The 57671-nt window shown below is 65.0% G+C and carries 45 protein-coding genes and 3 pseudogenes (1 of these 48 running past the window's edge); 31 read left to right on the top strand and 17 right to left on the bottom strand.

All coding sequences use genetic code 11. From position 1 onward, the window contains the following. Positions 1-177: 177 nt before the first annotated feature. The 3 genes and pseudogenes from EWE75_RS06790 to EWE75_RS06800 all read left to right on the top strand — a co-directional run bounded on the left by EWE75_RS06790 (position 178) and on the right by EWE75_RS06800 (position 3894). Positions 178-2124, top strand: coding sequence for a TonB-dependent receptor domain-containing protein (locus EWE75_RS06790; RefSeq protein WP_130155918.1), 1947 nt, complete (start codon positions 178-180; stop codon positions 2122-2124). A gap of 157 nt (positions 2125-2281) precedes the next feature. Beyond that, positions 2282-2452, top strand: a pseudogene (locus tag EWE75_RS25485) (IS256 family transposase); the annotation flags it as partial. Positions 2453-2754: 302 nt separating this feature from the next. Further along, a complete protein-coding gene (locus EWE75_RS06800) occupies positions 2755-3894 on the top strand; it encodes a M23 family metallopeptidase (protein ID WP_165388280.1) in 1140 nt (379 codons plus the stop codon). A gap of 127 nt (positions 3895-4021) precedes the next feature. On the opposite strand, the gene bla is transcribed toward EWE75_RS06800, so the two are convergent. Next, complete coding sequence (bla, locus tag EWE75_RS06805; protein ID WP_130155920.1) at positions 4022-4927, bottom strand: subclass B3 metallo-beta-lactamase; 906 nt, start codon at positions 4925-4927, stop codon at positions 4022-4024. 101 nt (positions 4928-5028) lie between these two features. Between bla and EWE75_RS06810 the strand changes: the two genes are divergently transcribed. Beyond that, the gene (locus EWE75_RS06810; RefSeq protein WP_130155921.1) at positions 5029-5895 is read left to right on the top strand and encodes a LysR family transcriptional regulator; all 867 of its coding nucleotides are present in this window, start codon (positions 5029-5031) and stop codon (positions 5893-5895) included. 317 nt (positions 5896-6212) lie between these two features. Here EWE75_RS06810 and EWE75_RS06815 read toward each other — a convergent pair whose 3' ends face one another. Together EWE75_RS06815 and EWE75_RS06820 are read right to left on the bottom strand one after the other, a co-directional pair. Beyond that, positions 6213-6641 (bottom strand): nuclear transport factor 2 family protein, encoded by a 429-nt coding sequence (locus EWE75_RS06815; RefSeq protein WP_130155922.1) that lies wholly within the window; start codon positions 6639-6641, stop codon positions 6213-6215. A gap of 86 nt (positions 6642-6727) precedes the next feature. Next, positions 6728-7480, bottom strand: coding sequence for an SDR family NAD(P)-dependent oxidoreductase (locus EWE75_RS06820; RefSeq protein WP_130155923.1), 753 nt, complete (start codon positions 7478-7480; stop codon positions 6728-6730). A 27-nt stretch (positions 7481-7507) separates the two neighbouring features. On the opposite strand from EWE75_RS06820, the gene EWE75_RS06825 reads away from it, so the two are divergent. Next, a complete protein-coding gene (locus EWE75_RS06825) occupies positions 7508-8512 on the top strand; it encodes a LysR family transcriptional regulator (protein ID WP_231708251.1) in 1005 nt (334 codons plus the stop codon). Between the two features lie 207 nt (positions 8513-8719). Here the strand turns inward: EWE75_RS06825 and EWE75_RS06830 are convergent, their stop codons facing one another. Together EWE75_RS06830 and EWE75_RS06835 are read right to left on the bottom strand one after the other, a co-directional pair. Further along, positions 8720-9310, bottom strand: a complete 591-nt coding sequence (locus EWE75_RS06830; RefSeq protein WP_165388281.1) for a class D sortase — start codon at positions 9308-9310, stop codon at positions 8720-8722. Positions 9311-9348: 38 nt separating this feature from the next. Further along, positions 9349-11487: a marine proteobacterial sortase target protein gene (locus EWE75_RS06835; protein ID WP_231708252.1), complete on the bottom strand. Its 2139-nt coding sequence runs from the start codon at positions 11485-11487 to the stop codon at positions 9349-9351. A 180-nt stretch (positions 11488-11667) separates the two neighbouring features. Between EWE75_RS06835 and EWE75_RS06840 the strand changes: the two genes are divergently transcribed. Further along, positions 11668-12420, top strand: coding sequence for a helix-turn-helix domain-containing protein (locus tag EWE75_RS06840; RefSeq protein WP_206364705.1), 753 nt, complete (start codon positions 11668-11670; stop codon positions 12418-12420). Positions 12421-12957: 537 nt separating this feature from the next. Here the strand turns inward: EWE75_RS06840 and EWE75_RS25490 are convergent. Beyond that, a pseudogene (locus EWE75_RS25490) lies at positions 12958-13134 on the bottom strand (helix-turn-helix domain-containing protein); the annotation flags it as partial. Positions 13135-13184: 50 nt separating this feature from the next. On the opposite strand from EWE75_RS25490, the gene EWE75_RS06850 reads away from it, so the two are divergent. After that, a complete protein-coding gene (locus EWE75_RS06850; RefSeq protein WP_231708253.1) occupies positions 13185-14951 on the top strand; it encodes an AMP-binding protein in 1767 nt (588 codons plus the stop codon). Between the two features lie 162 nt (positions 14952-15113). Here the strand turns inward: EWE75_RS06850 and EWE75_RS06855 are convergent, their stop codons facing one another. Beyond that, complete coding sequence (locus tag EWE75_RS06855; protein ID WP_130155926.1) at positions 15114-15743, bottom strand: DUF1287 domain-containing protein; 630 nt, start codon at positions 15741-15743, stop codon at positions 15114-15116. Positions 15744-15865: 122 nt separating this feature from the next. On the opposite strand from EWE75_RS06855, the gene EWE75_RS06860 reads away from it, so the two are divergent. From EWE75_RS06860 to EWE75_RS06875, 4 genes are all read left to right on the top strand, one after another. Further along, on the top strand, positions 15866-16213 hold the full coding sequence (locus EWE75_RS06860; RefSeq protein WP_130155927.1) for an STY0301 family protein: 348 nt from the start codon (positions 15866-15868) through the stop codon (positions 16211-16213). 148 nt (positions 16214-16361) lie between these two features. Then, positions 16362-17384, top strand: a complete 1023-nt coding sequence (locus EWE75_RS06865; protein ID WP_130155928.1) for a hypothetical protein — start codon at positions 16362-16364, stop codon at positions 17382-17384. Next, positions 17381-17800, top strand: a complete 420-nt coding sequence (locus EWE75_RS06870; protein WP_130155929.1) for a DUF3592 domain-containing protein — start codon at positions 17381-17383, stop codon at positions 17798-17800. Before EWE75_RS06865 ends, EWE75_RS06870 begins: the two co-directional genes overlap by 4 nt. A gap of 163 nt (positions 17801-17963) precedes the next feature. Beyond that, complete coding sequence (locus EWE75_RS06875; RefSeq protein ID WP_130155930.1) at positions 17964-18788, top strand: hypothetical protein; 825 nt, start codon at positions 17964-17966, stop codon at positions 18786-18788. Between the two features lie 308 nt (positions 18789-19096). Here EWE75_RS06875 and EWE75_RS06880 read toward each other — a convergent pair whose 3' ends face one another. Next, positions 19097-20017, bottom strand: coding sequence for a hypothetical protein (locus EWE75_RS06880; RefSeq protein WP_130155931.1), 921 nt, complete (start codon positions 20015-20017; stop codon positions 19097-19099). A 175-nt stretch (positions 20018-20192) separates the two neighbouring features. Next, positions 20193-20597 (bottom strand): DUF5991 domain-containing protein, encoded by a 405-nt coding sequence (locus tag EWE75_RS06885; RefSeq protein WP_130155932.1) that lies wholly within the window; start codon positions 20595-20597, stop codon positions 20193-20195. A gap of 296 nt (positions 20598-20893) precedes the next feature. Between EWE75_RS06885 and EWE75_RS06890 the strand changes: the two genes are divergently transcribed. The 6 genes from EWE75_RS06890 (at position 20894) to EWE75_RS06915 (ending at position 26818) form a co-directional block, all read left to right on the top strand. Further along, positions 20894-21271, top strand: a complete 378-nt coding sequence (locus EWE75_RS06890) for a VOC family protein (protein ID WP_130155933.1) — start codon at positions 20894-20896, stop codon at positions 21269-21271. Positions 21272-21633: 362 nt separating this feature from the next. Beyond that, positions 21634-22566 carry an STM4015 family protein gene (locus EWE75_RS06895; RefSeq protein WP_130155934.1) on the top strand — a complete coding sequence of 311 codons (933 nt, stop codon included), beginning with the start codon at positions 21634-21636 and terminating at the stop codon, positions 22564-22566. A gap of 16 nt (positions 22567-22582) precedes the next feature. Beyond that, on the top strand, positions 22583-23737 hold the full coding sequence (locus tag EWE75_RS06900; RefSeq protein ID WP_130155935.1) for an STM4014 family protein: 1155 nt from the start codon (positions 22583-22585) through the stop codon (positions 23735-23737). Continuing rightward, on the top strand, positions 23734-24567 hold the full coding sequence (locus tag EWE75_RS06905; protein ID WP_130155936.1) for an STM4013/SEN3800 family hydrolase: 834 nt from the start codon (positions 23734-23736) through the stop codon (positions 24565-24567). The genes EWE75_RS06900 and EWE75_RS06905 overlap by 4 nt, the downstream gene beginning before the upstream one ends. Next, the gene (locus tag EWE75_RS06910; RefSeq protein ID WP_206364706.1) at positions 24564-25901 is read left to right on the top strand and encodes an STM4012 family radical SAM protein; all 1338 of its coding nucleotides are present in this window, start codon (positions 24564-24566) and stop codon (positions 25899-25901) included. The genes EWE75_RS06905 and EWE75_RS06910 overlap by 4 nt, the downstream gene beginning before the upstream one ends. Continuing rightward, positions 25898-26818 carry an STM4011 family radical SAM protein gene (locus tag EWE75_RS06915; protein ID WP_130155937.1) on the top strand — a complete coding sequence of 307 codons (921 nt, stop codon included), beginning with the start codon at positions 25898-25900 and terminating at the stop codon, positions 26816-26818. Before EWE75_RS06910 ends, EWE75_RS06915 begins: the two co-directional genes overlap by 4 nt. 171 nt (positions 26819-26989) lie before the next feature. On the opposite strand, the gene EWE75_RS06920 is transcribed toward EWE75_RS06915, so the two are convergent. After that, the gene (locus tag EWE75_RS06920) at positions 26990-27682 is read right to left on the bottom strand and encodes a helix-turn-helix domain-containing protein (protein WP_130155938.1); all 693 of its coding nucleotides are present in this window, start codon (positions 27680-27682) and stop codon (positions 26990-26992) included. Between the two features lie 213 nt (positions 27683-27895). Here EWE75_RS06920 and EWE75_RS06925 point away from each other — a divergent pair, with 213 nt between their 5' ends. Continuing rightward, positions 27896-30373, top strand: a complete 2478-nt coding sequence (locus EWE75_RS06925; RefSeq protein WP_130155939.1) for a TonB-dependent receptor — start codon at positions 27896-27898, stop codon at positions 30371-30373. 103 nt (positions 30374-30476) lie between these two features. Next, positions 30477-32792: an arylsulfatase gene (locus EWE75_RS06930; RefSeq protein WP_130155940.1), complete on the top strand. Its 2316-nt coding sequence runs from the start codon at positions 30477-30479 to the stop codon at positions 32790-32792. A 432-nt stretch (positions 32793-33224) separates the two neighbouring features. Here EWE75_RS06930 and EWE75_RS25495 read toward each other — a convergent pair whose 3' ends face one another. Beyond that, a complete protein-coding gene (locus EWE75_RS25495; RefSeq protein ID WP_130155941.1) occupies positions 33225-33752 on the bottom strand; it encodes a hypothetical protein in 528 nt (175 codons plus the stop codon). Positions 33753-33804: 52 nt separating this feature from the next. Between EWE75_RS25495 and EWE75_RS26230 the strand changes: the two are divergent. Then, positions 33805-34020, top strand: a pseudogene (locus EWE75_RS26230) (hypothetical protein); the annotation flags it as partial. Between the two features lie 108 nt (positions 34021-34128). Here the strand turns inward: EWE75_RS26230 and EWE75_RS06945 are convergent. Then, positions 34129-35637: a S10 family serine carboxypeptidase-like protein gene (locus EWE75_RS06945; protein WP_231708254.1), complete on the bottom strand. Its 1509-nt coding sequence runs from the start codon at positions 35635-35637 to the stop codon at positions 34129-34131. Positions 35638-35665: 28 nt separating this feature from the next. Next, positions 35666-36889 (bottom strand): aminotransferase class V-fold PLP-dependent enzyme, encoded by a 1224-nt coding sequence (locus tag EWE75_RS06950; RefSeq protein ID WP_130155942.1) that lies wholly within the window; start codon positions 36887-36889, stop codon positions 35666-35668. Between the two features lie 192 nt (positions 36890-37081). On the opposite strand from EWE75_RS06950, the gene EWE75_RS06955 reads away from it, so the two are divergent. From EWE75_RS06955 to EWE75_RS06975, 5 genes are all read left to right on the top strand, one after another. Continuing rightward, positions 37082-38515, top strand: a complete 1434-nt coding sequence (locus EWE75_RS06955; RefSeq protein WP_130155943.1) for a S10 family serine carboxypeptidase-like protein — start codon at positions 37082-37084, stop codon at positions 38513-38515. 253 nt (positions 38516-38768) lie between these two features. Next, positions 38769-41819 carry a TonB-dependent receptor domain-containing protein gene (locus EWE75_RS06960; RefSeq protein WP_130155944.1) on the top strand — a complete coding sequence of 1017 codons (3051 nt, stop codon included), beginning with the start codon at positions 38769-38771 and terminating at the stop codon, positions 41817-41819. A gap of 110 nt (positions 41820-41929) precedes the next feature. After that, positions 41930-43111: a pyridoxal phosphate-dependent aminotransferase gene (locus tag EWE75_RS06965; protein ID WP_130155945.1), complete on the top strand. Its 1182-nt coding sequence runs from the start codon at positions 41930-41932 to the stop codon at positions 43109-43111. A 48-nt stretch (positions 43112-43159) separates the two neighbouring features. Continuing rightward, entirely contained in the window at positions 43160-44617 is a 1458-nt protein-coding gene (locus tag EWE75_RS06970) for a S10 family serine carboxypeptidase-like protein (protein WP_165388282.1), read from the top strand. After that, entirely contained in the window at positions 44614-45903 is a 1290-nt protein-coding gene (locus tag EWE75_RS06975; protein ID WP_130155947.1) for an APC family permease, read from the top strand. Before EWE75_RS06970 ends, EWE75_RS06975 begins: the two co-directional genes overlap by 4 nt. A gap of 8 nt (positions 45904-45911) precedes the next feature. On the opposite strand, the gene EWE75_RS06980 is transcribed toward EWE75_RS06975, so the two are convergent. Together EWE75_RS06980 and EWE75_RS06985 are read right to left on the bottom strand one after the other, a co-directional pair. After that, a complete protein-coding gene (locus EWE75_RS06980; protein ID WP_130155948.1) occupies positions 45912-47984 on the bottom strand; it encodes an amidohydrolase family protein in 2073 nt (690 codons plus the stop codon). Next, a complete protein-coding gene (locus EWE75_RS06985) occupies positions 47981-48943 on the bottom strand; it encodes an ornithine cyclodeaminase family protein (RefSeq protein WP_231708255.1) in 963 nt (320 codons plus the stop codon). Before EWE75_RS06985 ends, EWE75_RS06980 begins: the two co-directional genes overlap by 4 nt. Before the next feature lie 115 nt (positions 48944-49058). On the opposite strand from EWE75_RS06985, the gene EWE75_RS06990 reads away from it, so the two are divergent. The 6 genes from EWE75_RS06990 (at position 49059) to EWE75_RS07015 (ending at position 56024) form a co-directional block, all read left to right on the top strand. Continuing rightward, positions 49059-49532 carry an Lrp/AsnC family transcriptional regulator gene (locus EWE75_RS06990; protein WP_130155949.1) on the top strand — a complete coding sequence of 158 codons (474 nt, stop codon included), beginning with the start codon at positions 49059-49061 and terminating at the stop codon, positions 49530-49532. A 101-nt stretch (positions 49533-49633) separates the two neighbouring features. Next, complete coding sequence (locus EWE75_RS06995; RefSeq protein ID WP_231708256.1) at positions 49634-51337, top strand: M61 family metallopeptidase; 1704 nt, start codon at positions 49634-49636, stop codon at positions 51335-51337. 206 nt (positions 51338-51543) lie between these two features. After that, a complete protein-coding gene (locus tag EWE75_RS07000; protein WP_130155950.1) occupies positions 51544-52812 on the top strand; it encodes a DUF763 domain-containing protein in 1269 nt (422 codons plus the stop codon). Next, positions 52809-53384, top strand: coding sequence for an alpha-ketoglutarate-dependent dioxygenase AlkB (locus tag EWE75_RS07005; protein ID WP_130155951.1), 576 nt, complete (start codon positions 52809-52811; stop codon positions 53382-53384). The genes EWE75_RS07000 and EWE75_RS07005 overlap by 4 nt, the downstream gene beginning before the upstream one ends. Before the next feature lie 209 nt (positions 53385-53593). After that, entirely contained in the window at positions 53594-54379 is a 786-nt protein-coding gene (locus EWE75_RS07010; RefSeq protein WP_130155952.1) for a DUF3667 domain-containing protein, read from the top strand. A 79-nt stretch (positions 54380-54458) separates the two neighbouring features. After that, the gene (locus EWE75_RS07015; RefSeq protein ID WP_165388283.1) at positions 54459-56024 is read left to right on the top strand and encodes a TPM domain-containing protein; all 1566 of its coding nucleotides are present in this window, start codon (positions 54459-54461) and stop codon (positions 56022-56024) included. A 105-nt stretch (positions 56025-56129) separates the two neighbouring features. On the opposite strand, the gene EWE75_RS07020 is transcribed toward EWE75_RS07015, so the two are convergent. Beyond that, positions 56130-57464 carry an alpha/beta hydrolase family protein gene (locus EWE75_RS07020; protein ID WP_130155954.1) on the bottom strand — a complete coding sequence of 445 codons (1335 nt, stop codon included), beginning with the start codon at positions 57462-57464 and terminating at the stop codon, positions 56130-56132. A gap of 23 nt (positions 57465-57487) precedes the next feature. After that, positions 57488-57671, bottom strand: the end of a protein-coding gene (locus tag EWE75_RS07025) for an alpha/beta hydrolase (RefSeq protein ID WP_231708257.1). It continues 854 nt past the right edge of the window; 184 of the gene's 1038 nt are visible here — the last part of the coding sequence; the start codon falls outside the window, past its right edge; the stop codon is at positions 57488-57490.

The raw sequence follows: 57671 nt of genomic DNA on the forward strand, positions 1-57671 counted from the left end.
GACATGCTGAGCGAAGCGCGTCTCACGACCAAAACTTGGCGCGAATTCCTTGACGCTTTCATCGATGACCCTGAGCTCGCCGTACGCCTCAAGGACCGAACACCGCGGTAGCAATCGGACGGTTACGTTATTCTCAGCGGTCAGCACATTGATGACATCACGGCCTTCTATCAAAATGTGCCTTATGCGGTTGCAAGCAGTGCAACGCCTGGCACGGCGGCGGCGCCGTTCCGTGTTACCTCTGGTGTCATTCAGAACCTTGGCCTTGATTTCGGTACGGGCACCCCTGTGTCGAACCAAACAAGCTTCTACCAGTTGTTCGACGGTAATCGCCAGAAATTCAACCTAAACGTTAAAGATGGTATACATCCACGGTTTGATATCTTCACAGCTAAAATCGACAAGGATTTTGGCGATGGTTGGAATTTTGGCGCTAACCTGCGCTCTACCAGCGGCTCAAGCAGTTTCAGTACTCTCTTTCAAGACCCGCCTGTTGATACCCAGTATCTGATCAGCGGGAACCCCCGTAACAGCGGAGATACCGGCTTCAACGGCCTCATCCGTAGCGCGCCTTACGCAGCGTATTATGGCAATGCTGTAGGGGTACGGGCATATTATACTGACACGGTCACCGGCCCGAATCTTACGACTGCCCAAGCAGCGCCAGCCAAGCTTGCCAATGACGTCCCCGTCTTCGCCAAAGTCGACGCGACTACGTTGGTGGCGGACCTCCGGCTTGGGAAGACGTTCGATTTTGGATGGTCCAAGCACGCCTTAACCTTGGGGCTCTATAATAGCAGCTTCACCTATGACGCTCAGTCGGTCTTCGCTCGCGGTTACTCGAGCATCGAAAAGCATAGTCGTAAGGTTGACTTCTACGCGGTCGACGCTGCCGGGCAGCAAGTGGGGCCATCCATTACGAAGGATAGCCTTGTCAATCCGGCATTGTTCGGCCTTGGGGTGACCTCTACAGAACTAAGTAGAGCTATCTACATCCTCGACCATATCACGCTGCTGGATGATCGATTGAATATCGACGCGGGCTTTCGGTACCAACAGCTTAAGATTAATCGGGTTGTCACCAACTCATCCAATCCCGGCAACACGTGTGAAGATCTAACGCCTGGCAACGTCGTGGCAGGTTCGACGGCAGATTCGTTAGCCTACAAGTGTGTCAGCATACCTGACGGGTCACCGCTGGCTGACTCGTCTAAATATCATGGCGAGGGATTCTCGCTCGGTGCAAATTACCGTCTGTTCGGCGGCCAAGGCACCGGAGGCGAGACCGCGATATATGGTACTGTCGCGAAGTCGTTTCGTCTGCCGGGGTTCGAGGATTATATCTTTGGGGGATCGGCGACAAATGCATCGACGGGTGAGGTTGCACGCGGAGACCTTGTCGAACACATCATGCAATATGAGGCTGGCATTCGCCACACCGCCCGTACGTGGAATGTGTCCCTCTCAGGCTTCTTGATAAACTTCAAAGCGAAAGAACAGTTGGGGCCAACTCTGGTTGACCTTTCATCCAGTGTTGGTGGTGTTTCCTGCGCTGCCGTACCAACGCCCAACAACTGCCCCTTTGTCCGCGATCGTTATCGCTCCAAGCTCAACAATAAGGGCCTTGAGCTTGAGCTGGGTTATCGTCCCGACTTCGTCCCGGGACTTAACCTACAAGGCAGCGTCGTTTTGCAGAATCCCAAAATCAGCAGCGATGCGGCATTCCGCGACCAGATAATTAACGGTCAATATAATGTCGTCAATCCACAGACCTATACGCCTCAACGTCAGCCGAAGATTGTTGCAAACTTCCGTCCGGTCTATACGATACCGAAAACGCCGATAACGTTGTTTGGACAAGCCTATTACTATGGCAAACGCTTCGCCGGAAACGATGACACGGCTATTTACCCGGCCTATACGCAGATTAATGCGGGGGCACTTTATACCGTTAACCGTAACTTCGATATTCAGTTTAATGCAGAAAACTTGAATAACGCAAAGTCCTTTACAGAAGGCGGTTCAATCAATGCCTCCACCGTCTTGAGTGACGGGCGCTATGTAAGTGTCGCACGACCACTACTCGGACGCACTTGGAAGTTCACCTTGTCATATCGCTATTAACGGATTGACGTGACAATTTTACAAAGATGAGATGGATAGATCTCTAGTTGGCTGGCTGGATTGCCGGGTCGCGTCCCGGGTCGTTGTGTAGCTGAGGAGTGGCCATCGGAGATCTTCGGATAGGTGTGGGTTGCGAACTCAACCAACGGAGACTCCGATGACCGGCAATACGATGAGCTTTCAGGCGCTGCCGGGGAAGAGTGCGGACGCCGATTTCCTGCGCGAGATGATCGGCTTTGCAGCGCAGCGGCGGATGGACCTGAAGGTCGGCAGCCTGACCGGCGCCGGCTATGGGGAGAAGGGTAGCGCCCGGCTTGCCCAGCGCAACGTAACCGACCTATTGAGGCCGCCTGCCCGGAGGTGGTGTGAGCGCGTAAGAGACGTCCATAAGGACGTCGTTATGGACGTCCTGAGCCAGAGCGAGGACGGCGGTGAAGATATTGGGCCGGGAGCGGCGTCGCCGGTGGAGCAACGCGGAGAGGCTTGAGATCATTGCCGCTGTGGGGGGTGACGCGCACCTGCTCTTGATAGGAAGCCCTGAAGTTTCTCAACCCGCAATTCCGCTTGCTTGTGACATAGTCTAATAATACACCCACTTTGTCACAGTTAGAGTCTAGCGCAATGTGCCGCATGTTCATCACACGGGCGCTCGTTGTCGCGTCGCTGACGGCCATGGACGCTTCTACGGTCGCGCAGATCACTCCGGCCGACGCGGCCAGCATGGCTGCCTCGGCCTGGCCAATACAGGTTCGTGCGGAAATACCGTGCCCGCCCACCGCCTTTCCATCCGAGGGAAGCCAGCATCTGTTCTACGAGCTATATCTAACCAATTTCTCGGACTCGCCGGTTGCGTTACACAATGTCGATGTGATCGATGGCGATCGGCCCGATGCACGCCCGCTTGCCACCTTTGCCGGGAGCGGTCTCAGCCGCATCGCTCGGGTGATTGGAAGCCATGTCGATGGTGCGTCTGACGGCTCGATCCCACCGGGCGGAACGCTGGTGTTGTTCCTGGAAGTCTTGGTCCCCGAGCGTGGGCCGATCCCGGCGCGGCTCGCACATCGGCTGTCGCTTGGTGATGGCGTCGTTATGATGGCGGCCATACCCATTCGCCATAGCGTGCTGAAAGTGCTGGGCCGGCCCGTCACCGGTGCGAACTGGATCGCGGCAGATGGTCCTGGTAGCGATCCTGACAACCATCATCGTCGGGGCCTGTTCGTGCGTGACGGGGCGCTGACGGATTCGCGGCGTTTCGCGATCGACTGGAAGATCGTCAAGGACGGCAAATCGTATCGTGGCGACGACCACGCTGCGGCATCCTATTTCGCCTATGGCAGGCCGCTGCTGGCAATCGGCGATGCCTTGGTCCTGCGCGCCGAAGACGGGCACCCCGACAATCCGGCAGGGCACGGCGCCGACTTTCACCCTGCCCAGCCCGTCACGATCGACAATGTCGGCGGCAACCACGTCGTCCTCGATCTGGGGGACGGCCAATACGCCCACTATTTTCATATGAGGGCGGGCAGCGTGCGGGTCAGGCCCGGCGAACGTGTTCGCAAGGGAGAGGTTATCGGCATGATTGGTTCGTCGGGGGACGCGCGCGAACCGCATGTGCATCTGGAAATCACCGACACAGTCGGCACTCTGACCGGCGAAGGTCTTCCCTATGTCATCGATCGCTATACGGTGACGCGGAGCAACAGCGGTGCAGTCGGCGCTCGCACGCACGAGTTGCCCCTTGATGGCATGCTCATCGACTTCGGCAAATAACTGTACTTTCTTTGAGTTCGTCGAAGCCGGTCGCTCTGGCGACATACATGAGCGGACTGAGTTGGAGGGGCAAAAGGGATCGCGAACGTCGCATGGCGGGTCATCTGCCTGCCACGCGACGCGCGGGCTATTTCACACGGCCACCCTTCTCGTCCGCCAGCCGTGTCTCGAACAGCGCCGCGTACGTGTCGGCATAGGTACGGCAGGCGGTATTGTCGATAAACGGGTTGGGCCTACGCGACACCGCGAGCTTGCGCGCCTTCACGTCGCCATCGGATTGGCCGGGGTGCGGCGTGATGAGGATGTCGCACGGCAGCGCGCGGACGGTCGCGAAGCTGTGGCGGAAAGCGTCGGCTTCTTCGGGGTGCGCTGTGTAGCGATAGCCCGGCCCGGCGATCGGGTTGAGGCTGGCGGCGAAGACCGTGTTCAGACACCGACCGCCCTCGCAGGATCGCCATGTCCAGCTCATGCTGCCGGGTGTGTGCCCGGCGGTGATGCGGGCGGTGACGATGGTGTCGCCGAGGCGGATCGGCGTGCCGTCGGTGACAGCGCGTACGCGGGCGGCGGCGGGATAGGCGACGCCCCAGGCGATCTGCGGATCGTCGGCGGCTGGCTGGCCCGAGCGCAGCACGGCGGCGGCGGCGGCGCTGGCAATCACGGTCGCGCCACTGTCGCGGGCAAGCGCGGCGATACCGCTGGCATGATCGAAATGCGGCTCGGTGTTGAGGATCAGCTTTACGTCGGCGATGCGAAAGCCCAGCCGGCGGATGTTCGCCTCGATCGCCCGAACCCCTTGCGGCACCGCGCCGTCGATCAGGATCAGGCCCGCAGACGTGCGGATCAAGGCGACGTTAAGCCCGCCGAACCCGACGAGATAGGTGTTCCCGTAAATATGCAGAGGCGCCTGCGGCGTGATCCACTTCGCCGAATCCGCAGGCAGGATCGGGCGCAGCAGCGGATCGTCGGCATGAGCATTTCCGGGCGTGCCCACCATCCCCGCCAGACCGAGTATCGCCGCGAACACGCTTTTCATGATCAATCTCCCTTATCGCTCCATGACGATGCGACAAGGACCGGTCGGCGTGCAAAGCATCATATCTCGACAGAGCCATGAGGTAGGTTCATGCCTGAGGGATGGACCGCGCCCATCTCCCGCTCAATGCGCTGCGCGCCTTCGAGGCGGCGGCGCGGCATCTCAACTTCACGCGCGCCGCGATCGAGCTGCGGGTTAGTCAAGGTGCGATCAGCCACCAGGTCGCGGCGCTCGAACAACGGCTCGGCACGCCGCTGTTCCGCCGTCTGCCGCGCGGTCTGGCGCTGACCGACGAAGGCCACGCGCTCGTGCCGGTCGTCGCGAGCGCTTTCGATGCGATCGGCGCGACGCTCGACCGCTATGCTGGCGGGCGTTTGAGCGAGGTATTGAGCGTTGGGGTCGTCGGCACCTTCGCGGGCGGTTGGCTGCTGCCGAGGCTGGCGGAATTCGGTCGCGTCCATCCGCATATCGACCTGCGGTTGATGACCAACAACAATCGCGTCGATCTCGCAGGCGAAGGGCTGGATCTGGCGATCCGCTTTGGCGATGGCGCGTGGCACGGCACGCACGCCGAGCCGGTCCTGGACGCGCCGCTGTCGCCCTTGTGCGCGCCTGTCGTGGCGGACCGCCTGACGATGCCGGAGGCGCTGACGCGCGAGACGTTGTTCCGCTCCTATCGGCCCGACGAATGGCCGTCCTGGTTCGCGGCGGCCGGCGTGGCGCCGCCGCCAATCCGCGGGCTCGTGTTCGACACATCGCTGCTGATGGTTGCGGCCGCGAAAGCGGGCCTCGGCGTGGCGATGGCGCCGCCCGCGATGTTCGCGGACGATCTGACGGCAGGGCGCCTTGTCCAGCCCTTCGCGATCGAAATCACGACCGGGCGCTATTGGCTGACCCGACTTATGTCGCGGCGAGACACACCAGCAATGCGGGCATTCAGGGAGTGGCTGATGGCGGCGGCGGATTAGAGACCATTCAAGTCGCGATCCAGGACACACTGACGACGACATTGGTGGGCAGATGACGGGTGCTATACCCGATGCCGTTCAGGGCATTTTAGAAGCACCCGGGAACTGCCGTTAAAGGCTGATCGCCGACGCCTTTTGGAGCTTGACGGATGACCAGCGTTGGGAAACTGGCAAGGTGCCTCAAGCGGTCGACTATCGTCTCGTCGCGGCAGACCGCCGACGACAGCCGACCAAGATCAAGACATTCCTGTGTGCCGGCGCAAACGTCCCGATTTGACAAAACAGCCGATTGTTCGGATGTAAGCACTTCGGGAAAATCATTCCGCGCTGGATGGCTTTTTCGGGACACTATTGCGACGAAACTCTTCCGATGTCTCATCGAGGAAGACGTAGAGAGCCGCAATCCGTCCGTCCCGCACGATGATGACATCCCACCCGGTATAGGCGGGTTCCTCACCGGCGCGCCCGGATCCCCAGGCGATACGCCCGGCGTTATGAAGCACCTGGGGTTTACCCTGCGGCGAATAGACAAAGTCTGGATGCGTCGCGCGGAGATCGCCGGCAAAACTGCTGATAGCATCGCGACCGGTAATTGCGCCGGGCGGTACATAGAGGACGCCGTCCTCCGCCCAGAGTTCCTCGACCGTCGCGCGGCGGCGCTCGGCATCGCCTTCGCCAAAGACTCCTTGCAGGTTGCGGTCTAGCAGTTCGCGAATACGATCCGCGGATTCAGTAGTCTGGAACATAATAGGGTCTCCGAATTGCAGTTCGTCCAGATCGGGGCGCGGAGCGACACAGCGGTCCGCGCCCGCCCTAGGCCAAGAGTGAACGATCAGATCTGTGCCTGGCCGCCGTCGACGAAGAGTTCGATGCCGTTGATGTAGGATGCCTCGTCGGAAGCCAGGAACATCACGGCCTTGGCGATCTCCTCGGGCTCGCCGATGCGGCCAGCGGGGATCTGGCCGACCAAATAGTCTTTCGTCTCCTGCGCCTGCTCGCCGCCGCCGAACAGATCATTGAGGCCTGCCGTCTCGGTGAGACCGGGGCTGATCGCGTTTACGCGAATGTGGCGATCCTTGAGATCGAGAATCCAACTGCGGGCGAAATTGCGGATAGCTGCCTTGGTCGCGGAATACACGCTGAAGGCGCCCGTGCCCTTGATGCTGGTAGTGGACGCCGTGAGGATCACCGAACCTCCATCGCGCAGCAGCGGCAGCGCCTTCTGGACAGTGAAAAGGACACCCTTCACATTGCTGCCGAACGTTTTCTCATAATGCTCCTCGGTGATCGCGCCGAGCGGGGCGAGTTCCCCGCCGCCCGCGTTGGCGAACACGACGTCGATCTGCGCATGCTTCTGCTGGACGGCATCGTATAGCCGATCGATGTCTGCGAGGTTCGCCATGTCGCCACGCACGCCCGTCACCCGGCCGCCAATCTGCTTGAGTGCTGCGTCGAGCGCGTCCTGTCGGCGACCGGTGATGAATACCGAAGCACCTTCCATCGCGAACGCTCTGGCCGTTGCGAGGCCGATGCCGCTCGTGCCGCCCGTCACCACCACCACCTTGTTGCTGAAGCGGTCCGTCATCGTCTGTCTCCTTCGAGTTCCGGCGAAGTGCCGGTGCCCGACTTAGATGCGACGAGAACGATGATGCTTGTAGTCGGCAAATATGGCACTCAGCGTTCTACGAGGGGAACGCTGATGAGGGTCGATTTCAACGACTATGCCTATTTCGCCGAGGTTGTTGCGCATGGCGGCTTCGCCGCCGCCGGCCGGGCACTTCGCGAGCCCAAGTCGAAACTGAGCCGGCGCATCGCCGGGCTGGAAGAGCGCCTGGGTTTGCGTCTGATCGAGCGGACGAGCCGGCGCTTCCGCGTGACCGACACGGGACAGGCCTTCTACGAGCGGTGCCGGGCGATGCTGGCGGAAGCCGAACAAGCCGAGGCGCTGGTCGTTCAGGCGCAAGCCGAGCCGCATGGCCGGATCCGGTTCAGTTGCCCTACTGGCATGCTGCAACCCATCTCTGGTCTCATTTCTTCCTTCCTCGCCCGCTATCCGAAGGTGCGGCTGCAACTGATCGCAACCGACCGCGCGGTCGACCTGATCGATGAGCGGATCGATTTAGCATTGCGGGTTCGCGGCAGCCTGACCAGCGACGCCGCGCTCACCATGCGATCCCTTGGGACATCGACGCGCATTCTCGTCGCCAGCCCCCAGATCGCGGGTCAGGTCGGGAGCATCGAGGCGCTGGCCGCGTTTCCGGCGCTCGCGACCAACGATGCCGCCGATAATCTCGAATGGCATCTCGAGATGGATGACGGCCGTCAGCATATCCTGCGCGTCGAACCCCGATTGGGTTGTGAGGACATGGCGGCCGTGCGCGACGCGGCCATCGAAGGTCTCGGTGTCGCGATCCTTCCCGATCATGTTTGCCGACAGGCGATGGAGGCGGGGAAACTCGTCCGCGTCCTGCCGGGCTGGCGGGGCCTGCAGGGTATCGTGCATCTCGTCTTCACAACGAAGCGCGGGCTGCCGCCTGCCGTCCGCGCGCTGATCGACCACCTGGCTGCCAATTTCCCGCGCGACATATCCGCCGGCCGCAAGCGCGGCGCGCGGTGACGCGTCGCCATAGGCAGCGTTCGACCCCGCTCGCTCGGTTTTCCGACCCCGACGTCCGGTCCTCGCGGAAGCCGCCGTGAAGGAACACTCGTCGACGCGCTGGTCTCGAACGAACAAGGTGCTCCGGCGCATCGCAATGTCCAGCCGCGATGGAGCGCCCCCTTGCCGATCCCATAAGCGACGCATGCAGAACTTGGCCGAGCGGCCCTAGAGCCGCTCGGCCCAGGCCACCCGCCGCCAAGGCCCGCCATATTCGGTGCCACCGAAGGGGAAGCATGTGGTCAACGCAAGGCGCGGGTGCGCGGGATCGAGCGTGTAGCTGAACTGATCCCAACGCACCGTTTCAAATCGTGTGACCCGATAGCGTTCCACCATGCCGTTCACGAACTGCAGGCGAACATCGTCGCCCTCGCGCAGATCGCGGATGAACAGGAAGTGCGTATCGCGGTGGGCGGCGAGCACGGTGACGGGGCTCGCCGCATCGCCCTGCCGGATCATCGTCGGCCCCTCGGCAAGTTGCTCGTGCGTGCCGTTTCCGGCGAGAACGATATCGCTCACCCCCAGACGGGGAACGGTGATCCGCGCGATGGCTCCTTCGGTCGGCAGGGCGGGCACGGGTCGCACCGCAGCGCGCGCGGGCGTCCGGGAAAGACGCCCCGGCGCGATGGCCGGAGCGGTTGGCGCTGCAACTGTTCCTGCTTGCAAGCGCTGCTCGAACACCTGCCGCAGCCGGTGCTGCGCGATTTCCGCTCGGATCGGAACCGCAGCGCCTGCGCCCAGGCTGATCGCACCGCCCAAGCACAGCGCGAGCGAGGCGGACGAGATCGCGAGCCGCCTCACCGGCTCACCTCCACGCGGCCTCGGCGGCGTGCGGCAACGAGGCCGACCACGCCGAGCACCAGCATCGCAAGCCCGCGCCAGACCGCGCCCAGAAAGCCCGTCGCGGTCTGTGGCAGGTCCATCTGCTGCTCCGCATCGGGAAGCCCCGCGGCGGGGGCTGCGGCAGGCGCATCATGGCCCAGCAGGGCATCGAAATTCCAGCCCTTGGGCAGCAGCAGCGGCAGGTCTTCGCTGGTCAGCTTCGCGCCTTCGGGCCGTGCGGAGGTTTCATCGACGGCGACGAGGCTGGTCTGCGTCGTCACCAGATCATAGGCGAGCCCAAGCTGCGCGATCTTCTCGTCGGCGGCCGCGCTCTCGAGCTGCCCCGACCAGCGCTCCGCCTCCACATCGGCAATGCTGCGGCTGGCCCAGAGCCGCGCGACCGCCGGGCTGGCTGCGGCCTGGCCGAGATCGACCCGCTGGCTCCAGCGCGTGTCGCCGATCATCCCGCTGACCACGAGCGTGCCCTTGAGATCATCCCCCTTGCCCAGCAGGACCAGCGGCTCTCCAGCGTAAAGGTCCGGCAGATCATGCGGCGTCAGATCGAGCGGCGATCCTTCCACGCGCACCGCAATGTCATGCATGGCGGGCGTTTTCAGCCGATCGAGCAGCGCGGTCATCTTCGCCAGCACTTCGTTGCCCTCGCCGATATTGGTGTAGGTGCCGCGCCCGGCTTCGGCCATGCGGCGCATCAGATAATTGTTGGGCGCGGAGCCGATCCCGACCATGAACACCCGGCTGCGCCCGCCATGCGCGGCGATCTCGGCCATCATGTCCTTTTCGTCCGAAAGGTCCCCATCGGTCAGGAACACGATCTGGCGCACGCCCTTGTTCGCCGGGTGCCCGTCGACCAGCGCGGCCTTCAGCGCGGGCAGCATCTCGGTCCCGCCCGCAGCTTCCAGCCCGGCGGTGAACTTGCGCGCAATCTCCACCTGCTCGACGCTGGCCGGGGTGGGCTGCTCGAACAACTGCGTCATCGTGTTGTCGAAGCGGATCACGTTGAAGGTGTCTTCCGGCCGCAGCGTGCCCAGAGCATGGAGCAGGCTCTGTTTGGCCGCATCCATCGAGCCGCCGCCCATCGATCCGCTATTGTCGATCACGAAGATCATCTCGCGCGGGGCGACCTTGCCGGGTTCGACCCGGGTCTGCGGCGTGATCGTCGCCATCACATACTGCTGGCCGCCGATCGCCTGACGGAACAGGCTGAGCATGGGATCGGCACTGGCCGAGCGCCAGCGCAGCTCGAAGTCGCGGTCGGCCGGTTCTTCGCCCATCGCCAGCGTGATCGTCCGCTCCGCCGGCCCTGCATCCACCACGCGGATGCGGTGATAGGGGCTGATGATGTTGGCCGGCACAAACCCCGGCGCAAGGTGAATCGTGATCGACACCGGATTGAGCGGCGCGCCCGGCGCGGCCAGCGGCGCGGTGACGCGGGCTGCGTCGGCCAGCCCGGCACTGCTCGTCAGGCTGCGCGGCGGCACGTAGCGCGGACCGACCACCAGCGGCAGGCGCATCGCATATTCGCCGCCAAGCTGGCGCACCGGAGCCTGATATTCGATCGAGATCAGCACCGTCTCGCCGGGGCCGACATTGGCGACATTGGTGCGGAACAGGTTCGGGCGGTCCGCTTCGACCAAGCCGCTGCGCTGGCCCTGCGCCTTCGCACGCTCGTAGATGTCGCGCGCTTCGGCACGGCGCTTGATGTGGCCGACGATGACGCGCTGGCCGACGACCATCTTCAGCGTGTCCACCGCGCCATCGTCCGGCAGGGGATAGAGATAGGTTGCCTCCATCCAGCCCTTGCTGGTGTTGCGAAACGCCTGCGTCATGCGCACCCGCATGACCGGGCCGTTCACGATCACGTCCATGTCGGTGCCGAGCCGCACGGCGGGAAGTGCAGCGGGGGTGCCGTCCTTGTTGTCGCGTGCCTGGAGGAGGAGCGCGCCGCCGGCAGCGGGATCGCCTGCGTCGGCCGCCTGCGCCTGCGCGGCGGCAAGGCTGCCCAGCACCACGCCGACAAGGCCGATCGCGCCGATGGCGAGGCGGCGGCGGGTATCTGCGGACATCGTCTGGGTGGAATAAAGACGCGGCACCATGGCAAGGCTCCCTATTGGGTGGAGCCATTCCGTTAGACACCGCCAATGCCGGACCGCCACGCGAAAGGTCCGCCAGCTTTGGCCAGACGGGGACCAGGAGCGGCGAGGATTGGCGATTTGGACGCTAACCCTTGACGAAATGTGCGGATTTGTGTCGGGTTGTCCGGTAGGGAGATCATGATGCGCGACGAAGAGCCGTTGCAGAGCGGCGAAAACGACCAGATCGCCGCGCGGCTTCGGGAAGAACTCGCCCGGCGGCGCATCTCGCGCCAAGCTCTGGCCGACATGGCACGAATCAGCCTCTCCACGCTGGAGAAGGCGCTGTCCGGCAGCCGCCCGTTTTCGCTGGCAACGGTCGTGCGGATCGAGGATGTGCTGGCGACCGCGCTGCGCCCCGGCAGCGCCGCTCCGTCGCCGCCGCCGGATGCGCTGCTCGCCCCGGCGCATATGGGCTCTTACAGCCGCCCGGCGGTGCGCTGGATCGAGGGCGCCTACCTCACCCTGCGCCCGGCGTTCAGCCAGCCAGGCGCGATCTATGCCTATTGCACCGAGATTTTCTGGGACAGTGCGGGCGCGCATCTGCGCTTTACCGAAAGCGAGCGGGCGGACCGGACCTTCACCCAGGCCGGCTATGTCTCGATGCCCAACCTTTCCGGCCACACCTATCTGGTGACCAGCGAGGAAGGGCAATATCGACTGATCATGTTGGGGCGTGGCACGCGCGAGCGGCGCATGTTCGGCCTGCTTTCAACCCTGCAGGCCGGGCCGGGATCGCAACTCCTGCCCGTCGCCAGCCCCATCGCGCTGGTCCCGCTCGAACAGATCGAAGACCCGCATTTCGGGGTCCTTCTGGCCGGAAACGATTTTTACGCGCCCTACCGCCAGATCCTCGACCATGCCGTCGCCAGCGACTTCTGCCGCTGGCACGCGTGAAGGCCCAGGAGGGACGGTGCAAGGCCGCAGCGCAGTGGTTTGAACGAGGACTCGGCACGCCGAGATGGTGCGGTTGCCGCAGGGGGGGGCATCAGCAGATCGCTGGCTCTGCGCGGGGCGTTGCCGGGCTTCCGGTCTGTCACGATGCGATTTATCAACATGTTTACGGTGCTGAACGCCGACGATAAGAGCTTTGGCGATCGTTGCTAAGCGCGCGTCGATCACGACGCCGTCACTACGCCCGCAAACCGCGCGGGGTCCATATTCCCTTCGCCAATACGATCGGTCAGCGCCTACGATGAGCGGACGGTTGCCCTGATCCATGAAGATCGTCTTGAGCGACACGTCGATCGCCAGATGCCGACGGGATAATTCCGCGATCGCACGCGGCGCCAACGACCAGCTCAGCGCTTCCTGGCATCCGACAACCAGTTCACCCGTGAGCTTGCGCTCTCTCGCCGTGAACATCCCGTCGATGTCCGCGACCTGTTGCAGCCAGGGCCGGGCCACCCGAACCAGCCGGACTCCATCTGCGGTCAACCCCACGCCAACCGACCGTCGCCGTATCAACAGACAGGTGCCTAACTCTTCTTCCAGGGCGTCGATTGCATAGCTCACGGCGGAAGGCGACATGTGCAGCCGCGCTCCTGCCGTAGCGATGCTGCCAGTGTCCGCAGCCGCGATGAAACTGCGCAGATGTTCGAGCTTGAGCATCACTTCCTCAGAATATTCGAGCAAGAAGTGTCGATAATAGCATTTTTCAAATGTTCGCGGCTGTGACAGCCTGCGGAGCGAAACGAGGAAAATGCCTCGAACCTGCGGAGAGAAATGATGCCCGGAATCATATCGGAAGGTTGGGCACACCTCTCTACAGGACGCGCGTTGCCAGCGACGATCCGACGCGGACACGTAGCATGACTCGGGAAATCTGCACGGCGCTGGCGCATTTCAACACGCTTTCGCAATTCTTCGAATATCAATGTTCGCGGTTCGCCGACCGGGCGGCGGTCTTCCAGCGGGATCGCGTCCTGTCTTATACCGAGCTGTGGCGAGATGCCGATTATTTGGGCGGATATCTTCAACGCCATTGCTCGGTAGAGCCGGACTCCCGGGTGGCGGTGATGCTGCCCAATCAAGCTGAGTTCGTCGTCGCGACATGCGCAATTCAGCGCGTCGGCGCAGTGCAGGTGAACGTCAATCCGCACTATGTTCCGCGCGAACTGCACCACCAGCTTTCCGATGCCGGCGCCAGCGTCATCATCCTTTCCGCTGAAACCCTGGCCATTCTGGAGGCGGCAAAGGTCGGCACGCTCGAACATGCGATCGTGATCGACCTCGAAAACCCCCCGGGGTCGCTTCCGCCACACGGTCGACAGCCAATGTGGCTGTCCTCTTACGGCGCGGCGCTGGCGATGGGAGAGAGCGTGAGGGCGGTGCCTCTCCGTAGCCGCGATGATCTGGCGTTTTTGCAATACACGGGTGGCACGACCGGGCAGCCGAAGGGCGCCATGCTCAGTCATGGCAATATCCTGTCGAATATCGAACAGGTCAGCCAATGGCTTCAGGAGGATTTCGGCAGGCGCACGCCGGTCGCGCTGACGGCCATTCCGCTCTACCATATTTTCGCGCTGACGGTGAATATGTTCACCGTCATGGCTTGGGGCGGGAGCAATGTGCTCATCCGAAATCCTCGCGATTCGGCCGGTCTTCTCGCCGAATGGGACCGACATCCGGTCAACTTCGTCACCGGCGTCAACACGTTGTTCAAGTCGTTGCTTTCGACACGCGATCTGGCAGCAGTGAAGATCGAGCCGGACGTGCTGACGATGGGTGGTGGCGCGACGATCCAGCGCAGTGTCTCGGATGCGTGGGAAACACTGACCGGGCGTCCGATCGTCGAGGGCTATGGGCTGTCCGAAACGTCGCCGGTCCTGACCTGCATGCCGGCATCGGAACGCCGGTTCCGGGGCGGCATCGGCCTGCCCGTGCCCGGTACGGAGATCGTCATACGCGGCCCGGACGATAAGGATTTGATCGCAGGCCAGGTTGGCGAACTTTGCGCGCGCGGCCCGCAAGTCATGCGGGGCTATTGGCGACAGCCGGAGGCAACGGCACGGGCGATCACCGGCGACGGTTTCTTCCGTACCGGCGACCTCGCGGTGCGGGAGGCGGACGGCTATCTGCGGATCGTCGATCGCGCCAAGGACATGATCCTGGTGTCCGGCTTCAACGTCTATCCCAACGAAATCGAGGAGACGGTCGCCGCGGTGGCGGCGGTGGCGGAATGCGCCTGCGTCGGTGTGCAGGATGAAAAGACGGGTGAGGCCGTCGCCCTGTTCGTGAAACCGTCCGTACCCGGCTTGAGCGAAGCCACGATCCTGGCGCATTGCCGCGCCAATCTCACGCCCTACAAGGTGCCGGTCCACATTTTCATCGTCGACGCGATCCCACAGTCCGCCGTCGGCAAGATTCTGCGTCACATGTTACGGCTGAAAGCGACCGAACTGATCCAGATTGCCCGCAATCCGTAAGGTCCGACGGCTATCGTCCTGCGGCGTTGCTGGCGCGCGGCAGTCGTTGCGCCGCGCCAGCATCGCACGACGCTATTTCACCGCTTCGGCGATGGGTCGCTTTTCGCTTCCTAACCGCGCAGTCGCCGCGCCGGCGATCCGCGCCACCTGCTCGCCGATCCCTCAGCCGTCCAGTGCCCAGCGGTAACGCCCGGTCAGCGGGTGGTCGAACAATGCAACTTCCTCGCGCGCGCCGCCGCCGATATTGTGGATCACGGTGCCGGGCCGTCCGACCGAGACAATCCCGATGTGCGGCAGGCGGCCGCCGATCATGCTGGTGAAGATGTCGCCGGGCCGCCATCCCCCCGGTCCGGCCGGGATCGGCAATCGCGCGTTCCGCCGGGCGAAGAAGGTGGCGAGATTCGGCACCCGGCGATGATCGATGTTGCGGTCGGGGTGCTGCAGTCCCCAGCGATGCGGGTAAGCGGAGAAGTTCGCTCGCATGTCGGCGTTCACCAGCGCCTGTAGGTCGAGCCCGAAGCCGTCGCGATAGGCGCGGATCAGCACGTCTGTGCACACGCCCTTGCCGCGCGGAACGTCACCGCCCGGGAACGTCAGCGTCGTATAACCTGGATCGTAAACGAGCGTGACGCCGACCTGCCGGCGTGCCGCCGCAATCAACGCCCCCGCCGAGCGGTGCGGTGCGACGCTTGCCATCACGCCCGCCGGCACGGCCAGCGCCATGCCGAGGAGCAGGCCGCGCCGCGAGAGTGTGGCACCACCCGGCACGGCGGTTGAAGGTTCCGCGATCATGCTTCGAGCATAACGGATTTAATCCTTCAGGTCACGGCGGCACATCCGGCGGGGGGGACGCGCCGCGCCATAGCGAGTGCAGGATGCCGGACGGGCAGGAAGACGCTATGGAGGCAGACGCTATGATGCCCGCACTCACTTTGGTCCTGGCGCTGGCCGCCCACACCGACGCTCCGGCTCAGGCCGGAACCGCGTGTCCGGCGCGCTGGGCGGGACTGCCTCTGAAGGGCGGCGTGGTGTATGACGGGCCGCCCGGGGGGAATGCGATTCTCAAGCCAGAGGACGGCGACCGGGCGGACAACGGCACGTCCACCTGGCCCGGCCTGGCATACATCTATCAGATGAAGCGCAAGGTGTGGCTCGGCTGCTCCTATGTCGACGACGCGGCGATATATGTGCCCGTCGAGCGCCCCGTCAGGATGTGCCGTTACGTCGCGCGGCGCGGGTTGGTGAGGCTGTATTGCCGCTGATCCGCGCCCAGCGGAGCCTCCTTGTTCCAGCCGCGCTCGGCCGTGCTGCGGCGACGCGGATCGTGCCACGGCATGATCGATCGCCGGCGCGCAACGCAACCGCACCTTGCACGTTCGTGCGTGACGATTTGGCGCGGGATGCAAGCGGATGACGAGCGCGGGAACACCGGACGACTATCGCCGCTTCGGCCTCGCCTTCACCGGAACGCGTCCGGTGCTCACGCTCGGCGATCCGGGCATCGATCAGGCCTGGATGCAGCGTTACCGCTTGGGCAAGATCGTCGCGATAGTCTGGTACATCGCGTTCCCGATACTGCTGGCGGCAGGGTTGATATCGGCGCGCGGCCCGTTCGGCTGGCTCGAGACGTGGCAGTTGCGGACGTTCGGCTCGAACAGCGTCATCCTGCTGGCAATCCCGTTCACACCGATCGCCTTCCTGCCGCTGGTTGTAGCGCGGATGAGCAGGATCGATCGGGGGGCGCCGTTCCGCCTTGGCATGCGACAGGCGTTCGACACCACATGGGGTCCGCGGGTGAGCACGGGCATCGACGCGTTGCCGCGGCGTCTGCGGCTGACCAAACAGATCGCGGGCGCGGTCGCCACGATCGGCGCGGTGGCTTTGGCCGGGTTCGTGGCGAAGGGCGTTCACGACTCTTCCGCTCCCCACGCCCCCCTCGCCGAGATGTCCCACGCTGTCCTGACCGATCCCGCGACGTCGCTGCCCGACGCCATCAGGGTCACCAAGGTCACGGCCGAGAGATCGCCGGAATGGGCGCATGATTATCGTGTCCGTCAAGACGTTCATCGCGACGTCTATTTCGCCCTGCGGCCGGCGGGTGAGGCCAGCGCGCGCGCCGTCTCACTGCTCGAAGTCGATCACACCAGTCCGCACTATGGCGAAGCGATCTGGAACATGATCGATCCGCCCGGCGCACGGGAAGGCGTGCCCCAACGGCTGGACGACTGGACGGCAGAGCAACTGCGTCGCGCCGGCTTCCGGCTGGCGCCTCATGTGGTGCTGCTGGAGCGCCGACAGTTGGACGGCAGGAACCCTAACCCGGATCCGATCGACGACCTCCTCTACTGCATCCTCGCTGCGACCGCAGCGTTCTCCGGCTTGATGGCGATGTGGGTTGCGCACCGTGCCACCCACACGCAGTCGCAAGCATGACCGTGCCCGACCGATTCAAGGGCGCGGTCTTCTTGCCGGTGGGGATCGTGATGCTGATCGCGGCCGGTTTCGTGGCGAAGTCGACACACGAATTCGTCCAGCACAGCCAACTGGCGGCCGGGCTGGTGATCGCCGAGTCATACGGGCCGCATCACGTCGAGATCCGCTTCCGCACCACCAAGGGGAAAGTGGTGACGTACCATCAGAACGGTGACGTCACGCTGCGCGCGGGAGAGGTGGTCATGGTGCGTTACGATCCACGCGATCCGGCGCGCGATCCCTGTGTCGATCAATTCAGCGCGATCTGGGGAACGGTCGGCTTCCTTGGCCTCATGGGCAGCGTGTTCGCGGTCATCGGTGCGGCGCTGCTGCGGCCCGTCGGTCTGCGAGCAGGTCGGTGGAATCGCACGGCATGACGCGGGCGACGGACGACGCAGCCGCAGCCTGCATGCGCTGCGTCGAGGTTCAGGATGCCCGCCCCCGGATCGCGGAACTTGCTTGCCACCCAGGCAAGCCCGCACCGAACCGGCGCTGAGACGGCGAGGGCCGATGCCGAGGCGCGCATCCTGGATTGGTCGGGTGAAGACCGCGCTGACCGCCATCGCGGCGCCTTTCCTGATCCTGCTGTTCATCGTGTCGATTCCTTTCGTCCTGCCGTTCGTGGCGATCGCCGAAAAGCGCACGGCGAAGCGCAAGCAGGCGCTGGTCGAGAGCTGGCCATGCGGCTGGTGTGTCGCCCCGCTCCGCGTGGAGGCGCTGGCTCGGGCCGACGCAATTTTCGCCGCATACGCACATAAAGCATTCGCCCAGTTCCACACGCTGCAGGCGCGCATGGTCCGAAACCTGCACGCCTGCTGCCCGCGATGCGATGCCGGCCACCGCTACGACGAGCCGACCAACCGCTTCGTGCTGCTGCATCTCATGGAGTTCCGCGAGACGTTCGGGGAGGTGCTGCGCGAGGCGGTGCCGCCCCCCACCGTCACGCTGGCCTGGCCCTGGCTCGCGCCGCCCGGCGCGATGCACCGGGTCAAGCTGACCCGCGACAGCGTCTGCCTCGCCGATGATGTCGCGGCGCCACACGTCGGCATGATTGAGGTCCCGGCGGCGATGGACGTGGCGGCGATTGGCGAGGCGCTGCTCCGCTCCCCCTGGCTGGCGCATGTCGGCAGCAACGCCACCTGGTGGTGTTCGGCGGGATCGGTCACGCTGGTCTTCGGGCTCCGTGCCGCTGATCCCTTCGTCCGGCGCATCGGCAAGGACGTCGTGGCCACGACGATCGTGACCGACCTGCATGTGCATTACGCCGCCCGACGCGATCACGATGATCTCTGCCGCGAGATGGTTGAACGTGGAGCCGGCGCATCGGGTAAAGGCGGAACCTCGCCCGCCCCCGGCGATCGATAAGGCCGCGATGGGTGGAGGGACGATCGTGGGGCGGCGAAAGCTGTTGGCATGGAGGACACGGCCGAACCCGTTAGGCCCGCCTCCCCCGCACCGCAGGATACGGGCTGCGCGTTCGCGGTCGATCGCGGCCGGATGTCGATCTCGGCCTGACCAGCCGCTTGCACCAACTGTTCGAGATTCCGCGCGACCGCCGCTTTCGTCGCCAGCGTGTGGAACGCATCGCTGGAGATCGCCGACCCACCGCGCGTTTTCGTGGTGATGACGGAACGGCAGCATTTCGATGACAGCCCGTCGGAGCGGCGGACCGCTCACCAGCCCGGCGGGATCCAATCGAACGCATGCAGTGCGGAATAGCCGGTCCAGCGCTTGCAGAGCTTTTCCAGCGGCCAGAAAAGAAGCGCACCAAAGGCGAGCCCCGGCAGAAAGCCCAACATGAACACTCCAAAACCCATGTCGTCGGACGTCTGCCCCGCGATCGCCTGCGCGATGCCGACGCCCAGAATGATGCCCCCGCCTATTACCACGAGCTCTAGCGCGACGAACACGAGCAACACCGCGCCCTTCCACAACGGATCGGACTCCTTCCGACGCGCGCGCTCGATCGCCAGTTCGGTTACACGCTGCTCGCGCAGCCGCTCGCGCTGCGCGACGGTCAGGATGCGATCGAAGCGCAGGCGCCGTATCGCCAGGACCACGCCGAGCGTGACCGAGGCGGTCGCGAAGGCGATGTAGAAGCTGGCCGGTTGCTGGGTGCCGATCGCCGCCATGAACAGCAGGAACAGGACCAGCGCGATGATCGTCGTATAATTGGGCTGCATCGACGCGTCCGGGTCGCGCGCCGGTCGTTCGGGCGGCCGATCGACGAGCACGCGGGTCGGCGCGTCGGCATAGTGGCGTAGCGAACCCTGTAGCGCGAGTGCGATCAGCGAGAGCACCACGCCGAAGACGGGCGCGCGCGCGTTGCCGCTCCAGCCCGGCAGTATCCTGTCGAGCAGCAGCCACGCAAAGGCCCCGAACGCGATCAGCGCGACGCCGTGCAGGATGACGGCCCAAAGCCCGGTCCGCATGAACCTCGCATATTCGTCGTCGGACACGCGGATCGCCGGCCCGTGGCCATAGCGGCGAAACAACCAGCCCCGGTCGCTGCGCTCGAACTGGGGCGGCAGGCCGGCGAACCGATCGATGCCTGCGTGGCGATGGAGACGGCGAAACTGCGCTGAGGTCTGCATCATGCTCTCCTGTTAGTGTCGTTGACGCTCGGCGGCGAGGCTTTCGCGAACCCGCGCGAGCGACCGTTTCGGGGTCGTGCGAGCCCATCGCCGCCCAGGAGCCGGTTATCGCAAAGCTGCAATTGATCTGGCGTCGGCTTTCGTTGGCGCAGGGCGCTTGCTCGGTGTCGAGCGATCAACCGACGCGGCGGAAGAGATGCTCGCTGCTATCGGTCGCGCCGCTGGTCGGCGTATAGGATTCGAGGCGAGTCACCAATCCGCTCTCGCCGCGCGTGATTTTGAACAGTCGGGTGCCGGAGAGACCCTGGCCGGGATCGGTCGGGCGCAGCTTGAACAGCTTGATGATCACCGACCCCATCTCCGGCGTGGCGGTGCACTTCCAATGCCGATCGGTCTGGTATCCTTCCGCATCGAGGCGGCATCCGCTCGAACCGGCGCTCGGTCCGAGCGTCAGCGTATGCGTGACGAAGATCGCCACGCCGTCGCGGCCTTCGCCGCCGATGCGGCCCAACGCCTCTTCCCACACAAATTTGCCGTACCATCCCGACAGCGGCGCGGCGGATGCGGGCACGGCGGTCATGAGCGTGGCGGCACAGAGGACAGCGGTAGTTTTTATCGCTTTCAACATGGTAGCTCGCCCGTTGCTTCGGAGTGGAACGTTTCGGACGCGATTCCGCTTCATCGGGGTGGAGCGGCGGTCGGGGCCAGCCGGCACCACGGCCAGCTTTGGCGCGGCGCCCGATGCGATCCCCTGAAACGGCATATTCCGTGCCGTTTTCAAGTGGTTGAAATGAAAGTAGACGGGGTTTGATTTCGACGCCTATTCACATTTTACGTCGATTCCCGTTAATTTGCTGTCACTCATGGAGATTTGGGATGCTGCATCACGTCTCGCTCGGCACCACGGATCTCGCTCGTGCCCGTGTGTTCTATGATCCGGTCATGGCAGAGTTGGGTTTGCGACGAACTCTCGATGTCGAGGAGGCTGTCGGCTACGGAGCTGGCATCACCGTCTTTAGCCTCAACCTCCCGGCAGACGGAAAACCGCCTACTGTCGGCAACGGAACCCACGTAGCGTTCGAGGTGGAGAAGCGCGCTGCCGTAGACGCATTTTTTCGAACCGCTCTGGCAAACGGTGGTGACAGCGGGGGCGCGCCGGGTCTTCGACCGGAATATGACGCCAACTATTATGCAGCCTTCGTCCTTGACCCGGACGGGAACAAGATCGAAGCATTAACCTTCGCAGCCAGCTAGGCGGAGGACACATCGCTTCCCGATCAACCATCCTTACGGGAATGCCCTGAGCGTCTCGATCGCCATTCCCAATCGGGAAGGCTTAGCTTGCCAGCTAGCGAACCAATCGCAGAATGCACGCTGACCGTTATTCAAGCGTCAGTCGAAAACGGCTAACAACAACACCGTCTCGGCCAACGCGACCAACACCACCGTCGCGGCGCACAAGGTGACGCGAGACGAGCGCGTACGGATTCGGAGACCGCTCGCGTGAACACAGATATTCTCGCGCACCGTATCGCAAGCTCCTGTTATCGCTCTGATGTTGACTTCACGCGCGTGATGCGCCGAAGTTGCAGCGGAACCATCGGAGCAGAACCACAATGACCGTAAGCGGCAATCTGGAAAGTTTCGCGGGCAAGCCGGTAGTCGACTTCAAGGCAGCCGGGGACATCAGCGATTTCGGCGTTGTCACGCCGCGGCTGCGCTGTGAGTATGATAGCAATCATGCGTTGCGAGACCTGCTCGCGACGATGCTCGATGCTCCCGGCGCGGCGTCCACCAGCGCGCTCGTTTTCGGGCTTTGGGCGGAGAATGGCGAAACCTATGAGGTGAGTCCCGCTGCGGCGATCGAAATGCTGGTGGCAAAAAAGGACAAGCTGCCGGCGATCAACGCGTTGTTCTTCGGTGACATCACGTCCGAAGAAAATGAGATAAGCTGGATCGAGCAGGGCGAATATGCGGCGATCTGGAGCGCCTTCCCCCGGCTCGAGCAATTCTGGGTCCGCGGCGGAAACAATCTGCGACTTGGCGCGATCAATCACCAGCGTCTCGATACGTTGGTCGTTCAGACCGGCGGCATGTCCCGAAGCCTGGTGCGCGAGGCGCTGGCCGCCAACGCTCCGATCCGCCATTTTGAGCTATGGCTGGGCGCCGACGACTATGGCGCCGACAGTTCGGTCGAGGATTTCGCCGACCTCTTCGCAGGAAAGCTTTTCCCGGCACTCGAGACGCTGGCGCTGCGCAACAGCGAATACAGCGATGCGATCGCCACGGCACTGGCCGCATCGCCGCTGCTCGACCGGATCAAGACGCTCGACCTGTCGATGGGTACGCTGACGGATGAGGGAGCACGGGCACTCGCCACATCGGGACGGCTCGGCGGACTCGAGACGCTCGATATCTCGCATCATTATGTGAGCTCGGAGGGGCTCGCCCTGCTGCGCGGAGCAACGCCGAACCTCGTTGCCGACGATCTGCAGGAAGCCGACGAATGGGACGGCAAGACGCAATATTACGTCGCGGTTGGAGAATAGCCGCGCGGCTCTCGACGTGGCATTTCCCGATACACACATGGTCGTGCTCGGCGCGGCGTCGGGGCCACGGCACGACGCTTTCGCACAGGCATGCGTCGCGCGCTTCGGCCGGGCGCCAGCCGTGATCGGCTGGGACCGGTTTCTGGCCGAGCCCGAGCGATTGGCGATGATGGTGGCGCGCGGCGGGTATCTTCGGATCGATACACCCGATCAGGACGTGCGCGCGATCGCGGCGGTGCTAGCGGCAGGCGCCGGGGCCGCCGCCGCCGAGGCGATCGAGACGGTGCCCGCAGGAATTGAGGCAATGCTCGCGCAAGGCGATATCGGGTCGCCTACCCAGTTCGCGTTCGGGCTGGCGGCGGGGGTCCGTGTGGCAGAACGGATCGCGCACGACGCGGGCGCGGCAATGTCGACGAACGCGGCGGATGTCGCCTGCGCGTTCGACAAGACGAGAACGGCCACCCGGTTCCGCGAGGCCGGGCTCGCGACGCCGAGGGTGCTTTCTCCGGTGGACGGGTTCGATACGCTGGCAACCGCCATGCGCCGCGAGAAACTGTGCAGGGTGTTCGTGAAGTTACGTCACGGATCGGCAGCCGCCGGAATGGTCGCGCTGGCGCGCCACGGCGCGCAATGGGTCGCGGTGACCACCGCCGTGCTGGTCGATGGCCGGGTCCGTGCGACGCGCGCGGTGCGTCGGCTCACCGACCGGACCGAAATCGCGCGGCTGATCGACCGGCTCGCCCCGTTCGGACTGCATGTCGAGGCGTGGGTGCCGAAGCTCGCCGTCGATGGACATATCGCCGATGTGCGGATCGTCTGCATCAAGGGCGCCGGAGCGTTTCCGGTGCTTCGGACGAGCCGGCATCCGATGACCAACCTCCATCTGGGTGGCGCACGGCACCCGATCGAACGGCTGGTCGCGCGGATCGGCGCGGCCGCATGGGCCGAAGCGGTCGATTCCGCGCGGCGCGCGGCGGCTTTGTTTCCGGCAAGCGATGTGATCGGCATCGATATCGCGGTGCTGAACGATGGCCGGCGGCACCGGCTGATCGAGGCGAATGTCTTCGGTGATTTCGTGAAGGATCTGATGGTGGACGGGCGGACCCCCTATGACGCGCAGCTCGATCGTATTGCGCAGCACTGCGCAACGGGAGCACAGGCGGCCGCATGAGCCAGATCGATGCCGCCGCGTGCCTGGGAACGCATGACCTGTTGTTCATCACGTTGGACACATTGCGCTACGACGTTGCGGCCGAAGCCGCAGCGCGCGGGGAGACGCCCAATCTCGCCGGGCTTCTGCCGAACGGAACGTGGGAACTGCGGCACTCGCCGGCGAGCTTCACGTTCGCGGCGCACCAGGCATTCTTCGCAGGCTTTCTGCCAACCCCGGCGGAGCCTCGTGAAATCGCACCGGAACGGCATCACCGGCTGTTCGCGGCGCGCTTTCCGGGCAGCGAGACGACCGGCACCGGCACGCTGGTATTCGACACGCCCGATATCGTGACGGGCTTCGCTGCACAGGGCTATCGCACCATCTGCATCGGCGGGACGGGGTTCTTCAACAAGCGATCGGCGCTCGGATCGGTACTGCCCGGGCTGTTCGACGAAAGCTGGTGGGACGAATCGCTGGGCGTCGGCTGTCGCGATTCCGCTGCCAACCAGGTGGCGCGCGCGGTCGAGCGGGTGGAAGCGCAACCGGCGGGGCAGCGTCTGTTCCTCTTCGTCAACATCGCCGCCTGTCACCCGCCGCATCATTTCTACGGCGGCGAAGACCGCGACGACGCCGCGAGCCAGCGAGCGGCGCTGGCGGATGTCGACCGGCACCTGCCGGCACTGTTCGCGGCAATGCGGGCACGCGCGCCGGTGCTGGCGATCCTGTGTTCGGACCACGGCACGGCCTTCGGCGAAGACGGCTATCACGGCCACCGCATCGGCCATCGAAGCGTATGGGACGTGCCCTATGCCCAGATGATCCTGCCGCAACGCGAGGTGGCGGCATGAGTCCCGCCCCGTCGATCGTAAGGGCGGTGCCGGCGGGCCTGGGGCCGCTCTACCAGGATTACGCTTATGGCTATCCGCACAAGAACGCCTATCGCAGCTTCGCCGCACCCCAGCCGCTGCGCGACATATGGGCGGGAGAGCGGATGGACCGGCTCTTCCTCTATCTCCATATCCCGTTCTGCGAGATGCGGTGCGGCTTCTGTAACCTGTTCACGACCGCCAATCCCGACGAGGACCGGGTCGAAAACTACCTCGCTGCACTGGCCCGACAGATCGAGGCCGTGCGCGATGAACTCGGCACCGTGCGTCCGGTACAGCTCGCCATCGGCGGCGGGACGCCGACGCTGGTCGGCCCCGCCCCGCTGGAAGCGCTGTTCGAACGCATCGCCACGCGGCTGAACGCCGATCCAAGGCGGCTGCCCTCCGGCATCGAGACCTCGCCCAAAACCGCCACGCCCGAGACGATCGCCCTGCTCTCGCAATGGGGCTTCGAGCGGATCAGCATCGGTGTGCAGTCGTTCATCGAGGCCGAAACACGCGCGATGGGCCGCCCGCAGGAGCCAGCGATGCTCGCCGCCGCGCTCGACACGATCCGCGCGCACCGCTTCGGGCGGCTCAACATCGACCTGATCTACGGCGCGGAAAACCAGACCGCAGCGAGCTGGCGCCATTCGCTGCACCGCGCGCTCGAATGGGCACCCGAGGAGATCTTCCTGTACCCGCTCTATGTGCGCCCCCGCACCGGTCTCGACCGGCGCTCCCAGGTCGAGGACGAGCATCGACGCGCGCTCTATCGCGTCGGGCGCGACCTGCTGCTCGACGCGGGGTACGAGCAGGTGTCGATGCGCGCCTTCCATCGCCCCGCGGGCGTGGGCACTTCGGGGAACGAGTTTAGCTGCCAGGAAGATGGCGTGCTCGGGCTCGGCACCGGTGCGCGATCCTATACCAGCCGGGCGCATTATGCGACGCGCTATGCGGTGACCCGGCGTGGCGTGCTCGACATCCTCGACGATTTCGCGGCGTGCGATACCGACGCGTTCCGCTTCGCCTATCACGGCATCGAAATGAGCGTGGGTGAAGCGATGCGACGGTATGTACTCAAGTCGATCCTGCGCCGCGACGGGCTGGATACCGCACGGTTCGAACAGGTGTTCGGCGTGGCGCCGGGGGTGGCGCTACCCGGGCTCGACCGGATCGGCGAAATGGGGCTTATCGAGGCGCACGGGACATTGCTTCGCCCCACGCCGGCAGGACTCGAACATTCGGACGCGATCCCGCCGCTCTTCTATTCGGATGCGGTGCGCGCGCGGATGCGTACGACGACCGTGACATGAGCGAGCCGCCCACGCTCTCGATCCTGTGGCGCGGGCCGCTTTCGGGGTGCAACTATGCGTGCGGCTATTGTCCGTTCGCCAAGCGCAAGGACAGTCGCGCGACGCTCGCGACTGATCGCGCCGCGCTCGAACGGTTCGAGGGCTGGGTCGCCTTGCGCGCGCGGCGCGTGGCGATCCTCTTCACGCCCTGGGGCGAAGCGCTGATCCGGCGCTATTATCGCGAAACGATCACGCGGCTCTCGCATCTGAATCAGGTCGAGACGGTGGCGATCCAGACCAATTTGTCAGGCTCCACCGGCTGGCTCGCCGCGTGCGACACGCAGCGGGTCGCGCTGTGGACGACCTTTCATCCCGGCGAGACCGACCAGGCACGGTTCGTCACCAAGATCCGCGAACTGGCCGCGATGGGCATACGGCACAGCGTCGGGGTGGTCGCGCTGCGCGCGCATTTCGATGCGATCGAACGCCTCCGCGCGGCGCTGCCGCCGGAGACATATCTGTGGATCAACGCCGAGGAAGGGCTGCAGGGCTGCTATTCGGACGGCGAGGTGGAGCGGCTGGCCGCAGTCGATCCGTTATTCGAGCTCAACAACCGCGCGTATGCGACTGCCGGACGTGCCTGCGCGGCGGGAGAGACGGCGATATCGGTGCGCGGCGACGGAGAGGTGCGACGGTGCCACTTCATCGACACCCCGATCGGCAATATTCACGATCCCGATTTCGACGCGAAGCTCCGCGCCACGCCATGCAGCCGGGCGACGTGCAACTGCCATATCGGGTATCGCCATCTGAAAGACCTGGCGATGGCGGAGCTGTTCGGAGACGGAAGCACCGAGCGGCGGGCAAGCACCCCACTGCGCGGCGACGCGCTTGCCCGCATCGCCGCGTTCGAGTTTGGTCAGTTCGGCAGCGGATAGCCGGTCCGCTCGGCCATCACCTTCTGCACGGCGCGGTCGCATTCGGCGGCGATATCGTCATGTGTGAGCGTCGCCGGCGCGAAGGCGACCTGGCGCGAGACCGCAACGCCGTTCCATGCAGAGGAGATTTGGCATCGTGATAATGACCAGTCTCGCGGCGATATTCGCTTGTCAGCTAAAGCTGCGCTCGAGGGCTGCTACGGCCATGGTAAGCGCGATCTCAAAGCGCTCGCGAAATTGTTTGGGCTTGCGCTTCTGCAGGCCCTCATTGTCCGAAAGCACCAGCATGTTGATGACTACGAGATATGAAAGCGCAAGACGATAATCTCCTAGATACAGATCCTCGGCCCCGACCATTCGGTTGATTCGATCCAGAAGCCATCTCAGGTTGGCATTAAGGTCGGGGCGGGTGTCGCCAGCATGAAGTACGCCGGCTGGCCGTTGCTGGAGCAGGTACTTACTCATGAACGCCGCATAGGTGTGACGGCCCTCGCCATCGGTCAGATCCAAGATTGGCTCGCACAATATCCGCATGAGGGAGTGAAGATCAAACGGTCCCCCATTCGCTTCCAGCGTCGCAATAGCTTCGCCGCGCGGGCCTTCCATCTGCCATACACGCCACGCAAAGATTGCCTGCACCAGCGCATCTCGATTGCCGAAGTGATATTGCACAGCGTTCGTATTCCGATTGCCCGCCGCTTGAGCGATTTCGCGGAACGAGACGCTGTCGATCGAGCGCTGCGCATACAGCGATTCGGCCGCAGCGATGATCCGCAATTTGGTTTCGTCGGCAAAGTGTAAAGGCAATTCGGTCACTTTGCGGTCCGTACACGAACCCCGAGTGAATTCCAGTTCGCGGAGCATGGGACCCCTTTCGTACAGGGTCTAACTTCAACTGAGCAGTCACCCCCCGTTACCCATTCCGCCCTGACAATTAAAACAGGTGCGTTATTTTTGATGGACGCATACGGTTTAATGACTGACCGCTCAACAGACAGCGGCCTAAAAAAATATTTGGGAGAAGGTGACATGCCTCGACAGGCCCGGGCCGCGCACATTCGGTATAGCTCGACTGTAATGCGCGCGGCGCTTCTGACTGCGACCGCCGGGATTGGGCTGGCGAATTCCCCCGCTGCACTGGCCCAGACTGCGCAAGCCGCGCAAGCGCAGGAAGGCGGCATCGGCGACATCATAGTTACCGCGCGCAAGCGCCAGGAAACGACGCAGGATGTGCCGGTTTCAGTGGTCGCCATCAGCGCCGAGCGCATGCAGCAATATGATCTAAGCAATCTTGAGCGCGTCGCGGCGCAGACGCCCTCTTTCTCGATTGGGCGCACGCCGTCGGGCTCGGGCGCTACGCTCGTACTGCGCGGTATCGGGTCGAACACGACCTCCATCGGACTTGAGCAGTCAGTCGCAGTAATAGTCGATGGCGCCTATTACGGTCAGGGTCGCACGATCAACGAAGGGTTCTTCGACCTTGCCCGCCTTGAGATACTCAAGGGTCCTCAAGCACTGTTCTTCGGCAAGAATGCGACAGCCGGCGTCGTCTCGATCACCACGGCAGATCCCGGCGACAAGCTTGAGATCATTGCCCGCGGCGGGTACGAATTTGCCGCCAAGCAGGTCTACGGCGAAGCGATCGTCTCCAGCCCAATCAGCGATACGCTGGGAATCCGCATCGCCGCGCGCGCGGCCAAGCAGTTCGACGGCTATTACCGGCAACTGGGCACCGAACAGCCCTATCCCACGATCGACCGCACTTCGACTGCTGTTCCGGGCGTGACCACCGCTCACACCTCCGGCCCTGCCGGCGACGGACGCGCCAAAGAGGCCTACATCCGCGGTACGCTAAAGTGGCAGCCGACCGACACGCTCACAGCCGTGCTGAAGGCGAACTACGGCATAAACGAGAACAACAACCCCAGTGCCGGCTCGGTCGTTTACTATTGCCCGACCGGAGCACTGGCGAGCAACCCGGCGATCGCCTGCGGCAAGCGCTTCGCATCGTCCGCGAACCGCACGCCGACCGACATCGCCGCAAGCCTGCCCTATTCCAACGCCGATGGCCAGCAGGGCAATCAGTACAAGTCGTGGGCGGTGAATCTGGGCCTGACCTGGGCGATGGACGACCTGACGATCTCATCGGTCACCAACTACAATTGGAACCGCAACACCTTCCAGTTCGACGCCGACAGCGTGTCCCGCGCCGGTGCACCGGGCGTTTTCGCCACCGAGGATTCGACCTGGCACGCCTTCTCGCAGGAAGTGCGCGCGCAGACCACTATCGGCGGGCTGTGGGATGCGATGATCGGGGGCTATTACCAATCGACCAAGCGCGACTACAACGCCTGGACGGCTTCGGGCGGCCTGGAGAACAGCGCGGCGACGCCGGGTTTCCGGCGCTATCTCGCCAATTCGAAGGATTCGCAGACCAACGGGCAGACGTTCGCGATGTTCGGCCAGTTGATCGTGCGCCCGATCGACAAGGTCGAAATCACCGGCGGAGCGCGCTATACATCGGAAAGCAAGGACAGCTACTTCCTCCAGCCGTATTCGCATCCGATCCGCGTGGCGCAGGGGATCTTCCTCCCGGAGGTGACGCTGCGCTCCAACCAGAACTTCGAGGACTGGTCGCCCGAAGCCACCGTGACATACAAGCCCACCAACGACATCACGATCTACGGCGCCTACAAAACCGCTTACAAGTCGGGCGGTTTCTCGAACTCGGGCATCTACAGCCCTAGTGCCGGGCTGGCCGATTTCGAGTTCGATCCCGAGAAGGCCAAGGGCTTCGAAGTGGGCATCAAGACCACCTGGCTCGACCGCCAGTTGCGCCTCAACCTGACAGCGTACAACTACAAATACAGCAACCTGCAGCTCGACTTCTTCCGGTCGGACATTTTCGCCTTTACCACCATCAATGCAGGTTCGGCGCGCACCAAGGGCATCGAGTTCGAATTTCAGGTGGCGCCACGCGCGCTCGACGGGTTCGATCTGCATGGCAGCGTAAACTACAACCGCGCCCGATATGGCGATGCGCCGGGCTCGCCATGCTGGGCAGGGCAGACGCGGAATCAGGGGTGCAACCTGGTCTACGTCGCGACGACCGACAGCTCACGCCCTTTCAACCCTGCGACCGACACCATCGCCAATCGCCAGAACCTGAGTGGCCAGCCTACCGCCAACGCCCCCGACTGGACCGGGAACCTCGGCGCATCCTACGAAGCGCACTTCGGCAGCGGCGCCAAGGCTGCTTTCGGTCTCGATGCCCGCTACAGCGGCAGCTACATCGCAACCGCCTTCGGCAATCCCTACACCTGGCAGAAGCGGTACGTTTCGCTTGACGGCAGCATCTCGCTCACCACGGCGGACGAGCACTGGCAGTTTCAGCTCATCGGCAAGAACCTCACCAACCGCTTCTATGTGATCGGCGGCAACGACACGCCCAACAGCGGATCGGGCACCGGCACCAATGCGGGCGTCGTCGCCGACCAGACTGGCTACGCCAGCCTTCCGCGCACCGTCCAGGCGCAAGTCACCTTCCGCTACTGACATCCCCCATCCTCCCCTTGAGGGTCTCTGGTCGCAATAGCGAGACAACCAGAGACCCCCCTTTTTTATCGTGGGAGGAGCGAACGCCAGGAAAGATGTAATCATGACCAGATCGTTGCGCGTGTGGGCCGCCTTGCTCGCCACTTCGGCGCTTACCTGCGCGTCGCCGGGGCTGGCGCAGCCGGCGGGCGATACTGTTGGAAAGACCGTCGAGACAAGCCATGCGCCGCGCTGGCCGTCCGAGCCCACCGCCCCCAAGAGCGCGCCCAACGTCCTGGTCATCATGACGGACGACGTCGGCTACGGCGTCAGCAGTGCGTTCGGTGGGCCGGTCCCCACGCCTACGTTCGACGCGTTGGCGAGCAACGGCCTTCGCTACAGTCGCTTCAACACCACCGCGCTGTGCTCACCCACCCGCGCGTCGCTGCTGACCGGGCGCGAGCCGCACAACGTCAACATGGGCAACGTCACCAACCTGCCCACAGGCTATGACGGGTACACTACCGTCATTCCCAAGACCGCTGCGACGATCGCGGAAATCCTCAAGGAAGGCGGGTACAACACCGCCATGCTGGGAAAGGGCCACGTCACGCCCGAATGGGAGATGAGCCCGGCCGGCCCGTTCGACCGCTGGCCTACAGGCCTTGGCTTCGAGTACTTCTACGGCTTCCTGTCGGCGGATACCTCACTTTGGAATCCCAATCTCGTCGAGAACGAGAAGGCGGTCGAGCAGCCTGATGATCCGACCTATCACTTCGAAAAGGACATCGCCAACCACGCCATCGGCTGGCTACAGGCCCAGCACGCCAGCGCGCCGGGCAAACCGTTCTTCATGTACTACGCTCCTGGCGCCGCGCATACGCCGCACCAGGCACCGCGGGAGTGGCTCGACAAGTTCAAGGGTCGCTTTGACCAGGGCTGGGACAAAGTGCGCGAGGAAAGCTTTGAGCGCCAGAAGGCCATGGGCCTGATCCCGAAGGATTCGGTGCTGTCGCCGCGACCCGCCGCGTTGCCGGCTTGGGATACCCTCGACGCCGAACATAAAAAGGTCGCGGCGCGGCTGATGGAAGCCTATGCCGCTACGGTCGCCTATTCCGATTTCCAGGCCGGTCGCGTCATTCAGGCCCTGCGCGACAGCGGGCAGCTAGACAACACGATGGTGGTCTTCATCGAAGGCGACAACGGATCGAGCGCGGAAGGCGGCCTCGATGGCCTCGCCTTCGAACAGTCGTCGATCACCGGCCATAAAGAAACCTTCGCCGAACTCGCATCGCACTACGATGATATCGGCGGGCCGAACGTCTATAATCACTTCCCGGCGCCCTGGGCCTGGGCAATGAACAGCCCCTATCCGTGGTGGAAACAGATCGCCTCGCAGGCGGGCGGCACGCGCAATGGCATGGTCATCTCGTGGCCCGCGCGGATCAAGGATGTGGGCACCTTCCGCGTCCAGTACGCCCACGTCAGCGACATCGCGCCGACCATCCTGGAAGCTACCGGCGTCAAGGCGCCCAGCACGGTGCAGGGCATCCCGCAGCAGCCGCTCGACGGGATCAGCTTGGCCTACAGCTTCGCCGCGCCCAAAGCCGCCTCGCAGCGGCGCACGCAGGTTTTCGAGATGATGGAGAACTTCGGCGTCTACCACGATGGCTGGATGGCCGGCACTCTGCCCAAGCGCATGGCCTGGGAAGTGGGTGTGGGAGAAGACCGCAAGCTGGGCATTGGGCCGGACAGTCGCAAATGGACGCTGTTCAACCTCGACAAGGATTTTACCACGGCGAACGATCTGGCCACGAGCAATCCGGCCAAGCTCAAGGAAATGCAGGATCTGTTCTGGAAGGAGGCGGCGGCTAACCACATCCTGCCGATCCATGACTACAGCGAAGGCGCGCAGGGTCGTCCTACGCTGGGCGGCAACCGCAGCCATTTCGTCTACCGCGCCCCGCTCAGCCATCTGAACGAAGATGCGGCACCGCACACGATAGGCAAATCATTCACGATCGATGCGGACGTCGACGTTGGCACACATGCCAAAGGCGTCCTGGTAACACAGGGCGGCCGTTTTGGAGGCTATGCGTTTTATCTCAAGAACGGAATGCCCGTGTTTCACTACAATGCCGTAGGATCGGATGAATTCACCATTCGAGCTCCCAGCGCGCTCAGCGCTGGCCACCATAAGGTCACCGCAGCGTTCAAAGCAGACAAGGCGCAGGCCGGGTCAGGCGGCACGCTCACCATCAGCATTGATGGCAAGCCAGTGGCCAGCGGGCAGATTGGTCGAACCATTCGTGGCTGGATGTCTCACACTGAAGGATTCGATGTGGGCATGGATACGATCACGCCAGTCAACGGCGATTACACTGTGGCCGATAGCCGCTTTTCTGGCACAATCCGACAGATCGACATCGACCTCAAATGACAAGAGGGCGTATGTCTTCAGACGCGCTTATCCCCATCGTTGGCGAGTATATCGACTTTCAGGCGGGGCCTTCGCGATTAAACCGTTAACCCGAGCTCTTCATCGCCTGGCCCTCACCTCCCAAATTGCGGCTCGCGGGTGAGAACGAAAGCCAACGGGCCGGAATGGGCCTATTTGTGCTCATTTGGGCCGAACCGGCACTTCAGTGCCCTACCTCTTGCACTCCGAATCGCGGCGCCGCATGAAGATATCGGATCAGATGTAGGTGCTACAGAGCTCTCGGGGTTTTGAACGGCCGGTCTTGCCAGATGATTCAGGTCTTGAGCGCGTCCGGGACGCGACCACTGCATCAACATACGAAACCGACCAGCTTCATCTCGCTTTGCGGCAGGGGCGTTGCCGGTCAGGGTCGTGCCATATCGACCGCCCTTTTCAGGGGACGGATAGCGCGGTGTCCAACCGGCTCGGGAATTGCGCGAACAACGCCTCGGCCAGCTTGCCGGCGACAGCATCGGGCGCTCCCGCGCGCGTTCCGTCGACCTGCGCGGTCATGGCGCTTGCGCTCCATACCGGGTGCTTGTCGCTCCGCAGCAGAATCGTGACCTTGAGTTCGGTGAGGACGAGGCCCCGGAGTTGATCTTTGGTGGTCGGCAGCCGCATGCCCATGCCCACGCCCCAATTGGCGATACCTGCAGCCGGGGCCGTGCCTCTGGTGCCGGACGTCACGACGCCTTCGGCTTTTCGCGTAACGGCGATAATCGCGATGTAGCGGCTATGGCTCGGCGCCGGCAGCGGAATGAAATTGGCCTCCGCGCTCGCCGCCCGAACTGCGTCGGCAAACACCGGGTCGATATCACGCGCACCGGCACTGTCATCCCGCTCGACCGTGATCGTGCCGGGCGTGACGCGCGGGTTCGCCTCCTCGACTGGCGTCGCCGCTGCGGCGAGGGCACCGATCATGATCCACGGGAGCCACATCGTATCGTCTCGCCTTCGGCGTGAGCCGCCGTCGATGGTTTCTAGGAGGCGCCAGCGCGGGAAACAAGCTGGCTTGGGGCAAGCGGTGGTCAGACGCGGCGGTGGCCTCGGCGCGGTGCTGACAATCCCGACGGCGGCCATCTACACCTACGACACGGTCGATCGTATCGCCAACGATCCCGGCATCCAGATCGCCTACATCGTCCTGCCCAATGCGATGCACGCAGAGTTCACGATCCGCGCCTTCAAGGCCGGCAAGCATGTGCTGTGCGAAAAGCCGATGGCGGTAACACTGGAAGAGTACGATCGCAGGAAGTCGTCTTCCAAATGCGCGATCATGCTTCTTCCCACAGGTGGATCACATCCTTCGCGCCGCTGCGATTCCCGCCACGAACGCATGCAAGTCGGTGCTCAGCAACGCCGAGCCGGACTCGTCCTCGCCAATCGAGTGGCCGGTCGGGTAGACATGGCTGCTGCGGCGATCAACCGGCACGCCTGCCTGGTTCAACGCGAAGATGCCCGCCTCCGCCGGCGTGGTGAGGTCGAAATATCCGCCGCCGGTGAAGACCTGCAACGTCGGCTTGGCCGCCATTGCGGATGCGAGAAAGGGCGCGAACGATCCCCCGGAATAGGCCCCGCCCCGCCCAGCTTCGTAATTCCATTTAAAATTGATGCCGAGATTGAGGCTGCGATACGGACTGGGCACGGCATAGCCGAGTTCGTCCTTGAGATAGCTCTCGATCGTCGCGGCCGTTCCAGAACCGAGCGACATCGAGGGATCATCGAACGGCGGATGGAAGTTGGAGTCGGCGATGGCGCGTGTCACTCGTGCATCGAGTTGGCCGGTACGCAAGCCCTTGGCGGCGAGCAAACCAAGCATGAAATTGTCCTTGTCGATCGCAATACCATCCTTGGCGATCGTCGCGGCGGGCAGGCCGATCAGCGGCGCCATCCGTGCCGCCAGCGCTTGGCGCTCAGCGTCGGGCAATGCCGATCCCTGGACGGTCGCGGTGATATACGCGCTTTCGGCGAAGGCACGGGCCGCTTCGAACTGCTGCGCGACGGTGCGGCCGCCCCGGTCGATCGTATTATGATACCATGCTATCGCGGACAGCGTCGGCAATTGCACCATCGCCTCGGTCGCGGGCGAGCCGCCGCCGCCAAGCGCCAGCGCGAGCAGCACGATGCCGTCGGGAAGCGCCTGTTTCGCCTTCATCGCCTCGTTGAGCATCGCGAGCGCGCGCATCGTGCCGTAGCTCTCGCCGACGACGATGGTCGGCGCGGTGGTGCGCCCGTTGGCTTTCTTCCAGCCGTCGATCACCTGCGTGGTCGCACGCGCGTCACCGCCGACGCTGAAGAAGGGCGTCGCGTCCTTGCCCGCGATCGGCATGCTCGCGCCGGTGCCGACCGGATCGATGAAAACGAGATCGGCGACGTCGAGCAGGCTGTGCGGGTTGTCCTCGATACGCGTGCCATCGAGCCGGCGCGGGCCGATTCCCTTCATGTGCAATGGCGAGGACGAAGCACCCGGGCCGCCATTGAAGATGAACAACACCGGCCGGTTAGCCGGATTGGCCGGCGTCTCCGCGACATAGGCATAGGTGACGACGACCGCGGCGGGCGTGCCGTCCGTCCCCGCCATCGGCGTTTCGGTGACGATCGCGCGATAGGCGATACGCTTGCCGGCCAGCGTGATCGTGTGGCGGGTCGTCACCACTTTGGCGCTGGCCGCCGCGCGCGGCACCATCGGGTCCATCGCGCGCTGGAACGCGGGCGATACCTGCCACGCCGGCGCTTTGTCCTGAGCCACGGCTGGCGCGGCGAAGATCAGGCTGGCGGCGGCAAGCAGGCGAAAGCGGTGGCGCATGGCAGATCCTTGAATGCGGCGAGACGGGTCAGGCGGCGGGCAGCGCGGCGAGCGCGCGGTCGATATCGTCCATGTCGTTGAACACCGACGGGCAAAAGCGGAAGCGGTTGCGCGACAGCGTGATCTGCACGCCGGCCTTCTGGAGCGGCGCGGCAAGCTTGTCGTGCGCGCCTTCGAGAATGCAGGTGACCAACGGCGTGCGGCTGTCCGGCGGGGTCACCACACGGTAGCCCTTGCGCGGCAATTCGGCCTGGAGCCGCGCCAGCATCGGGCGGCGGTACGCAGTGATGCGCTCCACCCCCAGATCGAGCAGATGCGCCAGCGACCAGTCGAGCAAGGCGATGCCGGTATGCGCGCGCGTGCCGGTCGCGAACAAGCCCTCCGCGTCGGAGCGCGGCGTCACATCGGCGATGGTGTCGCCGGGCGGATCGAACGGATAGACGTGCGGCTGGAAGCCGGCGAGTTGATAATAGCCGTAGGTCGAGCGTTTTATGCGGTCATGCAGGTCGGCGCGGGCGTAGAGGAAGCCCAGCCCGAAATCTCCCATTAGCCATTTGTAGCTGGCACACGCGGCGAAATCGACACCGCTGGCGCGCACGTCGATCGGGATCGTGCCGGCGGCGTGGATGATATCGGCATAGACCAATGCGCCCTTGGCATGGGCGATCTCACAGACGCGCGTCAGGTCGTGCTCGAAGCCGTTGTACGTCGAGACCAGCGACAGCGCGACCAGCCGCGTGCCGGGCGTGATCGCGCGTTCGATATCGTCAACCGCGATTCTGCCGTCGCGCGCGCGCAGCCAAGCGACATCGACGCCCTGTTTTGCGAGTTGCTCGTAGAGATAGAAAGAGCCGAAGAAATGCAGCGTATCGGTGACGACACGCCCGCCGCCGCGCGGCAGATCGAGCGCGGCGATGACGAGTTGCTCGCCGGCGGTGGTGCTTTGCACGAAGGCCAGTTCGGCTGGATTGCAATTGATGAGCCGGGCGAAACTGGCTTTGACGCGCGCTTCGGCTTCGTCGGTCGGGTAGTGGCCGCCGGTGCCGTCGCGAGCGCGCAGATAGGCATCGGCCGACTGCCGTGCGCCGGTCGCGATCGGGTGCATCGTTCCCGAATCGAGGTAGGTGTTGCGCATCGGCGCGAACGACGCTGTGTCGGGCAGCGGTGCAGGCGTCGCCACGGCGCGCGCACCGCTCACCGCCAGCGGCAAGGTGGCGCTTGCGCCGAGTATCGTGCGCCGTGTGACGTTCATGCCCCATCCGCTCCCATCGCGTCCTCCGCAGGGTAGCGGAGGACGCCCGCATAGTTTTCGCGAAGATGCGCGTCGAGGCGGTGCGGATCGCGCACGCAGGCCGGGAAAACGACGTGGCCGCGCCGATCAACGCATAAAAATCGTCGCGCGCCGCGATTAGACGGATTGCGTGGCATGATGCAGGAGGTGGCGATGCGGGCGATCTTGAACTTTGGGGCGATCGCACTGCTCGCCGCAGGCGCATCGCCGGTCGCTGCCGCCCCGCGTGCGCCTGTCCCGGCCGGATGCCCGGCGGATGCGGCTTCCCGCGCGCAAAGTGCGGTGATCGGCGGACTGACACGGCGCTACACGATCTGCGCGGGCACGCTGCCAATCCGGGATTCCGCTGGAACGGTGCGCGCGTCGATCTTCTATACCGCGTATCTGCTGGACGGCGCGGCGCGGAACCGACCGCTGAGCTTCGTCTGGAACGGCGGCCCCGGCGCGGATTCGCGCCTTCTTCAATTCCATGCGCTCGCCCCCAAGACGCTCCAGCACGGCGCGCTCGCCGACAATGCCGCCAGCGCGCTGCCGACGAGTGATCTGGTCTTCGTTGATCCCGTCGGCACCGGCTTCAGCCGTCCCAAGACGCCTGCCGACGGAGCCACCTTTTACCGAACCACCGGCGATATCGCGGCGATGGCGCAGTTCGTGCGCAACTTTCGCGGTGTCTATCGCCGTGGCGGAGCGCCGACCTATCTGGTCGGCGAAAGCTTCGGCACGTGGCGCGCGTCGGGCGTGGCCGAGGCGCTGATCGATACCGGCGAACCGCTGGCGGGCATCGCCCTGATCTCGGGCGGCATTCCGCTTGGGGATAGGGAGGACCGGTCACTGATACGCGCGCTGTCGCTGCCCAATCGTACCGCCACCGCGCTCGCGCTCGGCAAGCTCGCCCCCGCATTGCAGGCCCACCCAGAAGCGGCACTGGCCGAGGCGGAGAATTGGGCGCGCACCGTCTACCGTGGCGCGCTCGCCGATCCGGCCGCGCTCGGCGCCGCCGCGCGTGCCGAAGTGATCCAGCGCCTCGCCCGCTATCAGGGACTGTCGCCGACAACGATCGACGCGAAGACCTTGTGGGTCTCGCCGCGCCAGTTCCGCACCGGCCTGATCCCGGCGGAACCGCGCGACATCTTCGACATGCGCAAGCCGGTCGCGCACCTGGACACCGCCGCCGACGACAAGGCGGTGCTGGCCTTCTATCGCGAGACGCTCGGCTATCGCGACGGTCGCTATGCCGGAATCGAGGAAAAAGGCCCCGATGTCGGCGCTCAGTGGGAATACGACCAGACGCCGGTGACGCCCGAGTCCCTCGCCCGCGCGATGGCCGGCGAGGGTCCGCCGAGCGCGTCGCAACCCTGGACGTTGCGCGCGATGCAAAAGGCACCCCGGCTGCGCGCGTGGGTGGCGGCGGGCCGGTACGATTCGCTCAACAGTTGCGCAGGCAATGCGGCCACCGTCGCGGGGTTGCCGCAAAGCGTGGCGGCGCGCTTCACGCTCCGCTGCTATGCGGGCGGGCACATGATGTATGAGGACGCCGCCGTCAAAACGCTGTTCGGGCGCGATCTCGCGGATTTTCTGGCGCGCTGACGATCCCGACGAGAGCCGGCACCCCGGCTTCAACTGCCGCCCGAGTTGAATTTTTGGAGCGACATTTTCGGCGACCCAGCCCGCCGTGATGCGGAAGTTTGGACAATACGCGCATAATTTATCCGCAACGTGTGTCGGGTTCCTGAACTGCGACGAAGTTTTTGCGCAGCCTCGCGGTATCCTGACAGGCATCGAACACGGCCAGTCCGGGGAACGGCCGAGCCGCAAAAGCGGAAACCGCACAGGGGGAAACATGGGCAAGCACAGGGCATCGTCGGTTCGCAGATATCTCGAAACCACCGGGCTGATCGCGGCGCTGGGTGCCGTCGCACCGGCCCATGCGCAGGTCGCACCGGCCGCAGCCGAACTCACCCCTTCCGCTGACGCGGCACCCGAAGTCGCCGGCACCGACGTCGTGGTCACGGGGTCGCGCATCCGCCGGTCCGGTTCGGACCAGATGGCGCCCGTCGTCACGGTCAATCAACAGTGGATCATCGATCGCGGCTACACCAGCGCCGCCGACGCGCTCAACGACGTCACCTCGATGACCCCGGCGATCAATCAGGCCGACGGCACCGGCAATTCGAGCGGCACCGGCCAGCAATATCCCAACCTGTTCGGCCTCGGCGCCGGGCGCACGCTGACGCTCGTCAATGGCCGGCGGATGGTCACGTCGTCCTCCGGGCTGGGCGATGCGCAGGTCGATGCCAACATCATCCCGATCGGCCTGCTCGACCGGGTCGATGTCGTGCAGGCGGGCGGAGCCGCAGTGTACGGCTCGGACGCGATCGCCGGCGTCGTCAACTATGTGCTCAAGAAGGACTTTACCGGCCTCGACGTCGATGCGCAGACCGGCATCTCCAGCCGTGGCGATTACCCCACCTACAGCGCGCGCGCGACCGCCGGCACCAATTTCGCCGACGGGCGCGGCAATGTCGCCGTCGATGTCAGTTGGGCGACCTCGCCGGTGCTGCGCTTCGGCGACCGGCCACTGTCGAACCTTTCGCGCGTCGCCGTCTCCAACGCGGCCGATACCGGGCCGAGCGACGGCGTGCCTTCGGTCAAGGAACTGCTCGACGCGCATTTTTGGGAATTCAACGGCAACGGCGTGCTGTTCAACACGCCCGCGCCGCTCACGCGCTTCCTGACCGGCGGCGGCCTGCAATTCGCACCCGACGGCAGCGTGACCCGCTACAATCCCGGCACCAGCGTCGGCATTCCGTTCTCGAGTGGCGGCGATGGCCTGCGCTATTCCGATCTTGCCGGGCTGCGCACCGGCGTCGACCGGCTGACCGCGAACATGATCGGCCACTACGACGTCTCCGATCATCTGACGATCTCGACCGAGCTGCTCTACGCGCGCACCAAGGGCACCGAGATTCCGCAGGGCAACAGCTATACCATCCTGAACGCCGGCACCTATGCCGGGCCGATCGTGTTCACCATCGACAACCCGTATCTCACCGCCGCCAGCAAGGCGACGCTGAGCGCCGCGCGGCCGGGCTTCGCACAGGGCGCGCCGATCTTCCTGTCGAAATATTTCTATGATCTGGTGCCGAGCGACCAGCAGACCACGACCACCAACACCTATCGCGCGCTGCTTTCGGCAAACGGCGATTTCGATGTCGGAACGCGCAATTTCTACTGGTCGGTATCGGGCAGCTATGCCCGCGTCGAAGGCCAGCAGCGTAGCTGGCAGGTGGTCAACAGCAAGTTCGAGAATGCGATCGATTCCACGCTCAACGGCGCGGGCAAGATCGTCTGCGCGATCAACGCCGATGGCGATAACAGCAACGATGATCCCAATTGCGCGCCGATCAACCCGTTCGGGAACGGCAACGTCAGCGCCGCCGCGCGCAACTACGTCAGCACGCGCGCGGGCATGGATTACACCAACGAGCAGGTCGATATCCTCGCGACGCTCGGCGGCACGGTGGTCAGCCTGCCAACCGGCGACGTGAAGTTCAGCCTCGCCTATGAGCACCGCGACGAACGGGCGCGCTTCGATCCGCTCGCCGCCAACCAGGCCGGCAGCTTCGGTGGCGGGACATTGGAACTGCCGCAATCGGGCCGCTACAACACCAACGAACTCTCGGCGGAAATCGATATCCCGCTCGTCGGCAGGGACTTCACCTTGCCGCTGGTCAAGGAACTCGAAGCGACCGGCGCCTATCGCTATGTCGACAACTCGATCGCGGGCAGCGAAAGCGTGTGGCAGGCCGGGCTGCGCTGGCTCGTCACCGACGGCGTCACCCTGCGCGGCACGCGCAGCCGCAACTTCCGCGCGCCGACGCTGACTCAGCTCTTCAAGCCGAGCAGCACCGCGCTCGGCTCGGTCGGGTTCGATCCCTGCGATGCCGACCGCATCAACTCCGGCCCGAACCCGTCCGTGCGCCGCACCAATTGCCTCGCGGCCTTCGCGGCGAATCCCGGCTATGGCGTCGGCGCCGATGGTACGGGCGCCGGGCTGAGTGCCGCGCAACGGCTCGCGCTGTTCCAGGACCCCGCCGAGAATTTCGAAGTGGCGTCAGTCACGACGGGCGGCAATGCGGGGCTGAAGAACGAGATTTCGAACACGCTGTCGTACGGCATCACGCTACAGCCGAAATTCGCGCGGGGGCTGACGATCACGGTCGATCGCATTCAGGTCGATCTGCGCGATGGTCTGTCGGCCTTCACCACCGAGGATTTCACCGCCGCCTGTTACGACAACGTCAATCCGAACCCGGCGGTGTGCAACGCCTTCAGCCGCCTCGCGGTGAGCGACGGCATCAACACCGGCGGCACGATCTTGAAGGGCACCACCACCACCTTCAACGCGGGCGTGGTGAAGTATCGTGGCGAGACCTATGCGATCGATTATCGCTTCGCGCCGGGCGACCTGTTCGCAGGCGGTCGCGATCTCGGCCGGCTCCAGCTCAACGCGTCGGCAACGCGCAACGAACTGCTCACCCAGTCGGTGACCGGCGAGACGTTCGACCGTACCGACGATACCATCGTCGAGCCGAGCTGGGTCGGGCGGTTCAACGCCACCTATGTGAAAGGCCCGGTCCGCGTGTCGTACCAGATGTTCTATCTGCCCGGCGCGCGACGGACCTACACCTCGACGATCGAGAATGATCCCAATCCCGAGGTCGCCAGCAACATGACTCATAGCCTGTCCGCACAGATCGACGCGGGCCGGCTCACCTACCGGCTCGGCGTGGAGAATCTCACCGACGAGCAGCCGTCCTATCCGAGCATCGCTTATGGCGACATTCTCGGCCGGCGCTTCTTTGCCGGCGTCAACGTGCGGTTGCCCTGACGGCGGCGGTTCGGCCCCCTTTCACCACATCCGGCACCGGCCACGCGAGGGCGTGGGCCGCGCCGGTGTCTCGACGGCGCGCGCCCGGTGGGCGTGAGGAGTAGGAAGCAATGGCTCATCACGGCGAGACTTCGCCGCCACGATCCTACGCGCAATGGATTCGCCGGACGCTCCGCCGCGTGCGGGCCGAACGCACGCTGCTGGTCAGCCTGTTCGAAAGCTCCGTGCCCGAACCGCGCGAGATGCTGCGCGAGCTGGTGGCGGAGGCGTTCGGCAAGACGATCACCTCGCGCTATGCCAGCGCGTTCGCGGGCGGCAACCCGTTCGTGGTCGAACAACTGGCAAAACGCTACCGCGTCGATGCCGATCGGCTGCTCTGCACGACCGGGGCGACCGGCGCGCTGTCGCTGATCTACCGCGCGCTGCTCAAGCCCGGCGACCGCGTCTTGATCGAAACGCCCGCGTTCGACCTGTTCGATACGATCGCGCGCTCCTACGGCCACGGCGTCGATCATTTCGAACGCGGCGGCCCGAGCTTCGCGATTGATCCCGAAGCGGTGGCGGCGCGGATCGGGCCGGATACCAAGCTGATCGTGATGTCGGATCTGCACAACCCGTCCGGCATGAGAACCGACCCCACGGTGATCGCCGAGATCGGCCGGATCGCCGCCGCACGCGGCGTCACCGTGGTCGTCGATGAAGTGTACCGGGACTATGCCGATGGCGCCGCCGAGGCGACGCCGTCGGTGCATCTTTCGCCGAACATCGTCACGATCAGCAGCCTGACGAAGATCTACGGCCTCAGCACCTTGCGGTGCGGCTGGATCGTCGCCGCCCCCGAGGTGATGCGGACGATCCGCGCGCTCAACGACGAGGTCGAATTCGGCGTCTCCAATCTGGCGCATGCGGTGGCGGCTCTGGTGCTGGAGCGGCGCAACCGCTTCGATGCGTATTCCGCCAGCATCGTGCGACGGGGCCGGCCCGTGATCGAGGCGTATCACGCGCATTGGCGGGCGAACGGCCTGGTCGATGGCGAGCTTCCCGACTTCGGCTGCATCGCCTTTCCCCGGCTTGTCGGCATCGACGATACCGATGCCTTTTCGGACTGGATCGCCGCGCGCGGCGCGGTCGTGGTGGCGCCGGGCAGCTATTTCGGCGCGCCCGGCCATGTGCGGATCGGGTTCGGGCTCGAACCGACCGCGCTCGAATACGGCCTGCAGGCGCTGACCGACGGGATGAAGACCTATCGCGACCGCTCGGCCAGGCCCGCGCCGATCGCCATGTATGATTGATGTTCCGAGCGAGCGGTGGATGCTAGGGCGATGATGAAAGGGGCTGCAATGGCGTCGACAAAGATCGCAGGCTGGCTGCTGGCCAGCGCCGTGGCAAGCGCACCGGCGACCGCGCAAACCCTCATCGCGCACAGCGAGCGCACCGTCATCATCGATCACCAGTCGACGCGGATCGCTACTGAAATCGGCACGCTGCCCGTCGCCAGCGCGACCGGGCATGACGATGCGACCGCCGGCTATATCTCGCACATGCGCGCGGGCGGCGCGGCGGAGCGGCCGCTGCTGGTCGCCTTCAACGGTGGCCCCGGCGCATCCTCGACCTATCTGCAACTGGGTGCGCTCGGGCTCGATCATGTCGCTGTGCCGCAAGTGCCCGATGCCCCCCTCCCCGCCACGCCGACGCTCGCACCGAACGACGACAGCCTGCTCGACACCGCCGACCTGCTGTTCATCGATCCGCCCGGCACCGGCTTCTCGTCGCTGTCGCCCGGTGCCGATCTCGATTTCTACCATTCCGCCCACGGCGACGCGCTCGCCGCCGCCCAAGCCGTCCGCGCGTGGCTCGTCGCGCATGGCCGCACGCACGCGCCGCTCTATATCCTCGGCGAAAGCTACGGCACGATCCGGACGGCGGCGATGGTCGATGCTTTGCGCGAGGTCGATCCAGCGATGCAGGTGGCGGGGGTGTTGCTGCTCGGCCAGGCGCTCAACATGATCGAGACGGCGCAGCGGCCCGACAATATCGTCAGCTACGTCGTCTCGCTGCCGACGCTGGCGGCAATCGCCTGCTATCACGGCAAACTCGCCAAACCTTGCGACCCGGCGCGGGCCGCCGATGCCGCGCAGGCGTTCGCCGGTACGAGCTACCTCCGCGCACTGTACGAGGGGCGAAACATCGCCCCAGCCGAGAAGCAGCGCGTGGCGGCGCAGCTCGCGGCGCTGAGCGGCATATCCGCCGCGTATTACCGCGCGCACGACCTCCGCATCTCGAAGGAGCAATTCCGCGTCGAACTGCTGCGCGCGGAGGGCAAGGTGATCGGCCGCTATGATGCGCGCTACACCGCGCCGCGCGCCCCCGACGCGGGGCCGGTCGTCGGCCCTGATGCGTTCTCTGCCGTAAGCCGCCAATACGAACAGGCGATGCCGGCCTATCTGCGCGCGCTTGGTGTCGCGGACCCGTCCGGCTACGCAGTGCTGGCGCCGGCCAAGGGTAGCTGGAATTATGGCGGCGACACCTCGCCCTTCACCGATTGGCCGTTTCTCGACCCGATCGAAAAAGCCGCCGCCGTAGACCCCCATTTCCGGCTGTTCGTGTCGAGTGGCCTCTACGATCTCACCACCACGATCGGCGCCGCCGATTATCTGATCGCGCAATCGAACGTGCCGGCGGCGCAGTATCAGGTCGAGCGTTTTCCGGCGGGCCATGTCAGCTATTCCGACGAGGCAAGCCGCCACCGGCTGATCGCCGATATCCGCGCCTTCGTCGCCGCCGGAACGGCGCGTTGAGCGACGCGACCGGCCTCGTCAAAGGGATCGATCTCGGCGGGGTGATCGCGCTCGGGCTCGGCACCGCGGTCGGCGTGTCGATCTTCTCGGCGATTGCACCCGCGACCGCGCTCGCCGGGCCGGGCATGTTGATCTCGGTCCTGATCGCGGCGCTGCCGATGTATCTGATCGCGATCAGCTACGCGTTCCTCGGCTCGGCGGTGCCGGTCTCGGGCGCATCCTATGTCTGGCCGGCGCGGTTCCTGCACCCGGCCTGGGGCTTCATCGTCGCCTGGCTGCGGATCGTGGCCAACATGGGCGCGATCGTCGTGCTCGCGCTGGTGATGGTGCGCTATCTGTCGATGGTGGTGCCGCTGCCGCTCAAGCCGACGATGTTCGCGGTGATGCTGCTCGCGTTGCTCGCCAATCTGTTCGGCATCCGCACCGCAACACGCGTGCAGAAAGTGCTGATGGTGGCGATGCTCGCCGTGTTCGCGCTGTTCGTTGCATGGGGTGGCGCGACCACGGTCGATCCGGCGCGGCTGTCGCCGCTGTTGCCGAAGGGCTGGGCCGGCGTGATCGCGGCGGCACCGCTGTTGCTCGGCCTGTTCTTCGGCATCGAGGCCGCGACCGAGGCGGGGGCCGAGGTCAGCGACAGTGCGCGGACGATCCCGCGCGGCATCGCACTGTCGATCGGTTCGGCGACCTTGCTGTATCTCGCGGTCGGCTTCGTCGCGCTCGGCGTGCTGGGCAGCGCTGCGCTCGGCAGCAGCCAGGCGCCGATCCTCGACGCCGCCAAGCGGTTCATGGGGCCGGTCGCGACGCCGCTCGTCGTGCTGGCGGCGGTGCTGTCGATCGGCAAGTCCCTCAACGCGCTGTTCGCGATGTTCAGCCGCAGCCTGTATGCGATGGGCGTGGCCGGCGCGCTGCCGCACGTCTTCGGCTCTATCCATCCGCGCTGGCAGACACCGCACATCGCGCTGATCGCGGTGTTCGCGCTCGGCTGCATCGGCCTGTTGCTGCCGATGGAACTGACCTTCCTGTTCCTCGCGGTGAATGTGCCCAATCTGCTCAAATATGCCAGCGTCTGCCTGGCCGCCGCGCAGGTTACCCGCCGGCACCCCGAGATTTACGCGGTCGCAGGCTTCAAGCTACCAGCGCGGCGGCTGCTGGCGTGCAGCTACGGCGGTGTCGCCTGTTCGCTGGCGCTGGTGTTCATCGGCATCGGGACGGATTGGCGGCCCTATGCGCTGCTGGTCGGCTGGCTGGTGGTGGGCCTGCTATATTACGCGGTGCGGCGCCGATAATCGTCGGATCAGAAAAACTCGTCGGCCGGATCATGTGCCGGGACGGCCGACACGCCCGCCCCCGCCGTCTTCGGCATCGCGATCTTCGGTGCCGGCGCGAACGGCGTCACGCCGAACGCGGGCCAAATCTCCGACGGGAAGTAGATCGCGCCATCCTTCACCACCATGCCGATGCGGTGGATTTCGCGCAGGTCCTTCACCGGATTGCCCGGCAGCAGGATGAAATCGGCGAACTTGCCGCGCGCGATCGTGCCCAACTCCTGATCGCGGCCGAAATATTGCTCGGGCGCGAGCGTGCCGAGCCGCAGCACCTCCGGCACCGATATCCCCGCTTCGGCGTAGATTTCCAGCTCACGGTGGACCGACAGCCCGGTGCCGTCGTCAGTGCCGGGCAGCAGCCGGATGCCACGATCTTGCATCAGCTTGAGCAGATCCTTCACCTTGGCGAACGCGCCGCGATATGCGGCGTCGTCGGCAGCGCTCGCAATCGGCGCGATCGCCTGGCGGCGGCGGCGCTGGAGGCCGATCGGCAGGTGATCGATATACTCCGCCACCGCCGGGCTGGGGGTGCCGTCGCGGCTCAGCATCAGCAGTTCGAGCGTCACTGCGGTCGGATCGTGCGCGGTGTGGCGTGCGGCCATCCGGTCGAGCGTCGCCTGAACGCGGGGTGCGGCGAGATCGAGCCCGGCGGTGCGTCGCATCGCCGTGAGGCGAAGCGGCGTGCGCGTATCCTCCTCGGGCGTGAGTACCCAGCCGAGCATCACCTGGTTGACGTGCGTCACCTCGTCATAGCCGGCGTCGATCATCGCATCGGCGTTGGTGAAGGCGGGGACGTGCCCCGTCACCGTCATGCCGAGCCGATGCGCCTCGCGGGCGATCGCGGGCACCCAGGCGGGGTTCATGCTGTTGTAGATCTTGATCTGCCAATATCCGCGCGCAGCATACCAGCGCACTGCCTCCAGCGCCGCCGCCTCGCTATCCACCACCTTGCCGAGCCGCGCCGAATAGGGGCTTCGCCCTTCGAGGAACCCGTTGCGGATGATCCGCGGTCCGGCGATCGTCCCCGCCTCGATCTGCGCCTGCGCGCCGAGCAGAAACGCATTGTCGTTGCCCATGTCGCGCACCGACGTAACGCCCGACGCGATGTAGAGCAGCGCCGATTCGAGGCTGAGATGCGCGTGCATGTCGTGCAGCCCCGGCATCAGCGTGCCACCCTTGCCGTCGATCGTCGCCTCCCCCGGGGTCGGCGGGCTGTCGAGCGGCTCGACGCCGGCGATGCGGTTGCGGAAGAACACTACCGAGACCGGATCGGAGAGCGTGCCGCTCGCCGGATCGAACACATGCACGTTGCGGATACGAACCGGGCCGTCGACATGATGCGCGAAGCGTTTCTGGAGATCGATGTAACGCTCGCTGGTCAGGCGCGTCGCGATTTCGGTAAGCGCGGGCGTCTCCGCTTCATGGCCCGCGCGCACGGTCGCCCCGTCCGACGTGACGACCGCGAACAGCGCATCGTTCACATCGAGCAGGATCAGCGCCGGCGAGAGATCGATGCCGCTCAGGAAATAGGCCCGATAGTTGGCTTGGCCGACCGCAACGCTGCCTTGCGCATCGAGGTGGAGCGCGCCGCCGGGCAAGGCCGGAACGGTGTGATCGGCGCGCTTGAGCAGCGCGCGCGCATAGAGGCCGAGCGCCCACGGGCTGGCGTTCTGGCCGATATACACTTTCGCGCCATCGAGCGGGGCGTGCTTCTCACCCGTCGAATCCCGCCAGGTCGCGGTGCCTTTGGCCGCGTCATAGGCCTCATGCACCGCCCCGCCGAAGGTCGCGGTGCCGTCAATCGTCCAATGCGTCGGCAGGCCATCGGCACCGATGTCGATCGCCTCGTCGAGGGTCGGGCCGCGTCCGTTGTTCTTGACGTCGTAGTGGATCGCGACGTGGCAGCCGGTCTGCGTCACGTCGAGCGTGCCGACCTTTTCGCCATTGGCGATGACGACCAGCCTGTCGGCGGCGGGCGCGGCGCCGATGCAGGCGAAACAGGCGGACGCGGCAAGCGCCGTACGCAGCGGCAGTCTGGTCATCGCGTGAGCGAACTCCGGTAGAGAAAGGCGGCGGCGGCGAGATCCTGCACGGCATGGCCGAGCGATTTGTAGGCGGTGACGTCGTCGGGAGACGTGCGGCCGGGAATGCGGCCGAGCACGACTTCGCCGATTTCACCGGCGAGGTGCGCGTCGTCGATCGCGCCGCTGTCGCGCGCGATGAGGAATTCCGCAGCGGCTTCCAGCGCGGAAGCGCGGCTGTCGGCGATGTAGCGGCTTCGCACGACCAGCGCGGTATCGACCTCGACCGGCCCGGCGAAGCTCGATCCGACGATGTTGATGTGCGTTCCCGGTTTCACCCAGTCGCCGAGCAATACCGGCTGCGCTGCGCCGGTAAGCGTGCAAATCACGTCGGCCGCGCCCGCAGCGGCTTCGGCGTCGGTCGCGACCTCGACCGGCAACGTGGCGTTAAACTCCCGCGCGAGGTGCTCCGCCTTGCCGGTGTCGCGTCCCCATATCAGCACGCGCTCGAACGCGCGCATCAGCGGCAGCGCCAGCAGGTGCGTTCGCGCTTGTCCGCCCGTGCCCAGGATGAGCAGGGTTTTCGCGTCCGGGCGCGCCATCGCATCGGTTGCCACCGCGCTCGCGGCGGCGGTGCGGATCAGCGTGATCTCCTCGGCATCGGCGATACAGACGGGCCGGCCCTGTTCGGGTTCGAACATCACCACCACGCCGCGATGACGGCGGCGGCCCGGCGAGGCCGGATCGGCGAAAACGCTGATCAGCTTGGCGCCGAACATGTCGTCATCGCCGAGCGCGGCGGGCATTTGCGCGAACGTGCGGCCCGGCCCCATGCCGATCATCGTGCGCAGCAACTGGCGTGTCGTCCCCGCCGACAGCGCGGCCATCGCCTCGCGCACGACGCGGATGCAATTCGGATAGTCGAGCTTCGCCCGCACCGCATCGGCATCGAAAATCACCAGATCTTCCGCGCGCATCATGAATCCTTCCTGAAACTATCTTACCGAAGCCGGCGCGTAGCGCTTGCCGTTCGCCGCCCGAAAATCTAGTTTCGCGCATCATACATATCGTGCTGGGCACAAAGGGAACATAAACATGCCCATCGAGCTCGACCGCCTCGATTACAAGATTCTCGACCGGCTCCAGATCGACGCCGCCGAATCCTCAAGCGAGATCGCCGACCGCGTCGGCCTGTCGCAGTCGCCCTGTTGGCGGCGTATCCAGCGCCTGAAGGAAGAGGGTTTCATCAGCGGTCAGGTCGCGATCCTCAATCGCGAGATGTTCGGCGACAGCATGTTCATTTTCGCCCAGCTCAAGATGGGCCGCCTCACCGACGACGAGCGCGATCGCTTCGTGCAAGCGATCGAGGACATTCCCGAGATCACAGAAGCCTATACGCTGTTCGGCGAGATGGACGTGATGATCAAGGTGCTCGCGCCCAGCATGCCCTGGTATCAGAACTTCACCTTCCGCACGCTGTTGCGCCTGCCCGGCGTCGAGGACATCCGCTCGACCGCCACCTTGTCCGAAATGAAGAACACGCACCGGTTGCCGCTGCCCCGGGGATAGATCGTCCACGCCTGCATAGATCATGCGCAGGCGCGCGGAATTCGCCGATTTGCTTGCCGCACACCCGCGCTACGATCGCCGCGATACTGAAAGGAAGCGGCATGAACGGATGGACGGGGTGCATGGCGAGCGGAATCGCGCTTGTGCTGTCCGGCGGACGTGCCGCGTCCGAACCGCCACCCACGCTGAGCATCACGCTCGCACCCGACGCGCCCGACCGCGACGGGCATATCCGCGCGATCGGCCTCACGCTCGTCGTGACCGGCACCGATACCGCTTCGGGCGCGCCGCTGGTCCGCTTGCCGGCGAAGGCGAACACCGTCGTTACAAGCGCGGACGACATCACCGGCCTAACCGCGAGCGACGCGCGTGGGCCGCTGGCCCTTGTCGCCAAAGATACGCCAGTGGACGATTCGAACACCGACCGGGTGTGGAGCGCCGACCGCGCCACCGCGGGAACGGTCACGATCCGCTACCGCGTAACGATCGACCCCGCGCGGCCGCCGCTGGTCGCACCGCAATACGAAATGCGTACGGAGAGCAGCACCGTCTCGGGCGCGGCGAACAGCTTCGTGCTGCTACCCGCCGACGCAACGCCCCGCCAGGTCGCCATCCACTGGAATCTGGCGAAGGTCGGCAGACGCGCGATCGGCGTGTCGAGCTTCGGCGTAGGCGATGTCGCGCCGGCCGCGCCGATCACGCCAGACCGGCTCGGTTCGGTCTATTACATGGCCGGGACGCCGGGCCTGTACCGCGCGCCCGGCTTCTTCGGTGCGTGGCAGGGCAAACCGGCCTTCGCCGCGACCGAGGTGATGCGATGGGCGAGCAAGCTGCAAGCCTTTTACGGCAGCTTCTTCGGCTACCGCCCGCCCAGCTTCGGCGTGTTCGCGCGCACCAATGCGGGCAATCCCGGCAGCGGCATCGGTCTCGTCGATTCCTTCGCCTTCACCTTCGGCCCGACATCGACCGCTGAGCAAATGCGGACCCTGCTGGCGCACGAGATGCTGCACGCATGGGTCAATTCGCTCGACGGATCGATGGACGCGGCGAACGGCCTCGGCGCGGCCTGGTTCGGCGAAGGGCTGGCGGTCTATTACCAGCGCGCGCTGCCATACCGCGCCGGGCTGATCCCGACCGCCGCGTTCCTGGCCGACCTCAACGAAACCGCCGGCCGCTATTACACCAACGCGATGATCGCGACGCCCAACGCGGACATCGCCGCAGGCTTCTGGCGCGACACCCGCATCCGCGTGCTCCCCTATGATCGCGGCTCGCTTTATTTCGCCAGCGTCGATGCGGCCATCCGCAAGCGATCGGACGGGCGGCGCTCGCTCGACGATATCGTTCGCGCGATGCTCGCCGCGCGCCGACGGGGCGAGGCGATGACCCTCGCGATGTGGCGCCGGATGCTCGCGGCCGAACTCGGGCAACCGGGCATCCAGTCGTTCGAGGCGATGCTCGCCGGGCAGACCGTGCTGCCGCCATCCAACGCTTTCGGTGTACGGTTCGAACGGGTGAAGCTGCCATTGCGGCGCTGGCAACTCGGCTTCGACCCCGCCTCGACGACGACATCGCCGAAGATCGTGCGCGGACTGATTCCGGGCTCGAACGCCGCGCTGGCGGGCCTTCGCAACGGCGACCGTATCACCGCCGCCTTCCCTCAGGACGCGCCGCAGGGCGATCAGCACGCGACGCTGGACCTCAAAATCGAACGCGACGGCAAGCCGATGGTGGTCCACTACCTGCCGCGCGGCGAGACCGTGCTGGCGTGGCAGTGGCGGCTGCGCTCGCCGGGCAAGCGGTAAAACCAAACCGCCGCGTCGAGGGTGACGGAGACGATTCTCACCGCAACCTGCTCTTCTGCCTCGTCTTGTTGCCGGAGGTGGTGACCTGCTCGCCAAGCTCCGCGAGAGGCAGTTCACTCTATGTTCCAGTCGTGCTATGCCCCTCGCGTGTTGTTCGCGTTTCATCATGGTCTGTCCTTGAAGGTTGCGGGAGGTATTCCCGCCTGATGGGCAAGCGTGCCGGCAGCGCCGATCTCCCGTTGCATGGTGGTCGTGTGCCCGCGTGGCTCGGGCAGCGCATGACCCGGCTCGGCACCATCATCACCGAGGCGATCGTGCTGGAATATGGCCGCGACGAATTCCTGCGCCGCCTCGCCCATCCCTTCTGGTTCCAGTCGTTCGGCGCAGTGATGGGGATGGATTGGCATTCGTCCGGCATCACCACCAGCGTGATCGGTGCGCTCAAACGCGGCCTTGCGCCTTTGTCGGGCGAACTCGGCATCCACGTCTGTGGCGGTCGGGGCAAACATTCGCGCGCGACACCGGGCGAGTTGCTCGCGGTCGGGGAGCGGGTCGGGCTGGACGGCGCCGATCTTGCGCGTTCGAGTAGGCTTGTCGCCAAGGTCGACAGCGCGGCGCTTCAGGACGGGTTCGATCTCTACCTGCACGGGTTCATCGTCGCCGATGACGGTCAGTGGGTGGTCGTGCAACAGGGCATGAACGATGCGCGGCGGCAGGCGCGGCGATACCATTGGCATTCGCAAGGCCTGGAGAGCTTCGTCGATGCGCCGCACGCCGCCATCGAGGGGCACGGACAGGGCACGATCGTCAATCTCGCCGACCGGCGTGCGGCCGCGTCGCGGGACCGCCAGCTCGACCTGCTCGCCACGATCGGCCCCGACGGCATCACGCGCCACTTCGCTGAGGCGCGTGAGCGACCGGCACCGCCCGAGCCGGCGCAGGCGGTGCTGCCCCACCTGATCCTCCCCGATCACCACGATGTCCGCGCTGAGGACGTGGTCGCACGCCGGCTACATGGCGCGCTCGCCGCCGCCGCCGACTGCGGTCCCCGGGATTTCGCGGAGTTGCTGCTCGTCCCCGGCATCGGCGCGCGCACGGTCGAAGCGCTCGCGCTGGTCGCGGAAGTCGTTCACGGCGCGCCGTGCCGGTTCAGCGACCCGGCGCGCTTCTCGCTCGCACATGGCGGCAAGGATCGCCATCCCTTCCCGGTGCCCACCAAGGTCTACGACCACACCATCGGCGTGATGAAGTCGGCGGTGTGCAAGGCCAAGCTTGGGCAACAGGAGGAACTGGCGGCGATCCGCCGGCTCGACGATCAGGCCCGGCGCCTCGAAGCGACCGCGACCGGGCCGTCGGTAGAGGCCAATATCGCGGGCGAACGCGCCCGCTCGCACGGCTTTGGCGGACGGAGCGTGTTCGGTTGGGAACCACCGGCAGAAACGGCAAGGCCAACGCGCCGGCAGGACGTGCCATGACGATGCGCGCCTTCGATCTGTTCGATACGCCGGTTCTGCCGGGTCTGTCCTACCGCGACGATTTCGTGACGCGCGAGGAAGAAGCCACGCTGATCGCGCAGATCGACCGGCAGCCACTCGCCCCGTTCCGCTTCCAGGGTTGGCTCGGCAAACGGCTGACCACCTCGTTCGGCTGGCATTATGATTTCGCCAACCACCACGTCGGCGAGACGACGCCGCTGCCCGACTGGCTGCTGCCGTTGCGAGATCGTGCGGCCGTTTTCGCCGGCGCGGCCCAAGCCGATCTCGTCCAGGCGCTGCTGATCCGCTACGATCCGGGCGCCGGCATCGGCTGGCACCGCGACCGGCCGGTGTTTGAGCATGTCGTCGGCATCTCGCTTGGCGTGCCCGCGACGATGCGGTTCCGGCGCCGCAGGGACAAAGGGTTCGACAGGGCGTCGGTCGATCTGGCGCCGCGCTCGATCTATCACCTGAGCGGCGCGGCCCGCCACGACTGGGAGCATAGCATCGCCGAGATGGCGCGAACGCGCTGGTCGATCACGTTCCGCAGCTTCGCGGCGAAGAACGGCTGAGCGCCGGCAGCCTCATTCCCCGCGGACATTCTCGACGCCGCCGAGGGCACTGACAGGGCCGACATCGTCACCGCTATCGAGGGCGGCCGGTTCAGCAAGACCCTGATTCGACGGCACATGGAAACTTGCATGCCTGATCTGCGTTAATCGTCTGAAGCCTCGATATAGGAGCGCAAGTGCGGCGAGGGCGATCAGGCGGGCGGGGAGCAGTGATCGACGACACCATGTCGGCCGCGTGGTTTGATGCCCCGATCTGCCGCAACTGCGAAGAGCCCTTGTCCACGCGGTATTGCGCGCAGTGCGGCCAGAAAGCCGCCTCTCGCCTGACGCTGAAAGATATCGCGAAGGAAGGCTGGGAGCGCGTCCGCCTCTTCGAGAAAGATAGCGTCACGACGCTTTGGCATTTGATAACATCGCCTGGGCTGGTCGCGCGCGACTATGTGCGTGGCAAGCGATCGTCGTACATGCACCCGTTGAAACTGCTCGTGGCGCTGGTCGCAATCCTCTTGGTCGTGCTCGCGGCGAGCCAGTATTTTCAGCATTTCGCGTTCGCCGGTCGGAACGGTGACGTCGATCGTATGGCCGAGCGGGTGATCGCGTATGGCAATTGGAGTTTCACGCTCGGCATCGTCGCCATTTTCCTGGGAAGCTGGATAGGGTTCGGGCGGCGCCTCAATTACAACCTCACCGAGCATGCCGTGCTGGCGATCTGCTGCCAGAATGTGATCCTGGCCTTCATCATCGTCAATCTGCTGCCGACGCTCGTCTGGCCAGACCCGCACTTCATCCTGCTGCACAAGCAGGCATCGTCTTATTACCTCTACGCGGCAAAGCTCGGCATCGTCGCCTGGGCCTACACCCAATTCTTTCGATTGAAGCTCGCGCGGGACTGGCTGCGTCTCGGGCTGGGGTGCCTCGTCTATGTCATCGCGAGTTGGTCGCTGCTGCGGCTCTACGCCGCCGCGATCTTGTGGTTCGTCGAACGATCAAACTGAGGAGTGTGGCATGCGCAGCGGTTTTCTAGCCAGTACTGTCCTTTTGATGCCCGTGTTGCTTGCCGGATGCGACAAGCCCATGTCGACCGCGACCGGCCAGAGCGGCCTTTCCGGCGGTCAAAAGATCGAGGCCATCGCCTCGACGCTGCAGGCCTGCTCCTACGATGGACGCCCGGTCACCGCCGATCCCGCGTCGATCAGCGATGGCGCACCGCAGGAATGCCAGGTCGCGGTAAAGCGGATCATGGACTATACCGGGCTACCGGCGAATTTCGTGGTTGTCTCAGGCCCCGTGCCGAATGCTGCCGCAGTTATCATGCTCGACCAGAATCGAATCCCCCGCCGCGTGATCGCGTTCAACCCGGACTTCATGAAAACCGCCATGAAGCTCGTCGGCGGTGATCCGTGGGGGCCGACCAGCATCCTCGCGCACGAAATCGCGCACCATCTGTCCGGGCATACGATCGTCGCTGGCGGTAGCCGCCCCGATATCGAGCTGGAGGCTGACAAATTCTCCGGCTTCATCCTTGCCAAGATGGGCGCGCCAGCAAGCGCTGCGACCGAGATGATTCTGGCGGTCGGCACCGCGCACGGCACGCCGACGCATCCCGACAAGAATACCCGCGCAACGGCAATCCGCGAGGGCTGGACCCAGGCTTGCACGCAGCAAGGCCGGCGCGATTGCGGCAGCGGCGCGGGCGCCGCCGCCCCGGTTTCTCCCCCGGTTACGCCCACCGTCGCGTCAGGCTCCGAACCCGTGCCAGGTACGCTAGCCGCCGTCCGCCCGACCTTGCCCGCCCCCGGCTCCACGCCCTTCAAATACGGGCGCTTCGTCGTCGACGAGACCGGCAAGCTCGACGCGGCCAAAGCACGCGCAATGGACCAGCGGCTCTACAGCCTGGCCAAGGACGTCGGCGTCGAATTCACCATTCTCGTCGTCGATGACCTGCACGGTCTGTCCGCCGACGACTATGCCTGGGCAATGATGCGTCAGTTGCGTGTCGGCAAGCTCGACGTCGGCAACGGCGCGGTCGCCGTGGTAGCGCCGCGCCAGCATCAGGCGGCGGTCGCCTTCGGACCGGGCTTCGCCAAGGAAGCAGAATTTTCCGACCCGAAAAAAATGCTGCTCGAATGGATCGACCAGGGCTGGCGCTATTGCGACGACGCCGATGGCTGCGGGGGCTGGACCGACAATCTGTTCAACGTCTTCAATTTCACGCTCAACAATGTCCAGAACACGAAGTGGACGATCACCTATCAGACGCTTGGCCAGCTCAGCGATCATTTCGAACAGGTCGCGGCGGAGCGTGCGCGGACGAACCGCCCGTGGAACGATGCGGTGGATCAGCCGCTCGGCAATCTGTTGCGGATCAGCGGTAAGATCACCAGCCTCGATCCCCCGCAAGGAATCGGCCAAGTGACCCCCGCGATCGTCAACGGCCCGCTACACTACAAAGCGGTGAGCATGACGACGGACGATGGATATCCCGTAATCCTGTACATCGCTCCGCACACCGCCGGACTCATGCCCTCGGGCGCGATCAAGCTGAACCAGCCTTATACCGTGGTCGGTCGCCTCCAGCGTCGCGGCGACAAGAGCAAGCAAGCGTCGGCGCTGTGGACCTTCAGTTACGACCCGCTTTGATGGGGTCTGCCTTTGGTTAGGTACAGCCGTCGCCGGGAGTGCGAAGGCCAGCGACAGGGTCATGGCCACGGACCCACCGCGCGGCGCATCATCCTCCAGCAGACGCTATTTCACCGCTTCGGCGGCGGGTCGCTTCCCGGTTTCTACCCAATCATGCAGCGCGGTCCACGCCGCTTTGGTCTGCACGGGGGTGAAGCCGCAGTGCGTATAGGCTTCGACCCCGCCGATCGGCAGCGGTGCGCGCAACGGGGCCACTGGATAGGTGGCGAGCAGCCCGGCCTTTCCGGCTCTGGCAACCGTCGCCGCGAACATCGTTTCCTGCGCATACGGCACCAGCGAATCGATGCTGTTGTGGATCGTCACCAGCGGCTGCGCGATCCGCCCGCTCGCCTCGTGCCAGCGCGTCATATAGGCAAGCGCGGCGGGCGATGCGGCAACGCGCTGGATACCACGGTTGAGCGCAGCGGCTTCCGTCTGCGTCATCGTGTCGCTGGCATAGCGTTTGCCGATATTGCCATACGGCAAACCGCCCGCAGTCGCCGCCATGTCGTCGGCGCCGAGCGCGACGGTCACGAGCGGGAAAGCGATCGATCCGGGATCGACATCGAAACCGCCGATCGCCGCGACCTGACGCAGGATACGCGCCTCGCGGCCCGCCGGGTTCTTCTTCGCGGCGTCGAACAGCGCGAGGACCGGAGTTCCGATCCGCGCCAACTGTGTCCACCCATAGGTCTTGGCGTCCATCGTGCTTCCCGCTGGCGGCGTCGTCGACAGGGCGGAACGGCGGATGTCCTGTTCGCCGGGCAGCGCATACGGCGTCCCTGCAGTCAGAAAATTATACGCCGCGCGCATGTCGTAAAGCTGGCCGAGCAGCGTTTTCCAGCTCGCGACGACGCCGCACCGCGCGAGGCCACCCGCGAAAGCGCCGGGGTATGTCTCAAGCAACGTAACGACGATCCCGCCGCCCATCGAGTCGCCCGCGACATAGACGCGGCGCGCACCCAACCTGACGAGAAAGTCCCGCAACCGCTTGGTGTTGAGAGTCCCCGTCTCCACGCCCAGCCCGTCCTTGTCATAGGCGCTGTGGCCGACCGCGACGCCGTCCTCATAAGCGAAGCGCATCAGCCCGCCGCCGGTGCCGGCCGTGACCGGGTCTTCCGAGACCGCGACGGGCGTGCCGGGTGTCGAATAGCCGTGTGCATAGACGAGCCCGTCGCTCTTCCAGCCGGCGGGGAAGGATACCGCAAACTGATCGCCTTCGAGCTTGCCGACCAGCGTCACACCGCCCCCGGGGGCGGGACGCGTGACGACATCGGTCGCGCCGTTGCTGCGCACACGAGCGACGAGCGCGGTCTGCGCGGGGGTGAGTGGCGCGGTCTGCGCCGTGGCGGACGCTGCGATGACGATAGCGAGGGGCAAGACGGCGAGACGAAGCGACATGGGTATCTCCTGCAGGGAAACGATCAGCGGGGACGGCGGCCGAGATGCGTGTCGAAGAAGCGCGCGATCGTCGCGAACGCCTCGTCGGATTCGGGCATGTCGGGCCACATGAAGAAGGCATGGGGCAATCCGTCGAAGAGCTGGAGCTCGCTATCGACACCCGCCGCCGCGAGCCGGCGATGCGCGAGCGTCAGCGTGCTGACCGCG

It is taken from the genome of Sphingomonas populi, from assembly GCF_004208535.1.
In the GTDB taxonomy this organism is placed as follows: domain Bacteria; phylum Pseudomonadota; class Alphaproteobacteria; order Sphingomonadales; family Sphingomonadaceae; genus Sphingomonas; species Sphingomonas populi.

Excerpts from the sequence above, each read along its gene's own strand:
- EWE75_RS06920 (WP_130155938.1), bottom strand. The coding sequence starts at position 27,682 with ATGCTCCGCGAACTGGAATTCACTCGGGGTTCGTGTACGGACCGCAAA.
- EWE75_RS06860 (WP_130155927.1), top strand. The coding sequence starts at position 15,866 with ATGATGCCCGCACTCACTTTGGTCCTGGCGCTGGCCGCCCACACCGAC.
- EWE75_RS07015 (WP_165388283.1), top strand. The coding sequence starts at position 54,459 with ATGTCGACCGCGACCGGCCAGAGCGGCCTTTCCGGCGGTCAAAAGATC.
- EWE75_RS06980 (WP_130155948.1), bottom strand. The coding sequence starts at position 47,984 with ATGACCAGACTGCCGCTGCGTACGGCGCTTGCCGCGTCCGCCTGTTTC.
- EWE75_RS06870 (WP_130155929.1), top strand. The coding sequence starts at position 17,381 with ATGACCGTGCCCGACCGATTCAAGGGCGCGGTCTTCTTGCCGGTGGGG.
- EWE75_RS06815 (WP_130155922.1), bottom strand. The coding sequence starts at position 6,641 with ATGTTCCAGACTACTGAATCCGCGGATCGTATTCGCGAACTGCTAGAC.
- EWE75_RS07000 (WP_130155950.1), top strand. The coding sequence starts at position 51,544 with ATGGGCAAGCGTGCCGGCAGCGCCGATCTCCCGTTGCATGGTGGTCGT.
- EWE75_RS06880 (WP_130155931.1), bottom strand. The coding sequence starts at position 20,017 with ATGCAGACCTCAGCGCAGTTTCGCCGTCTCCATCGCCACGCAGGCATC.
- EWE75_RS06925 (WP_130155939.1), top strand. The coding sequence starts at position 27,896 with ATGCGCGCGGCGCTTCTGACTGCGACCGCCGGGATTGGGCTGGCGAAT.
- EWE75_RS06885 (WP_130155932.1), bottom strand. The coding sequence starts at position 20,597 with ATGACCGCCGTGCCCGCATCCGCCGCGCCGCTGTCGGGATGGTACGGC.
- EWE75_RS06840 (WP_206364705.1), top strand. The coding sequence starts at position 11,668 with ATGCGCGACGAAGAGCCGTTGCAGAGCGGCGAAAACGACCAGATCGCC.
- EWE75_RS06855 (WP_130155926.1), bottom strand. The coding sequence starts at position 15,743 with ATGATCGCGGAACCTTCAACCGCCGTGCCGGGTGGTGCCACACTCTCG.
- EWE75_RS06910 (WP_206364706.1), top strand. The coding sequence starts at position 24,564 with ATGAGTCCCGCCCCGTCGATCGTAAGGGCGGTGCCGGCGGGCCTGGGG.
- EWE75_RS06915 (WP_130155937.1), top strand. The coding sequence starts at position 25,898 with ATGAGCGAGCCGCCCACGCTCTCGATCCTGTGGCGCGGGCCGCTTTCG.
- EWE75_RS06890 (WP_130155933.1), top strand. The coding sequence starts at position 20,894 with ATGCTGCATCACGTCTCGCTCGGCACCACGGATCTCGCTCGTGCCCGT.
- EWE75_RS06810 (WP_130155921.1), top strand. The coding sequence starts at position 5,029 with ATGGACCGCGCCCATCTCCCGCTCAATGCGCTGCGCGCCTTCGAGGCG.
- EWE75_RS25495 (WP_130155941.1), bottom strand. The coding sequence starts at position 33,752 with ATGATCGGTGCCCTCGCCGCAGCGGCGACGCCAGTCGAGGAGGCGAAC.
- EWE75_RS06995 (WP_231708256.1), top strand. The coding sequence starts at position 49,634 with ATGAACGGATGGACGGGGTGCATGGCGAGCGGAATCGCGCTTGTGCTG.
- EWE75_RS06835 (WP_231708252.1), bottom strand. The coding sequence starts at position 11,487 with ATGGTGCCGCGTCTTTATTCCACCCAGACGATGTCCGCAGATACCCGC.
- EWE75_RS06895 (WP_130155934.1), top strand. The coding sequence starts at position 21,634 with ATGACCGTAAGCGGCAATCTGGAAAGTTTCGCGGGCAAGCCGGTAGTC.
- EWE75_RS06820 (WP_130155923.1), bottom strand. The coding sequence starts at position 7,480 with ATGACGGACCGCTTCAGCAACAAGGTGGTGGTGGTGACGGGCGGCACG.
- EWE75_RS06800 (WP_165388280.1), top strand. The coding sequence starts at position 2,755 with ATGTTCATCACACGGGCGCTCGTTGTCGCGTCGCTGACGGCCATGGAC.
- EWE75_RS06955 (WP_130155943.1), top strand. The coding sequence starts at position 37,082 with ATGCGGGCGATCTTGAACTTTGGGGCGATCGCACTGCTCGCCGCAGGC.
- EWE75_RS06850 (WP_231708253.1), top strand. The coding sequence starts at position 13,185 with ATGTTCGCGGCTGTGACAGCCTGCGGAGCGAAACGAGGAAAATGCCTC.
- EWE75_RS06960 (WP_130155944.1), top strand. The coding sequence starts at position 38,769 with ATGGGCAAGCACAGGGCATCGTCGGTTCGCAGATATCTCGAAACCACC.
- EWE75_RS06930 (WP_130155940.1), top strand. The coding sequence starts at position 30,477 with ATGACCAGATCGTTGCGCGTGTGGGCCGCCTTGCTCGCCACTTCGGCG.
- EWE75_RS06990 (WP_130155949.1), top strand. The coding sequence starts at position 49,059 with ATGCCCATCGAGCTCGACCGCCTCGATTACAAGATTCTCGACCGGCTC.
- EWE75_RS06985 (WP_231708255.1), bottom strand. The coding sequence starts at position 48,943 with ATGATGCGCGCGGAAGATCTGGTGATTTTCGATGCCGATGCGGTGCGG.
- EWE75_RS06970 (WP_165388282.1), top strand. The coding sequence starts at position 43,160 with ATGGCGTCGACAAAGATCGCAGGCTGGCTGCTGGCCAGCGCCGTGGCA.
- EWE75_RS06965 (WP_130155945.1), top strand. The coding sequence starts at position 41,930 with ATGGCTCATCACGGCGAGACTTCGCCGCCACGATCCTACGCGCAATGG.
- EWE75_RS06865 (WP_130155928.1), top strand. The coding sequence starts at position 16,362 with ATGACGAGCGCGGGAACACCGGACGACTATCGCCGCTTCGGCCTCGCC.
- bla (WP_130155920.1), bottom strand. The coding sequence starts at position 4,927 with ATGAAAAGCGTGTTCGCGGCGATACTCGGTCTGGCGGGGATGGTGGGC.
- EWE75_RS06945 (WP_231708254.1), bottom strand. The coding sequence starts at position 35,637 with ATGCGCCACCGCTTTCGCCTGCTTGCCGCCGCCAGCCTGATCTTCGCC.
- EWE75_RS06905 (WP_130155936.1), top strand. The coding sequence starts at position 23,734 with ATGAGCCAGATCGATGCCGCCGCGTGCCTGGGAACGCATGACCTGTTG.
- EWE75_RS07020 (WP_130155954.1), bottom strand. The coding sequence starts at position 57,464 with ATGTCGCTTCGTCTCGCCGTCTTGCCCCTCGCTATCGTCATCGCAGCG.
- EWE75_RS07005 (WP_130155951.1), top strand. The coding sequence starts at position 52,809 with ATGACGATGCGCGCCTTCGATCTGTTCGATACGCCGGTTCTGCCGGGT.
- EWE75_RS06950 (WP_130155942.1), bottom strand. The coding sequence starts at position 36,889 with ATGAACGTCACACGGCGCACGATACTCGGCGCAAGCGCCACCTTGCCG.